Annotated in this window: 41 protein-coding genes and 2 pseudogenes; 18 read left to right on the forward strand and 25 right to left on the reverse strand. The window is 73.3% G+C overall.

Features of this window, described 5'->3' with window-relative positions; genetic code table 11:
• Positions 1-381: pseudogene (locus ACH01S_RS35445) on the reverse strand (M4 family metallopeptidase); the annotation flags it as partial.
• 867 nt (positions 382-1,248) lie between these two features.
• On the opposite strand from ACH01S_RS35445, the gene ACH01S_RS35450 reads away from it, so the two are divergent.
• On the forward strand, positions 1,249-1,578 hold the full coding sequence (locus ACH01S_RS35450; RefSeq protein WP_067902506.1) for a plasmid stabilization protein: 330 nt from the start codon (positions 1,249-1,251) through the stop codon (positions 1,576-1,578).
• Between the two features lie 27 nt (positions 1,579-1,605).
• On the opposite strand, the gene ACH01S_RS35455 is transcribed toward ACH01S_RS35450, so the two are convergent.
• The 7 genes and pseudogenes from ACH01S_RS35455 to ACH01S_RS35475 form a co-directional block, all read right to left on the reverse strand.
• Positions 1,606-3,312 carry an ATP-binding cassette domain-containing protein gene (locus tag ACH01S_RS35455; protein ID WP_067902508.1) on the reverse strand — a complete coding sequence of 569 codons (1,707 nt, stop codon included), beginning with the start codon at positions 3,310-3,312 and terminating at the stop codon, positions 1,606-1,608.
• On the reverse strand, positions 3,309-4,205 hold the full coding sequence (locus ACH01S_RS46910) for an ATP-binding cassette domain-containing protein (protein WP_425458334.1): 897 nt from the start codon (positions 4,203-4,205) through the stop codon (positions 3,309-3,311). The genes ACH01S_RS35455 and ACH01S_RS46910 overlap by 4 nt, the downstream gene beginning before the upstream one ends.
• 9 nt (positions 4,206-4,214) lie before the next feature.
• Positions 4,215-5,024, reverse strand: a pseudogene (locus ACH01S_RS46915) (ABC transporter transmembrane domain-containing protein); the annotation flags it as partial.
• A gap of 228 nt (positions 5,025-5,252) precedes the next feature.
• Positions 5,253-5,405 (reverse strand): VenA family class IV lanthipeptide, encoded by a 153-nt coding sequence (locus ACH01S_RS44685; RefSeq protein WP_169809416.1) that lies wholly within the window; start codon positions 5,403-5,405, stop codon positions 5,253-5,255.
• A 6-nt stretch (positions 5,406-5,411) separates the two neighbouring features.
• Positions 5,412-7,313 carry an alpha/beta hydrolase family protein gene (locus ACH01S_RS35465; protein WP_067902521.1) on the reverse strand — a complete coding sequence of 634 codons (1,902 nt, stop codon included), beginning with the start codon at positions 7,311-7,313 and terminating at the stop codon, positions 5,412-5,414.
• Positions 7,310-10,162: a class IV lanthionine synthetase LanL gene (gene lanL / locus ACH01S_RS35470; RefSeq protein WP_067902526.1), complete on the reverse strand. Its 2,853-nt coding sequence runs from the start codon at positions 10,160-10,162 to the stop codon at positions 7,310-7,312. Before lanL ends, ACH01S_RS35465 begins: the two co-directional genes overlap by 4 nt.
• A gap of 573 nt (positions 10,163-10,735) precedes the next feature.
• Positions 10,736-11,308 carry a TIGR03086 family metal-binding protein gene (locus ACH01S_RS35475; RefSeq protein ID WP_067902531.1) on the reverse strand — a complete coding sequence of 191 codons (573 nt, stop codon included), beginning with the start codon at positions 11,306-11,308 and terminating at the stop codon, positions 10,736-10,738.
• Positions 11,309-11,480: 172 nt separating this feature from the next.
• On the opposite strand from ACH01S_RS35475, the gene ACH01S_RS35480 reads away from it, so the two are divergent.
• Positions 11,481-11,930 (forward strand): DoxX family protein, encoded by a 450-nt coding sequence (locus tag ACH01S_RS35480; RefSeq protein ID WP_067902536.1) that lies wholly within the window; start codon positions 11,481-11,483, stop codon positions 11,928-11,930.
• A gap of 105 nt (positions 11,931-12,035) precedes the next feature.
• Here the strand turns inward: ACH01S_RS35480 and ACH01S_RS35485 are convergent, their stop codons facing one another.
• On the reverse strand, positions 12,036-12,998 hold the full coding sequence (locus ACH01S_RS35485) for a hypothetical protein (RefSeq protein ID WP_083981516.1): 963 nt from the start codon (positions 12,996-12,998) through the stop codon (positions 12,036-12,038).
• A gap of 39 nt (positions 12,999-13,037) precedes the next feature.
• Entirely contained in the window at positions 13,038-13,889 is an 852-nt protein-coding gene (locus tag ACH01S_RS35490) for a maleylpyruvate isomerase family mycothiol-dependent enzyme (RefSeq protein WP_083981517.1), read from the reverse strand.
• A 202-nt stretch (positions 13,890-14,091) separates the two neighbouring features.
• Between ACH01S_RS35490 and ACH01S_RS35495 the strand changes: the two genes are divergently transcribed.
• On the forward strand, positions 14,092-14,790 hold the full coding sequence (locus ACH01S_RS35495) for a TetR/AcrR family transcriptional regulator (RefSeq protein WP_067902539.1): 699 nt from the start codon (positions 14,092-14,094) through the stop codon (positions 14,788-14,790).
• A gap of 51 nt (positions 14,791-14,841) precedes the next feature.
• Here ACH01S_RS35495 and ACH01S_RS35500 read toward each other — a convergent pair whose 3' ends face one another.
• Complete coding sequence (locus ACH01S_RS35500) at positions 14,842-16,071, reverse strand: aminotransferase class V-fold PLP-dependent enzyme (RefSeq protein WP_067902544.1); 1,230 nt, start codon at positions 16,069-16,071, stop codon at positions 14,842-14,844.
• Positions 16,068-17,402 carry a phenylacetate--CoA ligase family protein gene (locus tag ACH01S_RS35505; protein WP_067902548.1) on the reverse strand — a complete coding sequence of 445 codons (1,335 nt, stop codon included), beginning with the start codon at positions 17,400-17,402 and terminating at the stop codon, positions 16,068-16,070. The genes ACH01S_RS35500 and ACH01S_RS35505 overlap by 4 nt, the downstream gene beginning before the upstream one ends.
• 208 nt (positions 17,403-17,610) lie before the next feature.
• Here ACH01S_RS35505 and ACH01S_RS35510 point away from each other — a divergent pair, with 208 nt between their 5' ends.
• Complete coding sequence (locus tag ACH01S_RS35510) at positions 17,611-19,413, forward strand: hypothetical protein (protein ID WP_067902550.1); 1,803 nt, start codon at positions 17,611-17,613, stop codon at positions 19,411-19,413.
• On the forward strand, positions 19,397-20,881 hold the full coding sequence (locus tag ACH01S_RS35515) for a hypothetical protein (protein WP_067902553.1): 1,485 nt from the start codon (positions 19,397-19,399) through the stop codon (positions 20,879-20,881). Before ACH01S_RS35510 ends, ACH01S_RS35515 begins: the two co-directional genes overlap by 17 nt.
• 66 nt (positions 20,882-20,947) lie before the next feature.
• Here the strand turns inward: ACH01S_RS35515 and ACH01S_RS35520 are convergent, their stop codons facing one another.
• The 3 genes from ACH01S_RS35520 to ACH01S_RS35530 all read right to left on the reverse strand — a co-directional run bounded on the left by ACH01S_RS35520 (position 20,948) and on the right by ACH01S_RS35530 (position 23,723).
• Positions 20,948-21,628: a winged helix-turn-helix transcriptional regulator gene (locus ACH01S_RS35520; protein ID WP_067902556.1), complete on the reverse strand. Its 681-nt coding sequence runs from the start codon at positions 21,626-21,628 to the stop codon at positions 20,948-20,950.
• Positions 21,629-21,676: 48 nt separating this feature from the next.
• The gene (locus tag ACH01S_RS35525) at positions 21,677-23,023 is read right to left on the reverse strand and encodes an aminotransferase class V-fold PLP-dependent enzyme (RefSeq protein ID WP_067902559.1); all 1,347 of its coding nucleotides are present in this window, start codon (positions 23,021-23,023) and stop codon (positions 21,677-21,679) included.
• Between the two features lie 160 nt (positions 23,024-23,183).
• The gene (locus tag ACH01S_RS35530) at positions 23,184-23,723 is read right to left on the reverse strand and encodes a hypothetical protein (protein ID WP_067902562.1); all 540 of its coding nucleotides are present in this window, start codon (positions 23,721-23,723) and stop codon (positions 23,184-23,186) included.
• A gap of 269 nt (positions 23,724-23,992) precedes the next feature.
• Between ACH01S_RS35530 and ACH01S_RS35535 the strand changes: the two genes are divergently transcribed.
• The 4 genes from ACH01S_RS35535 (at position 23,993) to ACH01S_RS35550 (ending at position 28,754) form a co-directional block, all read left to right on the forward strand.
• A complete protein-coding gene (locus tag ACH01S_RS35535; RefSeq protein WP_218010516.1) occupies positions 23,993-24,442 on the forward strand; it encodes a pyridoxamine 5'-phosphate oxidase family protein in 450 nt (149 codons plus the stop codon).
• An 89-nt stretch (positions 24,443-24,531) separates the two neighbouring features.
• Entirely contained in the window at positions 24,532-26,181 is a 1,650-nt protein-coding gene (locus tag ACH01S_RS35540) for a helix-turn-helix transcriptional regulator (protein ID WP_067902565.1), read from the forward strand.
• Between the two features lie 124 nt (positions 26,182-26,305).
• Positions 26,306-27,112, forward strand: coding sequence for a class I SAM-dependent methyltransferase (locus ACH01S_RS35545; protein WP_067902568.1), 807 nt, complete (start codon positions 26,306-26,308; stop codon positions 27,110-27,112).
• 16 nt (positions 27,113-27,128) lie between these two features.
• Entirely contained in the window at positions 27,129-28,754 is a 1,626-nt protein-coding gene (locus ACH01S_RS35550; protein ID WP_067902573.1) for a DHA2 family efflux MFS transporter permease subunit, read from the forward strand.
• A 147-nt stretch (positions 28,755-28,901) separates the two neighbouring features.
• Here the strand turns inward: ACH01S_RS35550 and ACH01S_RS35555 are convergent, their stop codons facing one another.
• Positions 28,902-29,573 (reverse strand): ScbR family autoregulator-binding transcription factor, encoded by a 672-nt coding sequence (locus ACH01S_RS35555; RefSeq protein WP_067902576.1) that lies wholly within the window; start codon positions 29,571-29,573, stop codon positions 28,902-28,904.
• Positions 29,574-30,210: 637 nt separating this feature from the next.
• On the opposite strand from ACH01S_RS35555, the gene ACH01S_RS35560 reads away from it, so the two are divergent.
• Positions 30,211-30,984 (forward strand): helix-turn-helix domain-containing protein, encoded by a 774-nt coding sequence (locus ACH01S_RS35560; RefSeq protein ID WP_067902579.1) that lies wholly within the window; start codon positions 30,211-30,213, stop codon positions 30,982-30,984.
• Positions 30,985-31,172: 188 nt separating this feature from the next.
• Here ACH01S_RS35560 and ACH01S_RS35565 read toward each other — a convergent pair whose 3' ends face one another.
• The 8 genes from ACH01S_RS35565 to ACH01S_RS35600 all read right to left on the reverse strand — a co-directional run bounded on the left by ACH01S_RS35565 (position 31,173) and on the right by ACH01S_RS35600 (position 44,438).
• Positions 31,173-31,709 carry a flavin reductase family protein gene (locus ACH01S_RS35565; RefSeq protein ID WP_067902581.1) on the reverse strand — a complete coding sequence of 179 codons (537 nt, stop codon included), beginning with the start codon at positions 31,707-31,709 and terminating at the stop codon, positions 31,173-31,175.
• Positions 31,706-32,149: an acyl-CoA thioesterase gene (locus tag ACH01S_RS35570; protein WP_067902584.1), complete on the reverse strand. Its 444-nt coding sequence runs from the start codon at positions 32,147-32,149 to the stop codon at positions 31,706-31,708. The genes ACH01S_RS35565 and ACH01S_RS35570 overlap by 4 nt, the downstream gene beginning before the upstream one ends.
• Before the next feature lie 5 nt (positions 32,150-32,154).
• Positions 32,155-37,971: a type I polyketide synthase gene (locus tag ACH01S_RS35575; RefSeq protein WP_067902588.1), complete on the reverse strand. Its 5,817-nt coding sequence runs from the start codon at positions 37,969-37,971 to the stop codon at positions 32,155-32,157.
• Positions 37,972-38,178: 207 nt separating this feature from the next.
• Entirely contained in the window at positions 38,179-39,186 is a 1,008-nt protein-coding gene (locus ACH01S_RS35580) for a hypothetical protein (RefSeq protein WP_067902591.1), read from the reverse strand.
• Entirely contained in the window at positions 39,183-41,168 is a 1,986-nt protein-coding gene (locus tag ACH01S_RS35585; protein WP_067902594.1) for a CRTAC1 family protein, read from the reverse strand. Before ACH01S_RS35585 ends, ACH01S_RS35580 begins: the two co-directional genes overlap by 4 nt.
• A gap of 94 nt (positions 41,169-41,262) precedes the next feature.
• Complete coding sequence (locus tag ACH01S_RS35590; protein WP_067902596.1) at positions 41,263-42,231, reverse strand: DUF1702 family protein; 969 nt, start codon at positions 42,229-42,231, stop codon at positions 41,263-41,265.
• A gap of 105 nt (positions 42,232-42,336) precedes the next feature.
• A complete protein-coding gene (locus ACH01S_RS35595) occupies positions 42,337-43,344 on the reverse strand; it encodes an alpha/beta fold hydrolase (RefSeq protein ID WP_067902599.1) in 1,008 nt (335 codons plus the stop codon).
• A 47-nt stretch (positions 43,345-43,391) separates the two neighbouring features.
• Positions 43,392-44,438: a substrate-binding domain-containing protein gene (locus ACH01S_RS35600; protein ID WP_067902602.1), complete on the reverse strand. Its 1,047-nt coding sequence runs from the start codon at positions 44,436-44,438 to the stop codon at positions 43,392-43,394.
• Between the two features lie 65 nt (positions 44,439-44,503).
• On the opposite strand from ACH01S_RS35600, the gene ACH01S_RS35605 reads away from it, so the two are divergent.
• Positions 44,504-44,941, forward strand: a complete 438-nt coding sequence (locus ACH01S_RS35605) for a MarR family winged helix-turn-helix transcriptional regulator (protein ID WP_067902605.1) — start codon at positions 44,504-44,506, stop codon at positions 44,939-44,941.
• Positions 44,942-45,000: 59 nt separating this feature from the next.
• Here ACH01S_RS35605 and ACH01S_RS35610 read toward each other — a convergent pair whose 3' ends face one another.
• The gene (locus ACH01S_RS35610) at positions 45,001-45,810 is read right to left on the reverse strand and encodes an N-acetylmuramoyl-L-alanine amidase (protein ID WP_067902608.1); all 810 of its coding nucleotides are present in this window, start codon (positions 45,808-45,810) and stop codon (positions 45,001-45,003) included.
• Positions 45,811-45,927: 117 nt separating this feature from the next.
• Here ACH01S_RS35610 and ACH01S_RS35615 point away from each other — a divergent pair, with 117 nt between their 5' ends.
• The 7 genes from ACH01S_RS35615 (at position 45,928) to ACH01S_RS35645 (ending at position 57,402) form a co-directional block, all read left to right on the forward strand.
• Positions 45,928-47,499, forward strand: a complete 1,572-nt coding sequence (locus ACH01S_RS35615) for an FAD-binding oxidoreductase (protein WP_067902611.1) — start codon at positions 45,928-45,930, stop codon at positions 47,497-47,499.
• Between the two features lie 370 nt (positions 47,500-47,869).
• The gene (locus tag ACH01S_RS35620; protein WP_067902616.1) at positions 47,870-49,402 is read left to right on the forward strand and encodes a cellulose binding domain-containing protein; all 1,533 of its coding nucleotides are present in this window, start codon (positions 47,870-47,872) and stop codon (positions 49,400-49,402) included.
• 443 nt (positions 49,403-49,845) lie between these two features.
• A complete protein-coding gene (locus tag ACH01S_RS45550) occupies positions 49,846-51,426 on the forward strand; it encodes a chitinase (protein ID WP_067902622.1) in 1,581 nt (526 codons plus the stop codon).
• 26 nt (positions 51,427-51,452) lie between these two features.
• A complete protein-coding gene (locus ACH01S_RS35630) occupies positions 51,453-53,216 on the forward strand; it encodes a chitinase (RefSeq protein ID WP_067902626.1) in 1,764 nt (587 codons plus the stop codon).
• Between the two features lie 51 nt (positions 53,217-53,267).
• Positions 53,268-54,131, forward strand: a complete 864-nt coding sequence (locus ACH01S_RS35635) for a lytic polysaccharide monooxygenase auxiliary activity family 9 protein (RefSeq protein WP_067902630.1) — start codon at positions 53,268-53,270, stop codon at positions 54,129-54,131.
• Positions 54,132-54,141: 10 nt separating this feature from the next.
• Positions 54,142-54,825, forward strand: a complete 684-nt coding sequence (locus ACH01S_RS35640; protein WP_083981521.1) for a DUF305 domain-containing protein — start codon at positions 54,142-54,144, stop codon at positions 54,823-54,825.
• Between the two features lie 30 nt (positions 54,826-54,855).
• Positions 54,856-57,402: a glycosyl hydrolase family 18 protein gene (locus ACH01S_RS35645; RefSeq protein ID WP_246236727.1), complete on the forward strand. Its 2,547-nt coding sequence runs from the start codon at positions 54,856-54,858 to the stop codon at positions 57,400-57,402.
• The last annotated feature ends 269 nt before the right edge of the window (positions 57,403-57,671 follow it).

Genomic DNA, 57,671 nt, shown 5'->3' on the forward strand with positions numbered 1-57,671 from the left:
GGCCGGGCCGATCTTCGACGTGATGCCGACGTCGATGGCCTGCTTCTGGGCGACCGACAGGTCGCGGACCTCGCCCTTGTTGTTCGTGACGACCACGAAGTCGCCGCCGACCACGGGCAGCCCGCGGTAGGTCCGCTCGTAGGCCACGTAGTTCAGGTTCCAGGGCGTCCCGATCACCTGCGTGCGGACGAAGGCGTCGTTCGCGCTCGGGTGCAGCTCGGGGGCGCGGGCGGCGACGATCCGCTCGGCGGTCGCGCGCGCGGCGAGCGTCGGGTCGGGGGCGGCCGACGCGTTCGGGAGCGTCTGCGCGACCAGCGGCGACAGACCGGCCGCCGCGAGGGCGGCGGCCGCGGGGACGGCCAGGAGATGTTTGCGTTTCACTGCTGCATGCCTCCATCGACATGGGGGAGGCCGCCCCGCGGGGGATTGGGGCGGCCGCAGGGCACGACGACCGCCGCCGGCGGACCGGGCGCCCATGTCACGCGCGGGCCGGCTGGGAGTCGGCCGGATCCTGACGGCGGACGGTGAAAACGCGGGGTGTTCGGGAGCGGGCACCGGAGCGGGCGGACGGTTGGGTTGCGCCTTGCGAACATGAGAGTGACATCTGCGAATCCGAATGGGGGCCTTCCACTTCGGCATAGCTTCGCGCTATGGGGCGTGAACTACGGCATTTTCGAATGCCCGCCCGATAGGGCCGCGACGGCGTCCCGTCCGGGGCGATGCGGCCAGGTCCGCATTGGCGGCCGTGCCCCGGTTCCAGGTCATCCGGAGACATCTGCCGGATAGCGGCGGCGCAGCGGAACACGCTCGCGAACGCGCCTTCACCTGCGACGACGCAAGGTCCCGAGCATCCGGGAACCGGGCTTCTGCCGTGATCGATGACGCGGGACGCGTTCCGTGAATGGGCCCGTCCCGCGCGTGCGCGATCATTGATCTTGAGAATTGGGCGCACCCCGGCGAACCGCGACGGCGCGGTAAGCGCTCGCCCGTCGCGATCGGCGGTCGAATGGGCCATGAATAACTTGACCGGCGAACTTGAGGCCCAAAGTGAAAAGTTGAAACACGGTGGTCGCGGGCCCCTTGAAACCGCAGGCCAGTTCGCCGTTCCAGCAATGATGGAAGTGCCCGGGGGCCCGCGCCGCCCCCGCGCGGGTCCCGCCCTGACCGGAAGCGGGGGCGGCCATGACCTTCCGTTTCACATCCGCAGGCGGGGAAGGGATCCGGGCAGGCGACTCCGAGGAGGCCGAGATGCCGCAGCAGGCGTGGAGCAAGAAGCGCGAACGTCAGTACGAGGACATCAAGAAGTCCGAGAAGGAGCGCGGGGCCGGGACGCGCCGCGCGGAGGAGATCGCCGCGCGCACCGTCAACAAGAACCGCGCGCGGAGCGGGGAGGCCAAGCAGAAGAGCGGGACGTCGACCAAGGACATCTCCCCGCAGCGCCGCGGCGGGCTCCGGTCCGGGAAGTCCGGCCCGCGCGGCCGGACGAAGGAGCAGCTGTACGCCGAGGCCAAGAAGAAGAAGATCGAGGGCCGCTCGAAGATGTCGAAGGCGGAGCTGGAGAAGGCGCTCGGCGGCTGACCCCCGGCCGGGCCCGCGCCGCCGCGCTCAGGTGTGCCAGTGGCCGACCAGCTCCGCGTACAGGGGGCTGCGGCGCAGCAGCGTCTCGTGGGTGCCGAGGACGGCGTCCGGCCCGTCGAGGAGCAGGATCAGGTGGGCGCGCTCGGCGGAGCTGATGCGGTGCGCGATGACGATCAGCGTGCCGCCCCGGTCGGCGAGCGCCCGCTCGGCGCGGGCCTCGGCGGCGGGGTGCAGGTGGCTCGTGGCCTCGTCCAGGACGAGGACCGGCGCCGGTGACAAGTAGGCCCGTGCCAGCGTGACGAGCTGGCGCTCCCCCTGCGAGAGGCCCCCGCCGCCCGGCGGGATCTCGGCGTCGTACCCGCCGAGCCGTTCGACCGTCTCCCCCAGCCCGACGGCGTGGACGGCGTCGTCGAGCCGCGCCTTCGTCGCCTGCGGGCACAGGTAGGCCAGGTTGTCGCGCAGCGGCGCGGCGAAGATGTAGCTCTCCTGCGGGATGAGGGTGACGGCCCTCCGCGCGTGGGCCGGGTCGAGGGGGGCGCCGCCCAGGGTGACGCGGCCCCGCTGCGGGGTGAGGAGCCCGGTGAGGAGGTTGGCGAGGGTCGACTTGCCGGTGCCGCTCGGGCCGACCACGGCCAGGTGCGTCCCCTCGGGGACGTAGAGGGACAGGTCCTCGATCACCGGCGCCGCGCGCGGCGAGTAGGCGAACGTCACCCGCTCGGCCTCGACGTCGAAGGACTCGACGGCGGCCGGAGGCGCGGCGGGCGCCGCCGCGGGCGGGACGGCGCAGACCTCGGCGAGCCGTCCGAGCACCACGGCGAGGCTGAGCAGCAGCGTGCCGCCCGCGTCCACGAGGACGGTCACGGCCGGTTGCAGCCCGGTGACGAGGTAGGCGACCGCGCCCGCGACGTCCCCCGCCGTGAACCCCTGGTGCGCGGTCAGGTACGGCGACAGCAGGAGCAGCGCCAGCAGCGGCAGGTGGACGCCGAGCGCGAGCACGGGCAGGCGGACGAGCCGCGTCCTGGCGTAGGCGCGCAGGGCCCGCGCCTGGGCGTCGACGGCCCGGCCGACGGTGTCCGCCGCGCGGTCCTCGGCGGCGCAGGCGGCGACGTCCCGGACGCCGTGGACGACCACCGCCGCGCTCTCCCCGATCTCCTCCGCGCGCAGCACGACGGCCCGGTAGCGGCGCACCTGGAGCCCGACGAACGCGCCGAACACCGCCACGCCGAGCGCCACCGACAGCCCGACGACCAGCGCCAGCCGTGGGGCGAGCAGGGTCAGCCCGACGAGCGCGGCGACGCCCGCCGACAGCAGTTGGCGGACGTTGCGCAGCGCCGCGCCGAGCAGCGCCCTGACGGCCTCCGCCTGCTCGGTGACCTGCGAGACCCCGGCGCCCGCCGCGTCCGGGGCGCCGGCCGCCATCCGGCGCAGCGCGGCGGTCACGACCTCGCCGACCAGGGAGTCGCGGAGCGGCTCGACGGTCGCGGCGAGCCACGGGTAGACCCGGCCGGTCGCCACCGCGCCGGCGACGTGCAGCGCGGCGAGCGCGGCGAGCCAGCCGAGGCCGGTCAGCGGCCGCCCGGCGAGGAAGCCGTGGTCGACGGCGCGGGCGAGCAGCAGCCCGGACGCGAACGTCGGCCCGGCCTCCACCGCCGACCAGGCGGCGAGCCGCCGCACGGCGGGCCACTGCCCGCGGACGTGCCGGTGCAGCAGGCGGGCGGCGGGCGGGGCGGTCATGCGCCCGCGGCCGCTTCCGGCGCGGCGGCGCCGTCGTCCGCCGCGGGCCGCGCGTCGAACACGGCGCGGTAGCGGGGGTCGGGCCACAGCTCGGCGTGCGGGGCGAGCGCCCGGATCCGGCCCGCGTCGAGCCAGGCGACGAGGTCGGCGCGCGCGGCCGTGGCCGGTCGGCGCGCCACGACCAGGCTGGTGCGCCCGGCGAGGACGCGCCGCAGCGCCTCGGTCACCTTCAGCTCGGTGGCGGTGTCGAGGCTGCTCGTCGCGTCGTCGAGGACGACGATCCGCGCGTCGGCGAGGGCGGCCCGCGCCAGCCCGAGCCGCTGCAGCTCGCCGCCCGAGAACGGGGCGCCGGCGAGGGGCGTGTCGTACCCCTCGGGGAGCGCCCGGACGAAGTCGTCGGCGGCGGCCGCCCGCGCGGCGCGGCGGACCTCGGCGCGCGTCGCGTCCGGACGGGCGTAGGCGATCGTGTCGTGCACCGTGGCGCCGAGCGGCGCGGGACGTTCGAACGCGTAGGCGACGGCGTGCCGCAACCGTGGGAGCGCGAGCGCGGTCACGGGCACGCCGTCGAGCTCCACGGACCCGTCGTCGGGGTCGAGGAGCCGTCCGATCGTCGACACGAGCAGGCTCTTCCCGGCGCCCGACGCGCCGACGACGGCGACGGCGGCGCCGGGCGGCACGTCCAGGTCGAGCCCGTCCAGGACGGCGCGGCCCCCGGCCCGGACGGTGACCCCCCGCAGGCGGAGCCGCCCGGGGCCGTCCGGGAGCGGGCGGGGCCGCGCGGGCGGCCGCACCGCTGGGACGGCCGCCAGCACCTCCTCGATCCGTCCCGCGCCGACCTGGCAGTTGAGCAGTTGGACGAAGGTGTCGAACAGGGACGCCGACGCGACCGCCATCGCGGCGTAGGACGCGCTCGCCACGAGCTGCCCGGTGGTGAGGTCGCCCGTCGCGAGCCGCACCCCGGCGACGCCGACGACCACGACCGGGGTGAGCGGGGCGAGCAGCGCCAGCCGCCGGCTCACCCGGCCCTGCACCTCCCACGTCTCCCGTCCGGCCGCGCGCAGCTCGGGGAGCGGCGCGAGGATCCGCCGGGCCTCGGCGTCGGCGGTGCCGCTGGCCTGGATCGTGCGGATGCCCTGCCGGGCGTCCAGCAGCCGGGTGGCGATGGCGGCCTGGCAGACCTGGTAGCGCGCGAACGGCTCGGTGGCCTGGACGACGAACACCCGCAGCGCGAGGACCAGCGGCGGCACGCTCGCCGCGAACGCGGCGGCGAGCCACCAGTCGATGAGGGCGAGCGCGACGACCGCGCCGGCCGTGGACGCGATCGCGGCCGCCGCCGCCAGCAGCAGGACGGGGAACGCGGCGGGTCCCGACGCGCTCTCGGTCAGCCGGGACAGGACGTCCCCGGTGGGGAACCGCCGCTGGCCCTGCGGCCCGAGGGCCAGGACGCGGCCGAGCATCCGGTGCCGGAGCCAGGCGGTGAGGTGGCTGCCGCAGTAGGCGCCGAGGACGTCCTCCGCCGCGTCGGCCAGCACGGCGACGCCCAGCGTCACCGCCAAGGCCGCCGTCGCCGCGCCGAGGCCGCGCTGCGCCTGCGCGGCGTCGATCGCCCGCGCCAGCATCACCGGCGTGGTCAGCGTCGCCGCGACGCGGACCGCGGTGAGCGCCGCGAGCAGGGCCATCCGCACCCGGAAGCGGCGGACGGCGGCGCGCATCAGCCGCCGTCCCCCGGCGCGGAGGACGGCGGAGCCGGCGGGCCCGCCGGGCGGCGCGACGAGCCTCGGTTTCCGGACCACCCTGGTCGGCTCCGTTCCGTTCCGGCGGAAGTCTTCCTAGAATCGAAGGTGGGTCCGGTCACGGACCGGCTCTTGCCGGTCCGTGACCGGGGTTCTGCGGGCCGGGGTCTTCTCAGGGGTCCCGGGTGCCGCATGGGATGCGCCGTACTAGCAGGTGACGCCGATGCAGATCGTGTTGAGCAGCGTCAGCAGACCGGTGCACGCGCAGGTGCCGCCGAGCTGGACGCCGTCGATCTCGATCGGGTCGGTCTCCGGCAGCTCCTGAAGAGCGGCCACGAGGTCGCCGTCGAACGTGTCCATGGTGTTTCACCTCCTCCCTTCCTGGTCGATGGCGTAGGTCCGTTCCGCCGTGAGGCAGAAGCGGACCACCGTTTCGCGCAGGACCGGGGGCCATGCCTGGACGACGCCGTGGTGGTCGCCGTCGGCCTCCAGGTAGTCGAAGTCGACTCCTTCGGTCCTGCCGAGTTCGAGGAGGCGCCGCCGCAGCGCCCGGGACTGGCCGACGGGGACGACCTCGTCCCGCGCGCCGTGGACGAGCAGCAGCGGCGCCGTGAGCGACGCGCATTCGCGCAGCACGTCGCGTCCCGGTCCGGGTTCGCCGCGGGCGGCGATCCGGCTGAGCCGGGCGACGCGGTCGCCGACCGCCCCGGGCGCGGCGGCCCGCAGGGCGTCCGCCGAGGTGAACGGCGCGAGGGCCGCGCAGCCCGACCACAGCTCCGGGAACCGGCACGCGGCGAGCAGCGCGAGGAACGCGCCGTAGCTGCCGCCGAGCACGACCGGGCGCGGCAGCCCCGCGTCGTCGCGGTCGCGGGCGACGAGCCCGCCGAGGTGGACGACGTCGTCCAGGTCGGGGCCGCCCCAGTCGCCGAGGACGGGCCGCAGGTGCCGCTCGCCGTAGCCGGTGCTGCCCCGGTAGTTGGGCGCGATCACCGCCGCGCCCGCCGCCGCCAGGTGCTGGAACAGCGGCTCGAACTCGAACCGCCAGGCCGCGAGCGGTCCGCCGTGCAGCGCCAGCACCAGGCGGGGCGCGCCGAGGTCGCCGTAGACGACCGCCTCGATCGGGCCCGCCGGTCCGGGCAGCTCCATCAGCTCGGCGCGCCGCCAGCCGCCGCCCGCGCCGGGCGCGTCCGGGGCCAGCGTCCAGGCCGGTCCCGCCGGGCCCGGCACCGGGCCGGGCGCGGTCGCGAGGGTCGGCGGGCGGTGCGGGGCGGCGAAGCGCACGTGGATCCGGCCGTCGTCCGCCCAGTGGGCGGGCCCCCACAGCATGCCGCGCGGGCCGGGCACCGGGGTGACGCGGTCCGCCTCCGGGGTGTAGACGGCGAGCCGGGCCACGGCGCCGTGGATCTCCCGGACGAGGAGGTGCCGCCCGCTCGGGTCGAAGGTCAGCGGCGTCCTCAGCCGGGACGAGCGGTTCAGCGTCTCCGGGAACCGGACGGGCCCGCCGTCCGGGAACCGCAGCCCGGTCTGCCGCGCCCCCGCCTGCTGGACGCCCGGCGACGTCGTGGTGACGGCCAGCGCCCCCGAGCGCGGGCTGTAGGCGGCGATGCCGTCGGACGTCGTGTCGGACACCGACCAGACCCGGCGCCAGGAGCGTTCGCGCAGGTCGACGAGGATGCCGTCGGTGCGGCGTCCCGGCTCGGCGTGGTCCAGGGCGAGGGTGCGCCCGCGATCCACGAAGACGCCGCCCGACAGGACGCCGGGGATGCGCAGGACGGGTTCGAGCCCGGTGGCGGTCAGCCGCGAGATCCGCGAGTTCCGCTCGTCCTCGACGGCGACGAGCAGCGCCGCCCGGTCGGGACCGGCGAGGAGGAACCCGGCGAGCATGGACGGGACCGGCCAGGACCGCGTGATCCGCAGGCCCGTGCCGGCCGGTCCCGCCGCGAGCACGGTCCCGTGCCCGGTGGGTCCCCCGTGGTCGCCGGTCGCGGGCCGCGCGATCAGGACACGGCCGTCGTCCAGCGGGAGCACGGCGCAGTCGCGGGCGAGGAGCGGCCCGTCGGCGGTGCGGGCGGCGGACCCGTCGGCGGTGGCGGCGAGCGCGCGGCGGGCCGGCGCCGGACACGCGAGGTCCCAGCGTTCGAGCGTGACGTCGTCCAGCACGGCGCTCAGGCACGCCGCCCAGCGTCCGCCCGCGGAGAACGCGAACCCGAACCGGGTCGGGACCGGCGGCAGGTCCGGCGGGACGAAGCCCGGCGCGGCGGCGTTCACGAGACCCGCCCGGAGCCGAGCGCCGCCGCCGGGACGCCCGCGTCGTCCGCGTCGTCCGCGTCGTCGGCGGGAAGGTCGGCCGCGGCGTCGGCCGTCCACATCCGGGCGGCGCCGTGCCGCAGCCGGAGCAGGAAGGCGAGGATGCCGCTCATGCCGTCGCCCCACGTCACCGACACCTGGCCGAACTCGTCGGGGAAGACGAGGTGCCCGTCGCGCCGCGCCCGGTTGGCGAGGACGAGTTCGGCGAGCCGCCACGCGCCGTCGCGGTAGCGGTCGTCGCCGGTGAGGGCCGCCATGTCGAGCAGGAAGTCGCCGTTGCCGGACAGCCCGTGGCACTGCCCGAGCGCGGCGCGCCAGCGGTTGTCCAGGACGGCCCGCGCCGCGCGCTCGGCGTACCGGGCGAACCGCTCGTCCCCGGTCGCCGCGCCGAGCCGCGCGAGGAACGCGCCGATCCCGGCCGCGCCGTGGCACCAGAACGGCGCGGTCGGCGCGTCGCCGTGCCCGGCGCCCCACATCGCGGCCCGGTCGGTGATCGTCGCGGCGTCGAGCAGGCTCTCCCCCACGTCGACGGCGAGGGCGCGGTAGTCGTCGCGCCCGGTCGCCTCGGCGCAGGCGATGAGGAAGTAGCCGACCCCGGCGACGCCGTGCGCGAACCCGTGGAACCGCTTCCCGGCGAGCTTGGACTCGTGCTGCGCCGGGGTGCTCCAGGTCGGGCCGCCGGGGGCGGCCTCCACCCCGCCGACCAGCGCGTCGGCGGCGGCGACCGCCCGGTCGGCGTACCGCTCCCGGCCGGTGCGGGCGAACAGGTGCAGCGCGGTCAGGCCGAGGCCCGCCGTGCCGTGGGTGACGTCGGGGCCGGGGACGGCGAACGGCAGCCGGTCCGCGGCGGCGAGGGCGCCGTCGACGAGGTCGCGGTCGTCCAGCGCGAGGCCCGCGTCCAGCACCGCCCACGCGGCGCCCGCGGCGCCGAAGTACAGCCCGGCCGGACGCGCGGCGCCGTCGTCCAGCCGCGCGAGGATCCAGCGGGCCGCCTCGCCGATGGCCGGGGGGAGGCCGGGAACGGCGGCGAGCTCGTGGCACCGGACCAGCGCGCCGAGGACGCCTGCCGCACCGTGCTGGACGCTGCACGGATCGGGTGCGCCGTGGACGCACGACGCGGGCCAGAGGGCGCCGCCGTTCCCGGGGGTCATGGAGGCGAGGAGGTGGCCGCTGATCCCGGCGACGGCCTGGCGGGCCTGCTCCCGCAGCCGCTCGCGGCGGCCGTCCGGGCGCCCGGCCCCGCGCCCCGCCGAACCCGCGCCGGTGCCCGCGGCCGGGGCGGGCGCGGCCTCGATTTTGGTCGGGAGGGCCGCCAGCGCTTCGCGGGCCCGGGCCGGTGTCCAGCGCCGGTCGGGGTCGTCGGCCGTCAGCCCGAGCAGCATCGGGACGACCGGCGCGGGCAGGTTCAGGCCGCGGGTGCGGGCGCGCAGCAGCTCCGCGAGCCGCTCGGCCAGCGGACGCGCCGCCGGACGCTCCCCCAGCAGGTACGGCGGACCGGCGGTGATCACGTGGCAGAGGGTCGCGCCGAGGCTGAAGTAGTCCGCCGTGACGTGCGGGGGCGCCCCGTCCATCTGCTCGGGCGCCGAGTACCCGGGGGTGCCCGAGCGCAGCGCCGCGCCCTCGATGTCGTCGGCGGGCACCGCCAGCTCCAGGTCGATGAGGACGGGCGTCCCGTCCGGGCGGACCATGATGTTGTTCGGGTTGAAGTCGCGCACGATCAGCCCGGCGCCGTGCGCCGCGATCATGAGTCCGGTCAGCCGGTCCGCCATCTCCAGCGCGGCGGGCAGGTGCGCCCCCCAGCCGCGCAGGACGATCAGGTCCGAGCTCCACTGCCGCAGCGCCGTCCCCGGGACCATCTCCTCCGCGAGGAACAGGTGGCCGCCCTGCGTGAACAGCTCGACCGGGCGCGGCGCCACCCCGAGGTGCGCGATGGCGGTGAGGGCGCGGTGCTCCGCCCGGAGGCTGTCGCGGATGTCCCGCCCGGTCTCGTCGGCGGCGACGTGCGGGCGCGCCTCCTTGAGCACGACCGGCTCGCCCGTCCGGGTGTCGACCGCGCGGTAGACGCCGCCCTTGTTAGTGTGCCGGATCGCCTCGCGGACCGCGAAGCGCGTCCCGATCAGGATCTCGCCCCGCCCGTCGCCGCCGTCCGCGGCCGGGCCCGCGGCGTCGGCGTTCGTCCGGTGGTCGGGGAAGGGGCACGTCACCCAGGAGGGCGGCTGGTAGGTGCCGGAGCGCCGGTCCTCCACCGGGTTGCCGTCGGGGTCGAGGATCACCCAGGCGTAGAACCCGTCGTTGGTGATCCGGCGGTCCTCGACGAAGGCGCCGTACCGGTAGTGGACGAGGCTGCCCGGCGCGTACTGGCGGTCGGACAGGATGCGCGGCCCGGCGAGCCCCGCCGTCGCCTCGTGCAGCTCCGCCGCCAGCCGGACGGCCTCGGCGTCGCTCTCGGGGTAGACGGTGAGGAACTTGCCCGAGTGGCCGCGCGAGGTGTTCCGCGCGTTCAGCACCGCGACCTGGTCGTGGCTCGCCGCGAACTTGAACGGGGAGTTCCCGGCGAGGAGCACCGCGAGCGCGCGGTCGAGCACCTCCTCGGCCGACGCGGGCGTCGCCGAGACGTGCAGCTTCCACCCCTGCGCGGGACAGCCGCCGCCGTCGCGGGTGAGGTGCCGCCACATGGGGCTGCGGCGCGCCGTCCAGCCGGACGGGCCGGGGAGCGCGGCGAGCGCCCGGTCGAGCACCCCGGTCAGGCGGGCGTCGCCGGACTCCGGAGCGGCCGCCCCGGAGAAGACGCTGAAATTGAATTCCGCCATGCTGACTTCGCCGCCCTCTTTCCGTTCCGCCGGCCTCGGCCGGCCTCGCGAAGTGATCCCGTCCGCCCTTTTCTCGATCGATCATTTCGACCGATCAATGTGCGAGTCGGGGCGAACGAGGACACCGTAGCCACGATTCCCTGAAAAGCGCCAGAGGGGACTAACAAAGGATCTTTACTGCGGCGGAATAAAAATCTTACTCGGCGGAAAGTTGTCGAGTGACGACTGTGACGGCAGAGCCGGGCGAAGCCGGGGAGAAGCCCAGAATGTGAGCTATGTCCAGCTTTGCCGACAGGCAGATCGGCGGAGTCCTCGCCAATTTGACTCCGAATCGGTTTTGGTTCGAGTCATGGCCGAAGACCGCCACGTCCGCCGCTGGCACGGCACCTGGTGATGTGCTAGGAACCGGCGTCGCGAAGTGATCGAAAGGCTGGTCAAAAGGGTCGCGACGGCGCGCCGGAGCGGCCGCCCGACAGGCCCGCAGGCCCTACGCCGTAAGCCTTTTCGAGGTTCGCCGAAGGTCGCGGCGACCGCCTCCATTAGCAAAGGGCGGGAGGCGACGCCAAGGTCGTTTCAGTCGGCCGACCAGAATGGATCGCGACCTATAAAACCTATCAGTTTGGTCTGGATATCCGCGTCGGCGGGGACGTCCACCCGGGCGCCGAACTGACCCGAGGAGCGCAGGACGCCCTCCATTCCCTCCATGCCGCCGAGGAGCCGCGCGCAGAAGTCGGGGTCGAGCCGGTCGTCCTGGCCGGTGGCCCGGGAGAGATCCCAGGTGTGCATGAACACGTCGGCGGTGTAGAACTGGTCGATCGCGGCGTCGAGCGGCAGATTTCCGGTGTGCGGATTGCTGAATTCCCGGTCTGCCGTGGCGGGATCGTCCAGCACGGCCTGCACGCCGTCGCAATGGACCAGCCAGGCGGCGACGGGGTCGTCGTCCACCGAGGGGCCGTGCGGCAGCTCGATGCCCGTGCCGGACGCCAGGAACCCCGGGAACCATCCGGTCAGGTGCCGGACGACGTCGCGCGCGGTCCACTCGGCGACCGGGGACGGGACGTCCCACGCCCGCACGCCGCGGACCCTGTCGGTGAACATCCCGGCGATCTGCCGGTGCCTCTCGTCCGGACGGTCGGGCAGCGCCATGGCGAACATCCCCTGTGCTCTGTGGGGCCGACGGGATACCCGGCGGATCCTATCCGCGCCCGCTCCGACCGCGCTCCGAAATTCGAACAGAAGTTCGCTCCGGAAGACCGATGAGTTTCGCGGACGCCCCCGGTCTGCCTTGGCGAGAACCCCCACCGAAGGAGAGAGCACGATGGCCGCCACCCAGACCCCCGCCACCGTCCAGTCCCCCGCCGCCGCCCCGGAGCGCACCGCCTCCCCCCGCGGCCGCGCGCGAAGCCGAGTCCTCTGGGGCGCGCAGATCGCGCTGGCCGTGTTCATGGTCGTCGCGTCCGGCCTGCCGAAGCTGTTCGGCGAGCACACCGCCGTGCAGCTCTTCGAGGACATCGGCTGGGGCCAGTGGTTCCGCTACTTCACCGGCGCGGTCGAGATCGCGGGCGGCCTCGGGCTGCTGATCCCCCGGCTGTCCGCCGCCGCCGCGACCGGGCTGGTCGGCGTCATGATCGGCGCCGTGATCACCAACATCGGGCTCGGCAGCCCCGAGGTCGCCCCGTTCCCGGCCCTGCTCGGCGTCGTCTTCGCGGTGATCGCCTGGAACCGCCGCGAGAAGGCCCGCGACCTCCTCGACCTGTTCCGGCGCTGAGCCGACCCGACTCGCTCGGCCCAGCCCGGCCGCATCCGGACCAGCGCGAAAGCCGACCAGGAGCAGCCTGGTCGGCTTTCGGCCTGTGCGCGCCGACGGCGCCGCCTACGTCCAGGGCGCCCTCGGGTACCAGATGAGGTCGCGGGAACCGAGGATCCGCACGTTCCAGTACAGGACGGTGAACACGCCCGCGGTGAGCAGCGCGGCCGCCACCATCCCGGACGCGCGGCCGGGACGCGCGGCCAGCCAGTCCTGGATCCGGTTCCCGGCCAGCAGGACGACGGCGAGGAACAGCACGGAGAGGATCACGATGTTGCCGAGCGACTGGAGGCTGAAGGCCGCCGCGCCGTAGAGCGGGTTGTGGCTCTCGGCCGCGTCCCGGAACATCTGGCGGAAGAGGGCGAACGGGCGTCCGACCAGGAAGCCGCCGATGAGCGCGCCCATGACGACCATCGGCGCGTTCGGGTGCTTCGCCGAGAGCCGGGCCAGCGGGTCCGGGACGAGGCCGAGCGCGGACAGCCCGAGGCAGATCAGCGTCACCCCGATGATCCCGAACACGATCATCGCCTGGGTCAGGCGCGGGGTCCACCCGTCCATGGTCGTCGTCGTCTGGAACTGCGGCATGTGGGTGCCGACGAGCCCGACGACCGCGCCGTAGGTCGCCGACACGGCGACCATGCCCGCCGACAACCAGCCCAGCGGCTTGAGCGCCTGGACGACGCGGTCGCGCCTCGACCGGCGTCCGACCATGGGGGCGAGCGCGCCGAACACGGCGATGTTGCAGGCGGTGAAGGTGCCCGCCACGCCGGACGCGAGCGCGAACGCGATGCCCGCCATCGTCCCGGCGATGGGCGTGCCCTTGGCGTGGTGGCCGAGGAGGGTGTCGGCGACGTTGTCACCGATGGTCTGGTCGACGAACTCCGCCGACCACACGACGGTCAGCAGGAATCCCGCGAGGACGCTGGCCGCGAGGACCAGCAGGCGCCGGCGGGGGAAGGCGCCGACGACGAACGTCGGCGCGGGCTCGGGAACGGAGATCGGCGAGGGTCGTTCGGCTGCTCGGGTCACGGTGGCCTCCGCGTCGGGGGACGGGGGTGGGCGCACGGCTCATCCGGGGAAGCGGACCGTGCGCATGAAGACGGGCAGCAGCCACGGGCGGCGTCCCCGGACCACCACCCGCCCGCTGAGGAGGGCGCGCGCCTTGCTGATGCGCCCGAAGAGCATCAGGCTGAGCGCCGGCGGGTCGAACGACAGCCGGACGTCGACGTCGCCGCCCGGTTCCTCGACGAAGACGCGGCGGTCCTGGAGCACGATCGTGACCGGCGCCATGTACCTGGACCGGAACTCGACGGCGACGCGGCGCCGCGGCGGCGGCGCGGTCGAGTCCAGCAGGTGGCCGAGGCCGTTGCGGGTCATCCCCGCGACGAACAGCTCGAAGAACATGCCGATGTCGCCCGGCGGGATGGCCCAGTCCGCCCCGCTCGCGCGGGCGATGTCGCGGCCGTGGAGCTGGATCTCGTTCAGCAGGTGGGCGAGCAGGCCCGCCATCGGGACCCGCGCCCCGCCCAGCCAGTGGACCGGCTCGCCCGGCTCCGCGTCCGCGCTGGCCTTCAGGACGTCCGCGACGTCCGCGCGCAGCGCGGCGGCGATCGCGCCCGGGTCGCGTTCGCGGAACTGGTCGAGCATCACCTCGTTGAGGACGGCGACGGTGTCGACGGTGGCCGTGCGCAGCCCGTCCATGCCGTCGAAGGGGAGCGGCTCGGCGGGGCCGCGGACGAGCGCGGTGTAGAGCCGCGCGATCGTCGCGACGTGCGCGGCCGTGTCGGCGACCGTCCAGTCCCTCGTCGCCATCGCGGCGGGGTCGGGGACGTCCGCGAGCAGGTCGCCGAATCTGCGGGCGGCCCGCTCGACGGCCCGTCGCGCGGACTCCAGCTGGTCGGACGTCACCGGTGCGGCCATGGGCGGCACGCTCCTCTCCGCCGGGCGGCGGCTCCCCGCCGGGAATGCCTGTCGAGAGCGACGGAACCCGACGTGGAGGCGGCGGTCAAGACGGCCGGGCGCACTGCGCAAGCTCGGAGAAGATGATCGACACGGGCGTCGCTAGGCTGAGCCGTGCCAAGGCAGCGGGGAGCGTTTGCGCGCGGAAGGGAATGCCTGCCGGATGAGCCCGAGAAAGGTCGATCCCGAAGCGCGTTCACTCCTCTTGGACGTCGCCGCGAGACTGCTTTCCGAAGAGGGCCCGCAAGCATTGTCCGCGCGCCGGATAGCGGCCGAGGCGGGCAGTTCCACAATGCCGGTCTACACCAATTTCGGCGGTATGGCCGGACTGGCGAGGGAAATCGTCTACGAGGGTTTCGCGCGGCTGGAGAACCATTTCAGCCTGATCCGCGCCTCGGCCGACCCGGTGGCCGACATGGCCCTGCTCGGCCGCGCCTACCGGCACAACGCCATGCAGAACCCGCACCTGTACGCGGTCATGTTCGGCGCCGCGTCCCTCGCCGGGTTCAGCCTGTCCGAGGAGGACCGGCAGCACGGGCGGTACACGCTGACCCGGGTCGCCGCCTGCGCCGAGCGCTGCCTCGCCGCCGGGCGCTTCCGCGCGGACGACGCGGGCCTCGTCGCGCACCAGATGTGGAGCGCGACACACGGCCTCGTCATCCTGGAGCTGGGCGGCTACCTCATCCCGCCCTACGACGCGGAGGCCTGCTTCGAGGCGCAGCTCGTGTCGCTGATGGTCGGCGTCGGCGACGACCCGGAGGCCGCGGCGCGGTCGGTCGAGGCGTCCGGGCGGCGGCTGGAGGACGAGCTGATCCGCCCGCTGGCGCTGCAGGAGGGCGGCGTCGCCGCCCGCTCCGCCTGACCGCCGGGCGCCTGACCGCCCGGCGCCTGACCGAGCCGGGCTCCGGCCGGGTCAGGCGGGGGCGCCGACGGTCTCGACGATCTCGTCCAGCGCGGCGAACGCCCGCGCGACCTGGGCCTCGTCGTTGTAGAGGTAGGCGGAGATCCGCAGGACCTCGTTGTCGGTGAAGCGGTCGACCAGCGGCTGCGCGCACATGTGCCCGGACCGGCACATGATCCCGTAGGAGTCGCTGAGGATCCGGGCGACCTCCCGCAGGTTCCGCACCCCGCGGATCGCGAGGCTGATCGTCGCGGACCGGTCGGCGGACGGCGACGCGGGCCCGAGGACCCGCAGGTACGGCCGGGCGAGCGCCTCGGCGGCCTGCCGCCGGGCGAGCGCCCGGTCGTGCGCGGCGAGGGCGGCGGCGCCGATCCGGTCCAGGTAGGCGATCGCCGCGCCGAGCCCGTAGACGCCGCCGATGTTGGGCGTGCCCGCCTCCAGGCGGTGCGGCGGGCGGCGCAGCCGGTACCGCTCGGTGTCGACCCAGTCGACCGTCCCGCCGCCGATGTTCGGCGGGTCGAGCAGCGAGAGCGCGCCGTCCGCCCCGCACAGGACGCCCACGCCGGTCGGGCCGAGCATCTTGTGGGCGGAGAAGGCGACGAAGTCGACGTCGTCGAAGTGCAGCCGCCCGTGCGGGGCGGACTGGGCGGCGTCCACGACCGTGACCGCGCCCGCCTCCTTCGCCATCGTCGCCATCTTCTGGACGGGCGCGTACACCCCGGTCACGTTCGAGCAGTGGCTGAGCGCCACCACGCGGGGACGGCCGCGCAGCAGCTTCTCGTAGGCGTCGAGGTCGACCCGTCCCGAGGCGTCGACGGGGACGTGCCGCGCGCGGGCGTGCCGCCGCCACGGCAGCGCGTTCGAGTGGTGCCCGTCGAACGGGACGAGCACCACGTCGCCCGACTCCAGCCGCAGCCCGGACGCGACGAGGTTCAGCGCCTCCGTCGTGTTCAGCGTGAACACGACCTCGTCGCCGCGGACGCCGGCGAAGTGCGCGACCCGGCGGCGCACCGCCTCGAAGTCCGCCGACGCGGCCTCCGACAGCCGGTGCTTGCCCCGGTGGATGTTCGCGCTGACCTCGGTGTAGTAGCGGGTCAGCTCGTCGACGACGGGGCGCGGCTTGAGGCTGGTGGCGGCGTTGTCCAGGTAGACGAGCTCGCGCCCGTCCACGCGGCGTCCGAGGATCGGGAAGTCGGCGCGGACGCGCCTCGGCAGCTCGGTGACGGCACCCGTGTCGATCATGCTGGGTCCTCCTGGTCCAGGGGGCGGACGGGCAGGTCGGAGACGCAGGGGCGGAGGCGGCCGTCCGGCCCGGCGGGCAGGTAGCGGACGGCCGACGCGGTCAGCCGGACCCGTCCGCCGAGCAAGGCCCGGAGGCGTTCGACCAGGCCGTCCTCCAGCGCCCGCGTGTCCTTGACGTTCGGGACGTACTCGACGCGCACCTCGTCCTCCCGGTGCTGGCTGACCTGGTAGGCGTCCAGCTCCGGGCAGTCGCCGACGGCGCGGTCGACCTCCCGCGCCCCGATCGGCGCGGGGCGTCCGGGGACGGTGAGCAGCGTGCCCGAGCGTCCCTCGAAGTGGCAGACCGGCAGGTCGGAGCCGCAGGGGCACGGGTCGTCCCACACCCGGTAGAGGTCGCCCGTCCGGTACCTGATGTGCGGGGACAGGCGGTCCCCGACGCTGGTCACCACCAGTTCGGCCAGTTCACCGGGCGCGGCGGGGCGCCCGCCGCCCGCGAGCGGCTCCACGAAGTAGGACCGGTTGTTCAGGTGCGTGCGCCCGAGCGGGCATTCGACGGCGAGCCAGCCGAACTCCGACATCGTCACCGCCTCCGCGACGACCGCCGGGCCGCGGTGCTCGGCGATCCGGCGGCGCGCCACGCGGGTGGCGGGCGTGTGGGTGAGGACGATCGCGCCGACCGGCGGCGCCGCGTCGCGTCCCGTGGCGGCGAGGCGGCGGAGCAGGAAGGCGAGGGCCGTCGCGTCCGCCTCCAGCCACGCGGGGGCGTGCGCGCGCAGCTCGTCGGCGGCGCGGGCCAGCAGGGCGTCGGGGGCGGCGAGCGGGTCCGGCGTGGACGGCAGGACGAGCGTCCCGTCGGCGAGCGTCCGCTGCTCCACCGGGGTGTAGGGGCTGGCGCACTCGACGCCCGAGCACTCCGGGGCGGTGTACCGGGCCGACCGCCCGGACGCGCCGCCGAGGACCGCCTCCCGGAGCGGCGGGTGGGCGGCCAGCGTCACGGCCCGCCGCGCGGCCAGGAGGCCGGCGCGCACGGCGGTCGTGACCCGGTCGCCGCCCACTCCGCCGCTCCCCCGGACGAGGGTTCCCGGCTCGCCCAGGGTCCGGCCCCGCGCGAGCACCCCGCGCGGGAAATCGGCGCGATAGTCGGCGCGGCGGGTGAGCGGGACGCGCGCCCAATCGTCCGGCCCGTCGATCCGCGCGGGGCCGTGCCCGCGCCCTTCCCGTCGAAAGAACGGAACCCGCGCGCGGGCGAACTCCAAGTCCGCGACCGCGCCCGCGAAGGCGGCCGCGTCGAACGCCGGTCCGCGGCGTTGCAGAACGGAGTATTCGGCCACCGATATCCTCCTCTTCGCGGCACCCCCACAGCGCCAAGCAAAGTAATCCGCCGGGCCCTTGTCCATCTTCTGGATTGCTCACTCGGCGGCCCGTTGAATAACCCGGTTATAAAACACAGTGATTGATTTCCCAAGCTAGGAAGGCGGTTATTCGTGTAGTAAATTGACGCCAATTGGCGATCCCGCTGCGGAAACACAGGAGAAGGTCATGGCCAGCATTCCACCGCGCTCGTTCCCGCGCCGAAGAACGCCCGCGCTCGCCGCGCTCGGGGCGGCGGCCGCCGGCCTGCTGGTGGCCGGCGTCGGGTTCCAGCCCGCCGCCGGCGCGGACGCCGGCGCCCCCGACGCGGCCGTCAGCACGTCCAGCCTCAAGGGCAGCGACGGCACCACCTACACGGTCACGAACCACGTCGTCCGCGGGAAGGACGGGCGCGGCCACCGCAAGGAGTGGCTGCTCGTCTGGACGGGCGACGCGGGCCCCGAGGCGGGCGGCAGGGGCCACGCCGCGCACGGGAGGGCGGGCGCGAAGGGCTCGGCCGACCCCGACTTCCTCGCCGTGATCGACGCGACGCGCGGCTCCCCCGACTACGGCAAGGTCGTCAACACGGCGACCCTCGGCCCGACGCTGCAGAACGAGCCGCACCACATGCAGTACGTGTGGCACAAGGGCGACAAGGTGTTCGCGGGCGGGCTGCTCAGCGACACCACGTACGTGTTCGACGTCGGCCAGCTCCCCAAGATCAAGCTCAGTGGCGTCGTCACGCCGACCGACACGCCCTGCGGGACCGTCCCGGACGCCTTCTGGACGCTCAAGGACGGCACCGCCTACGGCGCCTACATGGGCGGCCCCAACGTGTCCGGCCCCTGCACCTACACGCACGGCGAGACGCGGATCGGCAACGGCGCGGGCGGCACCCCCGGCGAGGTGCTCCGGCTGGACCAGACCGGCAAGGTGCGGGTCGAGTACCCGGCGGCCACGAAGGGGCCCGAGGCGGAGACCTGCCACAGCATCCCGCAGCTCGACCCGCCGAGCTGCGCGAACCCGCACGGCATCCAGGCGCGCGAGGACCTGAACCGGCTCATCACCAGCGACTTCGCCGAGGTCCGCAACCTGCTCGGGACGCCGCCCGCCGACTTCTACATCACCCGCGACACGGTGCGGATCTACGACATCGCGAAGCGCGACCGCCCGCGGCTGCTGTCGGTCTCGCACCTGCCGGACGGCCCGCGCAAGGAGCCGTTCGGGACCTACGAGGAGCCGCGCGTCGTGATGGAGACGACCGTCACCAACGAGCGGCGGCACCGGGGCGCGTTCGCGTCGACGATGGGCGGCGCGTCCATCTTCTACACGCCCGACATCACCGACCCGAAGCCGAAGTGGCGCGAGGTGTTCGACGACACCACCGCGTTCACGCGCCTCGCCCCGCAACTGGAGAACCGCGTCGGCATGGACGGCGGCGCCTGGCTCCAGACCAGCGCGGACGACAAGTACCTGTACCACACGGTCATGCGCCGGGGGGACGAGTCGTCCGGCGGCAAGAACACCGGCATGGTGTACGTGCTCGACATCCGCAAGCTCGTCGCGTCGGGCAAGAAGACCCAGTGCAGCATCGACACGCTGGAGGAGACGACCCGCGGCGGCCGCGAGCCCGACTGCCCGTCGCTGGTGAGCGTCCTGCCGATCGAGGACCCGACGTCCGGCGGCCCGCACTGGGCGGCGCTGGACAACTTCCGGCCGGGCCGCGACGGCCTCTACCGGGAGACGCGGCGGCCGGACCGGCTCGCGATGGCGAACTACTTCGTCGCGGCGACGCCGTTCGACGGCGACCACCGGGTCTGCATGGTGAGCATCTCGCCGAGCCAGCAGTTGTCCCTGGACAAGCGGTTCAAGGACGAGCGCACCGGCCACCCGTGCGTGGAGTTCAACCGGGCCCAGTGGCCGCACGGCGCGACCGGCGACGCCCGGCCGCACGGCGTCCTGTTCGCGGTCTCCGATGCCGACGTCCGCTGACGTCGGGCACGGCCGGGAACGTGCGCGGCCGTCCCACCGCCCGCCGTCCGCCGCGGCGCGGGCGGCGGCGCGCGGAGCGGTGCGGACGGCCGCGCTCGGGGTGGCGCTCGTTCTCCTCGCCCCGGCGGCGGCCTGGGCGGACGGTGGCCACGGCGGGCACGGCGCGGTGTCCGGCGGCGGCTGGCTCACGACGGCGATCCGCGTCGTCGCGCTGCTCGCCACCGCCGCCGTCGCGGCCGCCGCGCTGCTCCGGCCGCGCACCGGGCCGCCGTCCCGCCGGGTGACGGTCGCCGTGTCGGTCGCGGCGGCGGTCGGCGCGGTCGGCGCCCTCGTGGCCGTGGACCGCGTCGTCCCGGCGCTCGGCCTCGCGGCGGTCGCGCTCGCGGCGCCGCGCCTGCTCCCGCACCCCCGGCGCTCGGTCGCGGCCGGCGCGGTGCTGGCGGGCGCGCTCGCGGCGATCGTCGCGGGCGGCTCGCTCACCGCCGCCGCGCCGGACCGCTACCGCGCCGCCCCCGGCGAGCCGCTGCTGCGCGACGTCGCGGTCGGCGGCGCGCACCCCTCGATCCTCGTGACGCCGCAGCGGCCGGGGTGGAACCTCGTCCACGCGGGCGACGCCCCGGTCTCGGTGGGGACGTCGCCCGACCGGCTGGGCGCCACGGAGCGGGTGCCGGGCGCGTCCGGCACCTGGCGGACGGTGTGGCTGCCGTCCGGCCGCGGCACGCTGTACGTCGGGTCGGGCGGGCGGACGGCGGCCGTCGCGGTCGACACCGGACGCGGGCGGCCCGCGTCGCCGCGGCTGCGCACCGACGGTCCGGAATGCGCGAGCGCCGCGCTCGGCGCGCTCGTCGCGGGGACGCGCGGCGCGGCCGCCGCGTGCCCGGCCGACCGGCTCGACGCGGCGGACGCGGACGCGCTGCGCGCGACGGTCGCGTTCGTCGCCGGGCGGAAGGTCCGGTCCGTCCACCTGGTGGGCGACGGGTCGCCGCGCTCGGCGGCGGCGGAACGGGTCGTGCGGGACGCCTGCGCGAAGGCCGGGGTGAAGGTCGCGGCGAAGGCGGCGGCCGACCGTCCGGTCGTCGTCGTGGCGGGCTGGTCGGGGGCGGACGCGACGCTCCGCGCCATGGCCCGGGGCGCGCTGCGCGGGCAGGGCGCCTACCTCGCGCCGTGGCTGCTCAACGCGCCGCTGCTCGCCGTCCCGGCGGGGCAGATGCTGCCGCTGCGGTTCTCGCCGCGCGACCCCGGGCCGCTGCGGTACGCCGCCGAGCTGCGGTCGCGGTTCCCGGACGAGACGCCGGCCGCCGCCGGGTACCGCGCCTGGCGGGGCACCGCCGACACCGGCCCGGCCCGGCTGTACTCGGCGTCGCTCGTCAACCTCATGCCGCCCGCCGTGCTCGCGCGGCACCCGCACTCGGGCACGAGCTGGCTCCCCGGCGGGACGATCACCGTCGCCACCGGCCCGCTCCACTGAGCGGACGGGCCGGGGAAACGCAATACGAAAACGAAGCGCCGACCGGGCGGCGACCGCTCACGCGGGTCAGGCCGTGAGGCCCAGCAGCCGCGAGCAGCGGATGATCGCCTGGTCGGTGCCGTCCATCACCAGGCGCCGGGTCAGCGTCGCTTCGATGGGGCTGAGCCGCCCGGCGCCGATCTCGACGAAGGTGAGCGCGTCGGTGCGGACGACCAGCACCGGCTCGCCGGGCGCCGGGCCCTGCACGACCCCGGCGGCGCCGTCCGCGACGCGGATGTGGAAGACCTCGTCGTCGACGCGGAACTCGTACGTCTCGTCCGGGCCCGCCGCGTCCTGGACGATCATCGCCTCCAGCGCCAGCACGCCCCAGCGCGGGCGCACCTCGTCCTCCGCGCCGGGCGTGCCGAGGACGCCGAGCCCCCAGCGGGCGAGCTCCAGCACGGCGCCGCGCAGCCCCGCGCCGAGCTCGGTCAGCTCGTACGCCCGCACCTTGGAGCCGGGCCGCGGGACCTGCCGCACGACGCCCGCCTCGGTCAGCCCGCGCAGCCGCGCGGCCAGCAGGTTCGTGCCGATGCCGGGCAGGCTGGCGAGCAGCTCGTTGTAGCGGCAGGGGCCGGTGAGCAGCTCGCGGACGATCAGCAGCGACCACCGCTCGCCGATCACGTCGAGCGCCCCGGCGAGCCCGCAGTACTGGCCGTAGGCGCGGCGGCGGCGCCCGCTCTCGGCCTGCTTCTCCCGTACCGGCACTTCACGATCATATACTTCCCGGCGGTCGGCGGGGGCGAGCACGGCGCCTCACCCCAGCCGGGCCATGGCGCGGACGACGGCGTCCACCTCGGCCGGGGTCGTGACGATGCTCGGCCCGAACCGCAGCGCCTGGTCGCGGTACGGGGTGACGCTGGCGACGATGCCGTGCTCCTCGCGCAGTTCGGTGACGACGTCGTCCGGCTTGCGCCCGGTGACGTTGCAGCACACGAGACCCGACGACACGGCCGGGTCGCGCGGCGTGAGCAGCGTGACGTGCCGCATGCCCGCGAGGCCGGCCTTCAGCCGGGTCGCCTGCTCGCGGGTGCGCGCCGCGATCCGGGCCGGGCCGATCGCGCGGTGGAACGCGAACGCCTCGGGCAGCGCCCAGCGGTGCTCGTAGGTGTGGAACCCGCCGGGCGTGGTGAGCACCGCCGCCGGGCCCTCCGGCGGCCTGCCGCTCCACCAGCCGAGCAGCGCGGGCATCGAGAAGCTCGGGATCGTCGGGTCCATCCGGGCCCAGGCCGCCTTGGCGCCCCAGATGACGCCGGTCCCGCGCGGGCCGAACAGCCACTTGTGGGTGCCGGTGACGAAGAAGTCGCAGCCGAGTTCGAGCGGGGTCGGCGCCTCCGCGCCGAAGCCGTGCACGGCGTCGACGCAGAGCAGGACGCGGTCGGCCTCGTCCCGTCCGCGGTTGGCGTCGGCGACCATGTCGGCGACGGCGCGGACCGGGAGCTTCACGCCCGTCCCGGAGTGGACCCAGGTGACGGCGACGGCCCGGGTCCGCGGCGTGATCCCGGCGCGGAGCCGGGCGACCATCTGGTCGGCGGACGCGGCGGCCGGGTCCTCGTAGAGCCGGACCTTCTTCACCGCGGCGCCGTCGCGCGCCGTGCGCAGGCGGAGCGACTCGTGCGTCGCGTAGAAGTCGTGCTCGGTGGTGAGCACCTCGTCCCCCGGCTTCAGGCGGAGCCCGGCGTAGAGGAGGGCGAGTCCCATCGTGGTGCTGTCGGTGAGCGCGATCTCGTCGGGGCCGCCGCCGAGGAAGGCCGCCGCCGCCTTGCGCACCTCCTGCTGCCGCGCGTCGAAGCTCTCGACGTAGATCGCGGTGTCCCGGTCGAGGGCGCGGCGGTGCCGGTCGATCGCGGCCGCGACCGGCGCGGGGTGCGCGGCGAGGTAGTAGGCCGTGAACTGGAGGTGGCGGCGGTTCAGCGGGAACTGCGCCCGGACCGACGCCCAGTCGCCCGGGTCGAAGCGCCCGCCGCCCGCTCCCCCGGCTCCCGGTCCGCCGGGGCCCGCGGCGAGCGCCGCCGCGCCCGGCCCGGCGAGGGACATCCCGGCGCCCGCGAGCGCGCCGCGCATCACGGCCCTCCGGCTCAGCTTGACGTACCTGCGGATCACGGCGAACTCCTCGCGTCGGACGGCATCGGGACGGCACCGGGCGGCGGCGGGGAGGAAGGCTCTTGGCGAAACGTGAGAAGAGGCCCCCGGCCCGATGCCATCCGGGGGCCTCCTCTGCCCACTGAGAGCTAGCCGAAGCTCAGCTCACCGCGGTGGGAGCTCAGCCGAGGCTCAACTCGTCGCGGATCTCGGCGGCGCACTTGGCGGCCAGCGTGAGGACCGGCTTGGCGTCGGCGTCGTCGACCTCGTCCACCGCGTAGAAGTCCACGGCGGCCTTCGAGGTGAAGGTGGAGCCGACCGGCGCCCACTCGGAGACGTCGGTGGACGTCATGACCAGGGCGTCGCGGTTCGCGTAGACCTTGTCGCCGACCGTGATCAGCAGGTACTGCTCGAACGTCGCGGTGCCCGGCAGCAGCTCCTCGCCGTGGCCGGTCAGGGTGCCCTTGTTCTGGCGGGCGTGGTTCTGCTCGATGAGGATGTCGGCCTCGTCACTGTGGAAGTGGGTGAGCAGACGCTCGAGGGCGACCTGCGGACGGCCGTCGGCGTCGCGGGTGATCTCGGACGCGGTGCGAACGCCGCTGATGCCCTCGACGTTGCGGCAGTCGAACGTCTCGCCCTGCAGGAAGTGCAGGGTGATCTCGCCGTCGAGGCGGACGCCCGCGAAGTGCTTGCTGCCGAGGATGGTGGCGGTCTGGGTCATGGAAACCCCTCCAATCGGTGTGTAAATACATAGTGATTCGCCCTCCGAGACGGCGTCATCTCTCAGATTGCTACACGTTTGGATAGTCATCGGGCCGGGTTCCGTCCCTCTACTGAAGGGCGCGGCCAGGGCATGGCCCGATCGAGCCACACGCCGCCGTTCCGAATGGCCCGCGCAGGCGAAGCCGGCCGCTCCCGGCGCGCCGTAGCGTCCATCGCCGTAGTCCAGTGGCCGTTCCCCCGCGGCGGCTTCGACGAAAGGAACCGGCTGTGACGCAGGAACTGACCCGACCGCCCCAGATGAGCCCGGAAGCGCGGGAGAAGTACCTCGCGGAGGCGCACATCGCCGTGCTGACCGTCTCCCGGGAGGGGCGGGGGCCGCTGGCCCTGCCGATCTGGTACGCCTACGAGCCCGGCGGCGACGTCCGCGTGATCACGCGCGGGGACAGCCCGAAGGCCGAGATGATCCGCCGGGCGGGCCGCGTCACCCTCTGCGTCCAGTCGCCGGAACCGCCCTACCGGTACGTGACCGTGGAGGGGCCGGTCTCCATCCAGGAGGCGGTCACCCCGGACGAGCGCAGGCGGCTCGCCGCGCGCTATCTGGGCCCGGACTTCGGCGACGCCTTCGTCCAGGCCACCGCCGAGGCCACGCCCATGATGATCGCGGTCGACATGCGCCCGGAGAACTGGCTGTCGCAGGACCAGACCGACTGGCCGTGACCGGAGCCCCCCGCGCCCCCGGACATCGTTGATCAACTGCCGCCCTCCCGATGGATGCCGCCCGGGCCCTGGTAAGCGATGATGGCCTTGTGACGGCAACCGAGGGCGTTCTGTTAGAGGGGTGGGACCTCCTGCGGCGCGGGGCCTGGCGGGAGGCCCACGCGAGGTTCGCCGCGGCGCTCGCCGCCCCGCTGGAGCCCGCCGCCGAGGCCTCGGCCGCCGAAGGGGCCGCGGCGGCCGCCTGGTGGCTGGACGACGACGCCGAGATGACCGAGCGGTACGAGCAGGCGTACCGCAACTACCGCGCCGTCGGCGACGACTGCGGCGCGGCCCGGGTGTCGGCCTGGCTGGGCAACGGAGCGGTCCAGTTCAGGGGCGAGGCCGCGGTCGCGCAGGGCTGGTTCCAGCGGGCCAGACGGCTCCTCGCGAACCTGCCCGAGAGCGAGGAGCACGGCCTCCTCGCCCTGTTCGAGGGCATGGCCGCGCGGCTGCGCGGCGAGCTCACCGACGCGATCGCCTACGCGGAGCGGGCGATGGCGATCGGCGGCCGGCTTCAGTCGCCCGACCTGGAGATCCAGGGCATGGCGCTCAGCGGCACCGCCCACGTGAGCCAGGGCCGGATCGGCGAGGGCATGCGGCTGCTGGACGAGGCGGCCGCCGCCGCGCTCGCCGGGGAGGTGCGCGAGGTCGGCTCGGTCTGGATCCCCACCTGCTACCTCGTCCAGGGGTGCGAGCAGACCCGCGACTGGGAGCGCGCCGAGCAGTGGTGCGGCCGGGTGATGGACTTCTGCCGCCGGTACGACCTCGGGTCGCCCTTCGCCCGGTGCCGGACCCACTACAGCACCGTCCTGCTGTGGCGCGGCGACTGGGACGAGGCCGAGACCCAGCTCCTGCGCGCCGCGGACGAACTCCAGGAGCAGCGCCCGCGGTTCGCCTCGGAGGCCTGGGCGCGCCTCGGCGAGCTGCGCCGCCGCCAGGGCCACTGGGACGAGGCCGCCGAGCTCTTCGAGCGCGGCCGCTCCCTCCCGGCGGCCCGCCTCGGCAAGGCCGAGCTGTTGCTGGACCGGGGGGACGCGCAGGAGGCCGTCGACGTCCTCGAACGCGTCCTGGACGGCATCTCCGGCGAGGACCGCCTGGAGCGCGGCCCGGTGCTGGAGGTGTTCGTCAGGGCCGCCGCCGCGGCGAAGCGCCCCGACCTCCTCCCCGGCGCGACGAAGGAGCTGATCGAGATCGCCGAGGACGTCGGCGGCGAGGCCCTCCAGGCGTCGGCGCTGTGGGCGCAGGGCGTCGGCTGGGGCATGCGGGGGGACACCGACCAGGCCATCACCCTGCTCACCCGCGGCGTCGAGCTGTTCGAGAGCGCCCGCGGACCCTACGACGCGGCCCGGGCCCGGCTCGACCTCGCCGCCGCGCTCGCCGACGGCGGGCGCACCGGGGCCGCCGCCCAGGAGGCGCTGGCCGCGCAGGAGACCTTCGAGCGGCTCGGCGCGATCGCCGACGCCCGCCGGGCGAGCAGGCTGGTCGGGCTGGCACGGCGGACGTCCACCCTCGAACTCACGGCCCGCCAGGTGGAGATCCTGCGGCTGCTGGCGGTGGGGCTGACCAACCGCGAGATCGCCGAACGGCTCGTGCTGAGCGAGCACACCGTCAAGCGGCACGTGGCGAACATCCTGACCCGGCTCGACCTCCCGTCCCGCGCCGCCGCCGTCGCCTACGCCTCACGCGTCGACCTGCTCTGAGCCTCCCGCCCCCACGCTGCCGGTTCCGCCGGGGGCATGGCCCGTTCGGGCCACTCCCCGGGGGGCGGCGGTTGGCCCGCTCGGTCGAAGCCGCCACCGGGGCGCCGCCCGTAGCGTCGCGAGCATGACCGAATACGCCATCGTGACGCAGGCCCAGCAGAAGGCCTGGTCCCTGGGGGACCTGAGCAAACTGGCCGCCCATACGCCGCCGATATACGCGGAGTCGCTGTGCGAGGCGCTCGACCTGCACTCGGGTGAACGCGTCCTCGATGTGGCCGCCGGGACGGGGACCACCTCGATCGCCGCGCTCCGCCGGTTCTGCGAGGTCATCGCCACCGACTTCGTACCCGAGGGGCTCGTCAAGGCCGAGCGGCTCGCGTCGGCCGAGGGCCTGAAACTGGAGACCCACACGGCGGACGCCCAGGAACTGCCGTTCGAGGACGAGTACTTCGACGTGGCGGTGTCCACCTTCGGCGCCATGTTCGCGCCCGACCAGCAGCGGGCCGCCGACGAGCTGCTGCGCGTGGTCCGGCCCGGCGGCAGGATCGGCGTGCTGGCCTGGTGCCCGGACGGGATCATCGGCGAGTACGCCGCCACCATCGGCAAGTACATCCAGCCGCCGCCGGGGCTGCGGTCCCCGTTCGAGTGGGGCACCCCGGCGCGGGCGCGCGAGCTCTTCGGCGGCCGCGCCCGGTCGGTCGACACCGTCCGCAAGGCCCAGCCCTTCCGGCACCCGTCCGTCGAGTTCGCGGTCGAGTACTTCCGCGCCTGGTACGGCCCGGCGCGGGGCGCGTTCGAGCGTCTCGACGACGAGCGCCGCAAGGCGCTGCACGCGGACATGGTCGCGGTGTGGAGCGCGGGCAACCAGGCATCCGACGGCACGCTGGTCGCCCACGCGGACTACCTCGAAACGATCGTCGTCAAGGCCTGAGAGCCGGAGGACTGACATGACCTCGACCGAGCTGAAGCACCCGGGGGTGGTCCTCACCACCCTCAGCCTCGGGATGCTCGTCGTCTCGCTGGACGCGACCATCGTCAACGTCGCTCTCCCGAGCCTCGCCGCGGGCCTCAACGGCGACATGGACAACGTGCTGTGGGTGGTCAACGGCTACGTCCTGGTGAACGCCGCGCTGCTGGTCACCGGCGGGCGGCTCGGCGACGTGCTCGGCGCCCGCCGGATGTTCCTGGTCGGCCTGGTGGGGTTCCTCGTGGCCTCCGGCCTCTGCGGCGTCTCGGAGAACGTCACGCAACTGGTGCTCGCCCGGTTCCTGCAGGGAGTGACCGGAGCGCTGCTCGTCCCGCAGGTGATGACGCTCATCTCCGACATCTTCCCGGCCGAACGGCGCGGGGCGGCGATGGGCGTGATGACGGGGACGATCGGCATCTCCGCGATGAGCGGGCCCGTGCTCGGCGGCCTCATCCTGAACGACTGGAGCTGGCGCTGGATCTTCTACATCAACGTGCCGGTCTGCACGGCGGCGATCGTGCTGACGCTGCTGTTCGTGCCTGACGCGAGACCGGCGAACCGGCACCGGTTCGACCTCATCGGCGTCCTCCTCGTCACCGCCGGGCTCGGCGCCATCACCTACGGGCTCATCGAGGGCCAGCGCTACGACTGGGGGCAGGTGACCGGCGTCATCACGATCCCCGGCATCATCGTCGTGGGCGCCCTGATCCTGGTCGCGTTCGTCTGGTGGGAGCGGCGCTACCCGGAGCCGCTGCTGCCGCTGAACCTCTTCCGCTACCGCGCCTTCACCATCGCCACGCTGCTCAACTCCGTCATGTACCTCACGATGTACGGGGTGACGCTGCTGGTCACGCTCCACCTGCAGTCGGTGTCGGGGCACAGCGCGCTGCGCACCGGCCTCACCTACGTCCCGATGGCCCTGGCCATGGGCATCTTCGCGGCCGTCGCGGGCCGGCTGACCGACCGGACCGGGGCCCGCTACCTGATCTTCGGCGGGCTGCTCGTCCTCGCGGCCGGGTTCGGCGCGATGGCGGTGGTGGAGTCGGCGACCTCGACGTCCACCGACTTCCTGCTGCCGCTGCTCGTGGTCGGCGTCGGCGTCGCGTTCGTCATGGCCCCGGCCACGACCGAGGCGATGATCGACCTGCCCGAGCGCCTCGTCGCCGCCGCGTCCGGCGTGTTCAACAGCAGCCGCCAGATGATGGGGGCGCTCAGCATCGCGGTCGTCGGCGCGGCGCTCAGCACGGGCCTCGCGCACCAGATCACCGGCGAGGCCGAGCGGGTCGCGCGGCAACTGCCGCCGGAGAAGCGGGGACCGTTCGTCTCGCAGCTCAGCGAGGCGGTCGGCGAGGGCGGGTTCGCCTCCGGCCAGCAGGCCGGTCCCGGCGGCGACGCCGGCCTCGTCCAGCGGCTGACGCACGACGCCTACAGCGCGGCGTTCGCCGCGGCGGAACGTCCGACGCTCTACATGCTCATCATCCTGCTGCTGGTGGTGGCCCCCACCTTCCTGCTGCTGCCCAAACGGGCCAGGGCGGCGAAGGCGGCGAAGTCCGCCGAGGCGGCGGAGGCCATGCCCCCGCGCCAGCAACAGGACCCGGTGGGGTGAGACGCCGGTCGGCAAGTGCGCGCGGTTCCGCCGGGGCGATCCGGCCCGGCGGAACCGCCGCGTACGCGTGTCCCGGCGACGCGTGGTTCAGGGGTGCGTGGTTCAGGGGTGCGCGGTTCGGGGGCGTGCGGTTCGGGGGTGCGGGGCTCAGGACCGCGTGGTGTAGAGCGCCATGACCTCGGGCGCCGCGCCGTCGTCGGTCACCTCGGCCAGCAGCCGCCGCATCTCCGGCAGCCGGCCGGGCTCGACGAGTCCGGGGAGCAGCGAGACCCACATCGTCCGGACGCAGCGCCGCGGCTCGTCGCGGTCCCCCATCGCGGCGGAGACCTGCTGGCAGCCGGTGAACGCGGCGACCAGGAAACCGGCCACCGCCTCGACCTCGACATCGGGAGCGAGGTCGCCCTGCGCGCGGGCCTCCCGGAGCAATTCCCCGACCTCGTCCGCCCAATGCTGGAAGAGGGAGCGCACCGAAGGCGAGATCAGGCTCCGCTCGATGGTGAGGCGAATTCCGGCGCGCACGATCGCGTCGGCGCGGAAGCGGCCGGCGAGTTCGGCGGAGAGGGCGAACAGAAGAGGCATCGCGCGGGGGAACTCGGGGCGCAGCCTGTTGATCAGTGAGGGCCATAGCTCGCGATACTCGTCGAGGATCGCGGTGGCGAGCGCCTCTTTAGAGGAGAAGTGGAAGTAGAGCGCGCCTTTGCTCATTTTTGGACGCGCCACTATCTCGTCCAGCCGGGCCCCCGCATACCCTTTGGCCTCGAACAGCTCGGCGGCCGCGCGAAGTATCTGGAGGCGGGTTCGGCTGGCCCGTTCCTGCATCTGGGACACCTCTATCAGCCGACGGGAACCTGGTGACTCGTGTTGCGTGTAGTCAACAATGCCCGTTTCCACGATAATAATCAATAGGCAGTCACACTAAGGAAGTGTCCCGATACGGACATGCCTCAAGCCGCCATAATGACCGTCGGTAACCAGGCCTAGGACCTGCGGAAATGCGCCACTTGCAACAGCGGTAATCGGACTCGCCGATCCGGCCGCGAGGAATACCAGAGACCAGCCAGTTGATCAACCCCTGGCCCCGCAATACGACCGGAAGGTGAAGCTGGCCACATCTGGCGCTTGCAAAAACCAACTCGCCGGTTTTAAATGAATGGGAACTGAGCTCCCCGCGCGAGTAGAGCCGAATTGCTACTCGGCAAGCATGGCTCCTCACTGAGAGTGGTCGTAGCAAATGTCGAACCGCAGTCCAGAGTTGATCACCGATGGGCCTCCGGCAACGCCATGGGCGGACGCGGCGGCGGCATCGGGCCGCATGGGGGGTGTGCCGTTCTCCATAGCTTGGCAATACACGCGGACAAGGTCCGCGTTCCGGGGGACGAATGACATCCCGCCGCGCAGGCCGCGGCGGGTCGTCCGCAATATCTGGAACGTGCACGACACCCAACAGGGGGACACGATGGAGGACAGCGTAGAGCGGTCCATCGCACGCGTGATCCACGCGATGCGGGAGAACCTGGGGGAACCGATCACGATCGACGACATGGCCAGGATCGCCATGTTCAGCAAATTCCATTTCTCCAGGATCTTCCGGGACTCCACCGGGACGTCGCCGGGCAGGTTCCTGTCGGCGCTCCGGCTGGAGGAGGCGAAGCGCCTGCTGACGGACACGAAGCTGAGCATCGCCGACATCAGCAACCGCGTCGGCTATTCCAGCGTCGGCACCTTCAGCTCCCGGTTCAAGATCAACGTCGGCGTCGCCCCGAGCGTCTACCGGGAGACCGGGGGGACGCCGCCGCGCGACGGCATCTCCGCCCGCCGCCACGACGACCAGGGGTCCGCCACCATCCACGGGACGGTGACGCTCCCCGACGGCATGCACGGCCACCAGACGTTCGTGGGGCTCTTCCCGGACGCGATCCCGCAGGGCTGGCCGGTGCGGTGCGCCGAGCTGCCGGGCCCCGGCCCGTACTCGCTGCGGAACGTGCCGCCGGGCGAATGGCACGTGCTCGCCTGCTCCGAGATGAACCACACCGACGACGGGGACGCGCGGCGGCCCGGCGGCCCCGCCCGCGACCGCACCCCGGCCGTGGGCGTCAACGGGCCGATCGTCGTCCATCCCGGCAGCGTGGCGCCGTCGGCGGACGTCCGGCTGCGGCCCGCGACGCCCCTCGACCCGCCGATCCTGCTGGCTCCGCTGGAGCCGCGCGGCATGGCCACCGCCGCCATCTGACCAGCCGACACGACCCGCCGAACCGCTCCCACCGAAACGACGACACCGACTCTCCACGCCGACCCCACCACGCCGCCCACCACGCCCGGTCACCACGCCCGGTCACCACGCCACCGCCGACCCGCCACGCTCTGACGAGGCCCCGGTCCGCCGCGAGACACGCCGCGGGCCGGGGCCGTTCTCGCGGGTCAGGACGGCCGGGGCAGCGACCGCGCGTGGTCCAGGGACAGCATCCGCCCGGCGTGGAAGAGCAGCGCGGCGTCATGCGGGCGCCGCTCCAGGGAGAGGATGCGCCCCACGAAGATGGAGTGGTCCCCGCCCTCGTAGCGCCGCCAGACCTCGCACTCCAGCGCGGCCAGCGCGCCGCCGATCACGGGCGCGCCGGTCGCCGGACCGGGCGACCAGTCGACCGACTCGAACTGCGCCGCGCCGAGCGGGCGCCCCCGGTCGGCGAAGTGCCGGGCGAGCGCGTGCTGGTGCGCCGCCAGCACGGAGATCCCGAAGTGCTCGGCGCCCTCCATGCAGGCGTGCATGACCGCGTCGTGGCCCACGCAGACGAGCACCAGCGGCGGGTCGAGCGACACCGACGTGAACGAGTTCGCCGTCATCGCGTGCGGGGTCTCGCCGCCGACGGTCATGACGACCACGCCGGTGGCGAAGGCGCCGAGCGTCCGGCGCACCGCCTCCGCGCCGAGCTCCCCGGACGCGTACGGCTGCGCGCTCACACCGGGCTCCCCACCTGCGCGTACGGCTCCAGCGCGCGGACGAGGGCGGCCGGGACGCGCGCCGGGGCCGTCCGCCCGTTGGGCCCGCGCATGCACGCGACGCGCTGGCGGCCCCGGGCGATGAGCGTCTCGTCGCCGCCGTCGCCGAGCCGGACGTAGTCGAACCCGAACTCCAGTTGCGTCTGCGCCAGCTCGATCAGCCGCATCCGGATGGACAGCTCGTCGAACGCGGTGATCTCGGCGAAGAACTCGCAGTCGACCCGGAGGGTGAACAGCTTCAGGTCGTCCTGGAGGTCGGCGAGCACTTCGGGGGCCCTCCGCTTGAGGAACATCTCCCGGCAGCGTCCCTGCCAGCGCAGGTAGTTGACGTAGTAGACGTTGCCGACGAGGTTCGTCTCCTCGAAGCCGACCGTGTGGAGGTACTCGAAATACTCCGCCATGGGGACTATGACCGCCCTTCGGTGAGGATCGCGAGGACGACCGGGCCCGGCACGTCCCGCAGCGTGGTGACGAGGGTGCAGACCGACAGCCCGCCGGACGACAGGACCGCCCAGCCGCCCGGCCGCGCGTGCAGCAGGGAGAGCGGCGAGTCCGGCGGCAGGCCCGCCTTGCGGAGGCATTCGAGCGCCGCCCAGACCCGGGTTCCGGCCGCGTCCGCGTCCTCGTCCATCGCGGTGGTGAGCAGCGCGGCGAGCGGCGCGGACGCGCCGAGCAGGTCGGCCCAGTCGGCCGCCGCCCGTCCGGCGACCGGCTCGACGTCGCAGGCCAGCGGGCCGTCGCCGACCGCGCAGAGGGTGAGGCCCGCGCCGTGGGACGCCGAGACCGTCCGCCCGTCGCGCAGGCCCGGCCTGCCGTCCGGCCGGTAGGTGACGAGCGCGGAGCGGCCGAGCGCGCGGCCCGCCGCGAGGGCGGTGCGGGCGCGGTGCTCGCGGGTCCGGTCGGGGTCGACGACGGGCTCGACGGCGACGGCGGCGCGGACGCCAGCGAGGTCCTCGACGGTCCGCTCCAGGTAGGCGCCGAGCAGCGGGGCGACCCAGGACTCGGGCCGCTCGTTCTTGCGGACGGCCCGCAGCCGCAGCCCCTCCCAGCGCTCCACGACCTCCCCGGCGCCCGTCCGGACGGCGATGTCGTACACGTAGGTGTCGCCGTCCCGGTACCGCTCGGTCGCGCAGAACCGCAGCTCGCCAGTGCCCGACGCGACCTCAGGACCAGCGGGGTGGAGCCGGTCGATGCCGATGGGCAGGAGCGTGGCGTCCGGGACGCAGACCTGGCAGCCGTGCATGAGCGCGTCGCGCATGCCGGGGTCGCCGAGGACGAGGTCGCCGGGCAGGAACCCGGCGAACCAGTCGGTGTCCTGGAGGGCGACGTCGACCTCCACCCAGCGGGCGGCGGCGCGGTGGTAGCGGCGGAGCCGCTGGAAGCGGTCGCCCTGGAACAGCAGCCCGGAGTACAGGTCGGTCGCCGGGTCGAGCGGGACGCCCGGCAGTTCGTCGCCGGTGGGGTAGGGCGGGCCGTCCGGCACCGCCCCGGCCCTGGCCTCGCCCTCGGCGGGGACGCGCAGCACCGCGCGGAAATGTTCGGCCGCGAACCCGGTCTCGCTGCTGCGGATGACGGCGCGGACGGTGTCGGCGCCGGTGACGACGACGGCGATCCGGATCGTGGTGGACCCGTCCGGCGGGACGACGATCGGCCGCGGGAACTCCGCCTGCTCGATCACCGGCACGCCCGTCCGCCCGGTGACGGCGGTCGCGGCCTGCGCCATCGCCTCCATGCCGAGCACCGCCGGGAACAGGAGGTCGCCGTCCACCCGGTGGTCGGCGAGGTAGCGGTCGGTGCCCGGGTTCAGCTCGACCTCGGCGACCAGCTCGACGCCGTGGTAGCGGACGAGCGGCCGGTCGACGAACCGCAGCAGCGGCAGCGGCGGCGCGTCCCGCCGGACGGTGTCGACGCCGCCCGTCCGGCCGCTGATCACGGTGACGGCGGGGACGTCCGGGTCGGTGACGAGGCGGCGCATGATCTCGACGCCCTGGTCCGGGGTGATCGGGGTGATGCCCTCCTGGGCGAGCGACTCGACGACCGACAGCCGCTCCCCCATCCCGACGCCCGACCAGACCGACCACTCCATGCAGACGGCGCGGCAGCCGGGCCGCTCCTCGGCCAGCTCGCGGGTGAGGTCGGCGAGCCACTCGTTGGCGGTCGCGTAGTGGGCTTCGCCGCGCAGCCCGGCGCGGCCGATGATGCTGCCGAACGTCACGAGCAGGCGGAGCCGGTCGCGGCCGGTCGCGGCGAGGACGTTGCGCAGCCCGTCGATCTTGGGCGCGAACGCGTCGCGGATGGCGGCGGCGTCCAGGTCGGCGAGGCCGCGCGGCTCGTTGCGCCCGGCGCCGTGCAGGACCGCGGTGACCGGGCCCATCGTCCGGGTGATCTCGGCGACGGCCGCCTCGACCCGCTCGGGGTCGGTGACGTCGGCGCGGAAGTAGCGGGCGGTCGCGCCCTCGATCGTCATCCGGCGCAGGTTCGCCGACAGCTCGGCGTCGGCGGACGGGTCGGAGCGTCCGAGCAGCGCGAGCCGCGCGCCCGTCTCGGCCGCCAGCGACAGCGCGCACTCGGCGGTGATGCCCTTCCCGCCGCCGGTGACGAGGACGACGTCGGTCGCGTCGAGCGGCGTCGCCGTCCCGGCCCTCTCGACCGGCAGCGGGCGCAGCGTCGGCACCCGCCGGACGCCCCGCGCGTCGTAGTGCGCCTCGCTGAACCCGCCGGTCGCCGCGACCTCGGCGACGACCCAGTCGACCGCCTCGACGCTCGCCGGGACGTCCGCGACCGTCACCCGGAGCTTCGGCGCCTCCTGCCGCAGCGTCTTCGCGAGGCCCGCCGCGCCGCGCCCGTGCTGGACGAGGACGAACCGCCCGTCCGGCGGTCCGGCGAGCGCGGCCTGCGCGCCCTCCAGGGCGAGGGCGAGGTGCTCCTCCGCGCAGCGCTCGGGCAGGCAGACGAGGACGCCGCCGCCCAGCCCGGCGCTGCGCAGCGCGTCCCGCAGCGGCTTCGCGAGGTCGTCGCCGGGGTCGGCCCACAGCGTCCACTCCCCCGCCTCGTCCGTCCGCTCGGACGGGGCGCGCAGCGGGACCTCGTCCAGGTCGACGGCGAACGGGCGCGCCCACGCCTCCGCGCCCTCGACGGCGGCGGGCGGCGCGCCGTCCGGCGCCCCGGCGGCGAGCGCCTCCAGCGTCTCGGCCAGCTCCCGGATCGTCGCGGTGGCGAAGTTCAGCGGCGACTGCGCGACCGGCACGCCGAGCGACCGCGCCGCCTGGTTCATCACCTGGCCGACCGTGATCGAGCTGAGGTGCATGTCGTCCAGCAGGTGGCTGTCGTCGGACACCATCTCCACCGGCAGCTCGGCGCGCTCGGCGACGAGCCGCCGCAGCAGCTCGACCCCGGACACGCCGTCGGCGGCCCCGTCCCCGGCGGAACCGTTCTCGGTCGCGGCCCGCCCGTTCACCGCGGGGTCCTTGGGCGGGACGTCGGCGAACCGCACCGTCGGGGCCTTCTCGCACGGGCTGGTGAAGAACGCCTGCTCCGCACCGATCTCCAGCGGGCGGGTGAGCCGTCCCCGGAACAGCGCGGCGTGGTCGACGGGCGCGCCGGACACGTAGGCGGCGCCCGCGACGCGCAGCAGCCCGCGCAGCGACTCGGCGTCGGTGTCGAGCGCCACGGCCGGGACGTCGGCGACCTCCGGCAGCAGGGACGAGAGCACCCGGCCGGGGCCGACCTCGACGAACAGGTCGACCTCCTTGGCCGCGAGCCCCACCGCCTGCGCGAACCGGACCGGCGCGGTGATCTGGCGGCGCAGCAGGTCCGGGACGTCGGTCCGCGGGCCGAGCACGTCGCCGGTCACCGTGGACACGACGCGGCGGGCGAGCGGCCCGAACCGCTCCCCGTCGAGCCAGGCGCCGAACTCGTCCGCCGCCGGGGCGACGAGCGGCGAGTGGAAGGCGTGCGACACGTGCAGGGCCATGGTGCGCAGCCCGGCGTCCCGCGCGCGGGCGGTGAGCGCCTCGACCGCGTCCCGCTCGCCCGCGACGACGGTCTGCGCGGGCCCGTTGTACCCGGCGACGACGACGGGCAGGTCGCCGATCAGCGGCTCCACCGCCTCGGCGGGCGCGCCGATCCCGGCCATCGTCCCGGACGAGGACCGCTCGGTCATGATCCGGCCGCGGGCGACGGCGGCGCGGAGCAGGGTCTCGCCGTCCAGCGCCCCGGCCCAGTGCAGCGCGGAGATCTCCCCGAGGCTGTGCCCGACCGCGACCGACGCCCGCACGCCGAGCAGCGCGAGGGCGCGCAGCCCGGCCCGCGTCCCGGTGACGATGCGCGGCTGCGCGACGGCGGTCGCGGCCATGTCCCCGGACGCGGGCAGCGCCGCCGCGTCGTAGACGTCCTCGACCTCGGCGAACCGGCGGCGCAGCGCCCCGCCGCCGGTGCCCCGGCCCGAGCCCTGGCCCGGGAACAGGTAGCCGATCCGGCAGCCGCCGGACGCGCGGCCGACGAACAGCCGCCCGTCCGCCGTGACCGGGACGTCCTCGCCCGCGTCGAGCGCGGCGAGCGCCTCGCCGAGGCGGCGCTCCGCGTCCTCCGGCGAGGAGACGACCATGGCGGCCCGGTACGGGAGGTCGCGCAGCCGCCGCTGCAGCGCGGCGGCGAGGTCGCCGATCTCCGCGTAGGACAGGCGCGGCACCCAGTCGGCGAGCTGCTTCAGCCGGTCGCGCAGCTCGTCCGGGGTGGCGCCGTCGACGAGCAGCAGCTCCGCGTCCTGCGCCGACGCGGCCAGCTCGCGCGCGGGCCCGGGCAGGGACGCGGACCGCCGCGTGCGCTCCTCCATCCCCTCGACCACGATGTGGGTGTTGATGCCGCCGAACCCCATCGACATGACCCCGGCGCGGACGGGCCCGCCGTCCGGCCAGGGCTCGGCCTTGCGCAGCATCCGCAGCGGCGCGGACTCGGCGGTGAGCAGCGGGTGCGGGTCGACGCAGCCCGCCGTCGGCGGCAGCACCTGCTCGCGCACCGCCAGCACCGCCTTGATCAGCCCGGCCACCCCGGCCGCCGCCTTGGTGTGCCCGATCATGCCCTTGATGGAGCCGACCGCCGCCGGCGGGCCGCCGGACCCGTTCATGGCCTCGGCCCGCGCCTCCGACAGCGCCGTCAGCTCGGTGTTGTCGCCGACCTCGGTGCCCGTGCCGTGGCCCTCGAACAGGCCGACGGTGTCGATGCCGAAGCCCGCCATCTCGTAGGCGCGGCTCAGCGCCAGCCGGTACCCGCCGACCTCGGGGCGCGTGATCCCGCCCCGCCCGTCGGAGGAGATGCCCCACCCGGCGATGCGGGCGTGCGCGGGACGGCCCGCCGCGGCCGCGTCGTCCTCGCGCATCAGCACGACCATCCCGCAGCCCTCGCCCGGCCAGAACCCGCTGGACGCCTTGTCGTAGACGCGCATCTCGCCGCGGGCGAGCGCGCCCGTCTTGGCGAACCCGATGATCTCGAACGGGTCGATGGACAGGTCGACGCCGCCCGCGATGACGACGTCCGCCTCCCCGTCGCGCAGCGCCCGGCACGCGGTCGCCACCGACAGCAGCGAGGACGAGCACGCGCCGTCCACCGTGTAGCCGCCGCCGTTCAGGTCGAAGTGGTTGCAGATCCGCCCGGCGATCGTGTTGGCGAGGCCGCCCGCGAGGGTGTCCTCGTCGATCGCGGGGAACGGGCTCTTGTAGACGTCTTCCAGCCGGTCGAGGAAGCCCGCCAGCTGGTCCTCCCGCCAGCCCTGGTCGAGGAGCGCGGCGCCGACGACGCGCTTCACGTAGGGCCAGCGCAGCCGCATCAGGTTCGCGCGGGTGAACTCGCCCGCGAGGGTGTTGCCGACGACCACGCCCGTGGTCTCCTTCGGCAGGCCCTCGCCGCGCGGGTAGCCCGCGTCGGCGAGGGCCCGGTCGGCGACGTCCAGCGCCAGCCAGTGCGTCAGGTCCGTGGAGCGGAACGTGCTGCCCGCCACCCGGTGCCCGACCCGGTCGAACTCGTAGCCCTCGATGACGGCGGCGTTCCGGGCGTAGAAACGGTCCGGCGCCGCCGGGTCGGGGTCCCAGTAGTCCGCCAGCCGCATCCGCTCGTCGGGCAGCCGCCGGAAGGCGCGCCGTCCGGCGAGGATGTTCTCCCACAGCTCCCGCGGGGAGGCGGCGTCCGGGTAACGGCAGGCCATTCCTACGACGGCGATCCCGACCATGATGCGATGCCTTCTTTCCGAGTTCCCAACCGGCCCGCGGCGGTCGCCGCGGCGGCCGGGCCGGATTCGGGCCCGCATCGGGTGGCCATCGAATTTATTTGCCTCGCAATTGATCCGGCCCGGCTTTTTCAGCATGCACCAGGACAAACCGACCGTCTTCTTCCGTTGTGCTTCGGTATTGGATAACGACGTTTCATAATGGCGTAATTAATTGTGCCCGGCGGATTCGCGCAGCGCGCTCCGGCGGGCCCGCCAGTGCGCGACCCACCAGCCGATGCCGCGTGCCGCGCACACGATCGACGTCGCGAAGAACAGCGTGTACACGACGTTGAACAGCATGAGCACGCCGTAGACGAACGCCACGCTGCCGCCGAACATGAACTGCGGGAGCGGCTTGGACGGCGTCGTCCCCGGGTCGGTGATCATGTAGTTGGTGAACAGCACGAACGCGACGCCGGTCATCACCGCGAGCCCGGTGTAGAGGGGGGCGTCCCAGATCCAGTGCCGGACGAGCGCCTGGATCGCGAACCCGCCCGCCCAGCCGACGATCAGCAGCACGCGGCCGGTGAGCATCGAGTTGATGACCGTCCCGGCGGTGATGATGACCAGCGGGATCAGGACCCGGAACAGCGTCCCCGCGTACTCGGTGAACATGTAGGGCGGCGCGATGCTGACCCACGACCCGAAGCACAGCAGCGTCACCGTGATGCCGAAGTTGGACGGGTTCATGAAGTGCCGCATCCGCCCGTTCACCGGCGCCTTGAACACGTGCTTGCCGCCCACCCCGACCACGACGCCGAACATGACCGGCCACCACTGGTCGTTGGCGTACAGCAGCATGTTGACGGCGAGGGCGGTGATGTGCGCCGGGAGCAGGAACTCGTACAGGCCGCGCACGCCCCGGCCCCGGTAGCGGGGGCTGCGCCGTTCCGCCCACGCGCTGATCCATTCGAAGCCCAGTTCGGCCGTGTATCCGGTGAGGGCCGCGAGGATCGGCCAGAGCCACGCCTGCTCGAACCCCAGGACGGTGTATCCGAGGATGTTGAAGACGGTCAGCGAGATGGCGAAGTTGCGCAGCGCGAGGTAGCGGACGTCCGGCTTCGGCTTCGCCGGGGCGGCCGGGGCGGCGGTCGCGGGCGCCGCCGCGTCGGCCGGCGGGGCGGTGGCGGGCGCGGCCGCCGCGGACGAGGTGGATGTCAACGGCGTCGATGTCATCGGCGCTGAACCTCCTGTGCGGTTCCGTCCAAGAGAAGGTCGTGGGTGCCCGGCGCGAGGCTGAGCGTCTGCGTGTGCGGACCGCCCCGGGCGTCCCGCCAGCGCAGCTCGGCCGACACCGGGCCGCTCGCGCCGCCGAGGCCGAAGTCGACCTCGAAGCCGCGCTTGCCGCTGTGCCCGCCGCCGCCGTCCAACCGGGCGATCCGCGTCCGGCCGTCCGCGGTGCGGACGCGGACCGTCGTCCCGTAGGCGGGCGCGCCGAGCGCCCGCATGCCGCCCTTGTCCGCGCCGTCGGCGGCGGGCCGGTAGAGCCGCAGGCCGAGGTGCTTGCCGCGGCCGGGCGAGTTGTTGGCGTAGAACGCGGGCGGGCCCCACTGCCGCGCGACGGCGAAGTCCAGGGCGCCGATGCCGCGCGTGTCGGCGATCGCGATGCCCCGCGTCGGGATGGGGACGTCGAGCCCGAGGTCCTTGCTGAGGTTGACGAACGCGCCGCCGTCCTCGGGACGGGCGTAGAACGCGATGGGCTGCGAGCCCGCGATGTCGTCGCCGGGCTGGATGTCCGGCCACATCTTCGGGTCGGTGTAGAGGTCGTCGTTGGTCATGGCCATCTCCTGCAGCCACGGCCAGCGGTTGATCTTCCCCTTGATGAACCCCTCCGCCTGGACGATGTCGGGCCGTCCGCTGTTGAGGAAGTCGCCGGCCTTCACGTCCCAGCCCCAGCCGGTGAACGCGAAGCCGAGCTCGCGCGCCTTCTGCTCGAACGGCGCCTCGCCGCGGGCGAGCATCCGCGCCATTTCGGACTCGTTCTTCGCCTCGTTGATCCAGGCGAAGTTGCTCTCCTCAAGGCCCCATGCGGTGGTGATGTTGCTGACCACCATGTCGAAACGGCCGGTGCCGTTCAGGTCGGCGAAGTCGATGCCCATTCCCTTGAACGAGCTCTTCCCGAGGACGAACGATTTCGGCGTGTGCGGGTGGCGCGTTCCGAGGACCTCCTTGAATTTGATCGCGCCCGGTTTGGAGACGTTGCTGAACAGGTGGTCCTTGCCGAAGTCGTTGGCGATGTAGAGCTCCGGGAGGCCGTCGCCGGACAGGTCCGCGCTCGACGCGCCGAGCGCCCAGCCCGTCGCCTGCTCGTGCGGGATCGCGGCGGTCACCTCGGCGAACCGCGCCGTCGGGTGCTCGCCCGCCGACCCGTCGTGCCAGCGCATGACGTGGGCGCCGCCGCCGTTCTTGGCGTTCGACATCGACGCGTTCATCTGCACGTTCTTCTGGCCCTGCGGGTCCAGGACGTCGGAGTCGGGGAAGTAGTTGGCGATCAGGATGTCGGGGTGGCCGTCCGCGTCGTAGTCGGCGACGTTGACGGTGTTGGTGTGCCACTTCGGGCCGCGGTAGGAGCCGTCCACGGTGCCCGAGGGGACGAGTTCGACCGGCTCGTACGACGACGCCGCCGGGGCCTTCGCGGTGGACTTCGCCAGGAACATGACCGGCGTCCGCCCCCAGTAGGTGACGAGCAGGTCCATCCGGGCGTCGCCGTTGAAGTCGCCGGGCGTGCAGCCCATCGGCGCGATCGCCGGGCCCATCGGGAGCGGCGCCGGGTTCAGGGTGAACGGCGTGTAGCGTTCCGCGGCGGGCGTCGTCGGCGCGTAGGTGACGACGACCTGGTCGGTGCGCGGGTCGACGATGCAGAGGTCGTCCTCGCGGCCGTCGCCGCGCAGGTCGTTGAGGGCGACGCCCGCGCCGACCGCGGAGATCCACGACCGCAGGTGGTGGTAGGCGGGGTTCACCTGCCGGATCGTCCGCGTCGGCGTGTAGCCGGGCGGCATCGCGATCGGCATCTCGGTGAACTTGTAGCGGTCGGCCATCCGGTTCCGGTCGGCGCTCGACGCCTCGGGGAGCCGGGCCGCGAAGAACAGCGCGGTGGCCAGGACGACGACGACCAGCGCTGGGACGAATCTCCGGCCTCGCGTCCAAAGAACGGCCATTTGCGTCCTCCTCTGATGTTCGGTGATTTTCTTTCGCCCATGGGCATGCCAGGGCGGAAGGATTACGGGGGGAAACGCCGTCACGGCGTGGGAGTCAGCCCTCGCTGGGCCGGTACACCGCCTGGATGCGCCTGCGCCACACCTCGTAGGCGGGCATGGGGCCGTCGGCGGGGAGGCCGTGCAGCGCGTCCTGCGTGACGGCCGACGCCTCCTCCACCGACGAGCCGCAGAAGACCTCGGTCGCGACGCCCGTGTGCGGGACGACGAGCCCCGCGCGCAGCCGCGTCGCCGCCGCGAACGCCGCGCCCTGCGCCACCTCGGCGCGGAACCCGGCCGCGAGCTTGCGCAGTTTCTCCAGTTCGGCGGCGTCGACGCCGCCCGCGTAGGTGGCGGCGAGCCCCGCGCCGCTCCACAGGTCGGCGCGGCGGCCGGGGCCGAACCCGCCGATCGTCGCGGCGAGGCGCTCCACGTCGCCGCCGCACACGAACCAGAGCGCGCGGCCGACGCCCTGGTCGGCGGCGCGGGCGGCGTAGCGCGCCGCGTCCGGCCAGGGGAGCCTCAGGCTGGGCGGCTCGCGGCGGGTGACGTGCCGCGCGGTCGCGAAGTACGCCTGGTGGAAGCCGTACCCGTCGGCCGCGAGCCAGCGCAGCAGCGGGTCGGGGAGCCTGATCCGGCGCCAGAGCGGGCGGGGCAGCCGCGCCATCGCCCAGCCCGCGCCGACGTTGGCCATGTAGACGTGCCGGTCGGCCGCGCCCGCGATGAACTCCGGCAGCTTCGCCGACCGCCACGGCGTGATCGCGTCCACGATCGCGAACGCCATGGCGGCGCCCTCATAGGCGAAGCCCCGGTACGGGCGCTCGACCGTGCCTAACAGCCGTTCCGCCTCGCCCAGGTCCCGGCTGACCATGGCGTGCTTGAACCCGGTGAGGAAGTTGCCTCCCGCCTGCTCCAGGTGGCCGCGGGTCAGGGGGTCGCGCTCGTGGAATCCCCTTTTCGCGAACGTGGCCTCCGCCGGGTCGGGGGTCAGCAGCCGGTCTCGAAGCGTCCCTGACAGCGTCGGCATCGGTCCTCCCTGTCGCCCGGGCATCTTCACAGTCAGCCTGGCTCCGGTCAGGTCCGACCGTCATCTTCTGAATTGCCCTGGCTTAATCCGGGGGGCCGGCGCGGATCAGGTCGCGAGGAGCTCCTTCAGTCCGGCGTCGATGAAGGCCGTGTCCTCGGGGTTGCTGCCGTGACCGGCGAAGTGGCCCCACACGCCGGGGATGACGCGCAGCTCCGCGTTCGGGATGTGCTGGACGGCCCACGCCTCGTCCTCGGGCGGGAAGTAGAGGTCCTTCTCGGCGGGCATGACCAGCGCGCGGGCCTTGATGGACGCGAGCGCCGCCCTGGTGTTCCCGTCGAACCCGGGGGTGCGGCCGACGTCGGAGTTCTGCCACGTCCAGAGCATGGTGAGCAGGTTGTTGGCGTCGCGGTCGTCGAGGAAGAAGCCCTCCCAGAACCCGACGAGGAAGTCTTCGAGCGAGCTGTAGCCGAGCGTCTCGTAGAGGCGGTCCCAGTAGAACGCCTGGGAGAACCCCCAGCCCGCGTAGACGCGGGCGGCGGCGCGCAGGCCGCGGGTCGGCGGGGAGGTGTACCAGCCGTGCTCGAACGCGGCGTCCGCGGTGAGCGCCGCCTTCACGCCTTCGAGGAACACCTTGTTGTGGTAGCTGCACCGGGACGAGCCGCAGAACGGCGCGATGCGCTCGACCATCTCCGGGTGGCTGACGGCCCACTGGTAGGTCTGGCCCGCGCCCATCGACCAGCCCGTGACGAGCGGCAGCCGCTCGATGCCGAAGTGCTCGGTGACGAGGCGGTACTGCGCCTCGACGTTGTCGTACATGGTGACGTCCGGGAACCGGGCGCGGTCGTAGGGCTCCGGCGTGTTGCTCGGCGAGCTGGACAGCCCGTTGCCCAGCATGTTCGGCACGATGATGAAGTACCGGGACGGGTCGAGCGCCATCCCCTCGCCGATGAGCCATTCGTTGTCCTGGTGCCGTCCGGAGTACCAGGTCGGGTAGACGATCGCGTTGTCCTTGGCGGCCGAGAGCGTTCCATAGGTCTCGTAGGTGAGCTGCGCGCCGCGCAGCGTCGCGCCGCCCTGCAGGACGAAGTCGCCGAGGTCGAAGGTCGTAGGCATGAGTCCCCCTTAGTTTCCAGAGAAACTATTTAGACCGGAACCGAAAATCAAGGGGTGAGCTGGTGCAACACGTCGAACTCCAGCCCGTCGGCGGCCGCGATGAACACGTTCTGCCGCAGGTGCCGGTCGCGCACCTCGACCGGCCCGCGCGGGCCGTCGTAGCCGAGGCCCTCCGAGACGGCGTTCATCGAGCGGACGTCCAGCTCCCCGCTGCGCCGGAACAGTTCGGCGAGCAGCCGCACCCCCTCGTAGCACGACTCCCCCATGCTGTTCAGCGGCGGCGCCTGCGCGCCGAACCGGCCGTGGTAGCGGGCGCCGAAGTCCAGCCCGTCGCCGGTCGGGAGCGTCTCGAAGAAGCCCGCCGCGGCGAACAGCCCGCGGGTGCCCTCCACGCCCGTCGCCAGGAGCATGTTCTCGTCCATCAGCGGGCTGAACCGCAGCTGCGGCAGGCCCGCCGCGCCGAACGCCCGGTTGAAGGCCACCGCGTCGTCGCCGACCAGCAGCATCAGGACGGCCTCGCAGCCGCTCGCCTCGATCCGGCGGAGCGGCTCGCCGAAGTCCTGCGTGCCGAGCCGGACGTAGATCTCGTCGCAGAGGACCGCGCCCTGCTCGGCCAGGTAGGCGCGGACGGCGCGGGCCGTGCCGCGCGGCCACACGTAGTCGTCGCCGAGGATCGTCCAGCGGCGGACGCCGAGCTCGGACGCGAGCCAGCGCAGCGCCGGGCGGAGCTGGCGCTCGGGCGTCTCGCCGGTGAGGAACACGCCGGGCGACCGCTCGCCGCCCTCGTACAGCGCGGTGTACACGTACGGGACGCGGCCCGCGATGCGCGGCGCGAGGCACTGCCGGACGGCCGAGATGTGCCAGCCGGTCACGGCCTGCACGGCGCCCGCCCTGACCAGCTCCTCGACCGCGGCGGCGACGCGGGCGGGCGGGCCGCCGCCGTCCACGACCCGGAGCCGCAGCCGCCGCCCGAGGACGCCCGCCTCCGCGTTGACCTCCTCCTCGGCCAGCCGGGCGCACAGCTCGGCCGAGGGCCCGAAGAGTCCCGCGGGCCCCTGCCGAGGCACCACGAGGGCGACGTCCAGGGCGTCCATACTGGGACGTTAGTAGATACCGCCGCCGAAATAGTTTCAATGAGACGGTAATCTTCGGTCTCAAGATGACTACAACAGGTATCCCGCAGGCCGAGCTCGACCTGCCCCGCGTGCTCTCCAGGGTCGAGCGCGGCATCGCCGCCCGGCTCGGCGCGGCGCTCAAGGCGGCCGGCTCCACCGTCGAGGAATGGCGCGTCCTCTCCCTGCTCGCGGACGGTGCCGGCCACACGATGACCGAGGTCGCCGACTTCGCCCTGCTCCCCGCTCCCACGCTCACCAAGGTCGTCGACCGGCTGGTCTCGGCGGGCCGCGTGTACCGCCGGGTGGACGACGCCGACCGGCGCCGCGTGCTCGTGTTCCTGTCCGAGCACGGCCGCGAGTCGCTGGACCGGCTGACCGCCGCGACCGAGGACGAGTGGCGCCGGGTCCGCGAGTCGGTGGGCCGGGAGGAGCTGGCGCTGCTCCAGGCGCTGCTGACCCGGATGTCCGCGCAGCTCGGCTGAGGTCGCTTCTTCGCAGGGAAATACTTCCCTGAGAAAGTTCCCTCCGGTGCCGCGGCGGGTCAGTGGAGGAAGGCCCCGACGCCGGAGGCCATGGCGCCCGCCATCCGCTGCCGGAACGCTGCGTCCGACAGCTTGGCGGCGTCGCCCGCGTTCTGCATGTTGCCGCATTCGATGAACACCGCCGGGACCGTGGACATGTTGAGGCCGCCGAGGTCGTCCCGCCGGTCGAGGCCGTCGCGTCCGACGTAGGTGGCGGGGGGCATGCCCGTCCCGGACCGGTAGGCGTCGCGGAGCGCCGTGCCGAGCCGCCCGGACGGCTGGACGATCGCCGCGTTCCGCCCCACCGGCTCCGGCTCGATGACGTGGAACCCGTGCCCGGACGGCTCGGCGCCGTCCGCGTGGATCGACACGACGGCGTCGGCGCGCAGCCGGTTCGCGATCTCGGCCCGGGTCGTGACGCACGGCCCGACCCCGGTGTCGTTCCTCCTGGTCAGCGTCACCTTGGCGCCCCGCGCGCGCAGGACGGCCGCGAGGCGGTTGGCCACGTCCCAGGTGAAGGCGTGCTCGGAATAGCCCTGCTCGGTGCTCGTCCCGGTGGTGTTGCAGGGCTTGTATCCGTTCCCGATGAACACCTGCTTGTCGATCACCTCGGGGTGGGCGGCGTTGCCGCCGTTGTGGCCGGGGTCGATCACGATGGTCTTCCCGCTCAGCGACGGGGAGGCGCCGGTCGGGGTCCCGGACAGCGCGGTCGGCGGCACCGTGCTCGTGGCGGTGGTCGGCGCAGAGGAGCTCCCGCCGTTCCCGCCGCCTCCGCACGCGGCGAGCGCCGTCCCGGCGCAGAGCAGGACGGCGGCCCCGAATATCCTCACCGGCCCATCCCCCCGTGACGCTCCGGTCGCCGACTCTCCCAATCTGCGCCGTCCGGCCCCGCCTAAACACACGGCCTAAACAACGGGATGATGGGGCTCCGGCTTGAGGGAGCGGTGATGGCGCGGTCGTGGTGGGGCTGGGGGAACGTCGAGGACGCCGTGCGCGGCGCCGAACTGGACGCGCTGCTCGCCCGCGCCCGCGCGCTCGCGCCCGGCGAGCTGACCGGCCACGAGCCGCCGGACGTCGGCTCGCTCGGCGTCCCGGCCACCCGGCTCGCCCCGCCGCCGTCCCTCGCCGGGCTGTGCTCGGCCGATCCGGCCGACCGGGCCGCGCACGCGCACGGCAAGGCGTTCCGGGACGTGGCGCGCAACCTGCTCGGCGACCTCCCGCACGCGCCCGACCTGGTCGCGCGGCCGCGGGACGAGCGCGACGTCGCCGACCTGCTCGACTGGTGCTCCGGCGACCGCGTCGCCGTGATCCCCTACGGCGGCGGCAGCTCGGTCGTCGGCGGGATCGAGCCGCGGTTCGCCGACGGCCGCCCCGCCGTCACCATCGACCTGACGCGGCTCGACCGCGTCCTGGAGGTCGACCCGGTGAGCCGGGCCGCGCGCATCCAGGCGGGCGTGCTCGGCCCGCACCTGGAGGACCAGCTGAGACCGCACGGCCTGACGCTGCGCCACTTCCCGCAGTCGTTCGAGTTCTCCACGCTCGGCGGCTGGCTGGCGACCCGCGCGGGCGGCCACTTCGCCACGCTCAACACGCACATCGACGACCTGGTGGAGTCGATGCGGGTCGTGACGCCGAGCGGGGTCGCCGAGTCGCGGCGGCTGCCGGGGTCGGGCGCGGGACCGTCCCCCGACCGGCTGTTCCTCGGCAGCGAGGGCGCGCTGGGGATCATCACCGAGGCGTGGATGCGGCTGCGGGAACGGCCGCGCTGGCGGGCGAAGGCGTCCGTGCGGTTCGCGGACTACGCGGCGGCGGTCGCGGCCACCCGCGCGGTCGCGCAGAGCGGGCTTAACCCGGCGAACTGCCGCCTGCTGGACGCCGCCGAAGCGCTGGTCAACGCGGGCGTCGCGGTGGACGGCGGCGTGCTGGTGCTGGCCTTCGAGTCCGCCGACCACCCCGTGCGCGCGTCCCTCGACCGGGCGGTGGAGCTGTGCCGCGACCACGGCGGCGAGGCCCCGGACGAGCCCGCCGATTCCGACCCCGCCTCGGACAGGTGGCGGTCGTCGTTCCTGCGCATGCCCTACCAGCGGGACGCCCTGGCCCGGCACGCGCTGATCGTGGAGACGTTCGAGACGTCCTGCACCTGGGACGGCTTCGACCGGCTGCACCGCGCGGTCACCGCGGCGGCCCGGGACGCGATCCGCGACGTCGCCGGGGACGGCGTCGTGGCCTGCCGCTTCACCCACGTCTACCCGGACGGCCCGGCCCCCTACTTCACCGTGTACGCGCCCGGACGCTGGGGCGCCATGGTCGCCCAGTGGGACGGGATCAAGACCGCCGTGTCCGAGGCGATCGCGGCGCACGGCGGGACGATCACCCACCACCACGCGGTCGGCCGCGACCACCGGCCCTGGTACGACCGGCAGCGCCCCGGCCCGTTCGGCGCCGCGCTGACCGCCGCGAAGGCCGCGCTCGACCCTGCGGGCGTCCTCAATCCGGGCGTCCTCGTTCCCGCGCCCTGACCCTCCGCGCCGCGACTCTTCACCCGCGAACCTGAACGCCGTTCCACGGATCTGCCCAACGAACCGGGCCTCCTTCGGCGAAAACTGCCGACATTCTCTCGGCCTCGGTGTGGTTCGGTCCATTAGCTGGACTGGGATGCCGAAGCGCCCGCGCCCTTCTCGCCGGACGGGGTTGCCCGGCGGCGGATCGCCGATTACGGTTCACTCGATTAACAGGAAAGTTTCCTATCAGATTCGAGGCCGCACGAAATGCCGCGCCCGCCCCCCGCCAGGCGATCGACGACCGGCGCGTGAATTGACCGCGCGACACGAACCGACTCGGGGTTCGGGGGATTCCCGCTCGTCCACACCCTCCTACCCGGGAGTGACATTGAGAAGAAAGCTCTTCCCCGGTTTCCTGTTCACCGCCCTCTCCGCCCTCGTCCTCGCCCTCGTCGTGCCGATCCAGGCCAACGCCGCGGCCACCGTGACGGCGTCGTTCGCCAAGGCCTCCGACTGGGGCTCCGGCTACGAGGGCAAGTACACGATCAAGAACGAGACCGGCTCGGCCCTCTCGTCGTGGAAGGTGGAGTTCGACCTTCCGTCCGGCTCGTCGATCGGCTCCTACTGGGACGCGCTGCTCACGAAGAACGGGCAGCACGCCACCTTCGCCAACCGCGAGTACAACGCGGGCATCGCGCCCGGCGCCACCGTCACGTTCGGCTTCCTCGTCAGCGGCTCCGGCGCGCCTGACAACTGCAAGCTGAACGGCGGGTCCTGCACCGGCGACGACACCACGCCCGGCGCCCCCTCCGCGCCCGGCGAGCCGTCCGTGACCGCCAAGACGGACGGATCGCTGACGCTGTCGTGGTCGGCGTCGTCCGGTTCGGTGACCGGATACCGGGTCTACGAGGACTCCGCCGTCCGCGCGACGGTGACCGGCACCACCGCCACGATCAGCGGGCTGGAGAAGTGCTCCTCCCACACCTACACGATCAAGGCGTACAACGACGCCGGCGAGTCCGCGGCCGCCACGGTCAGCGGCACCACCTCCGGCTGCACCACGCCCGACGTCGGCAAGCACGCCGCGCCGTACCTGTACATGGGTTGGGGCAACCCCCCGGACCCGACCACGGTCATGAGCGCGTCCGGCATCAAGTCGTTCACGATGGCGTTCATCCTCGCCCAGGGCGGCTGCAACCCGTCGTGGGACGGCCAGCGTCCGCTCAAGGGCGGCGCGGACGAGAACGCGATCAAGAAGATCCGCGCGGCCGGCGGTGACGCCATGCCGTCCATCGGCGGCTGGTCCGGCAACAAGCTCGGGCCGAACTGCTCCACGCCCGAGGCCCTCGCCGGCGCCTACCAGAAGGTGATCGACGCCTTCAACTTCAAGACCATCGACATCGACATCGAGAACACCGACGAGTTCGAGAACCCGACGGTGCAGGACCGCATCCTGAACGCGCTGAAGATCGTCGAGCAGAAGAACCCCGGCATCCAGACGATCCTGACCATGCCGACCCTGACCAGCGGCCCGAACGACGTGGGCAAGCGGCTCATCAACCAGGCCGCCAAGCTGCAGGTCCCGGTGGACATCTTCTCGATCATGCCGTTCGACTTCGGCGGCGGCTCGGACATGTACGGCAACACCGTCAAGGCGTCCGAGGGTCTGAAGGCGGCGCTCGTGTCGGCGTTCAAGTACACCGACGCCGAGGCCTACACCCACATGGGCATCTCCGGCATGAACGGCGCGTCCGACCAGAACGAGATGACCACCACGGCCATCTGGACGCAGATCCGCGACTGGGCGAAGTCCAAGAACCTCTCCCGGCTCACGTTCTGGGCGGTCAACCGCGACCGTCCGGGCGACAGCGGCACCAGCCAGCAGCCGTGGGAGTTCAGCAAGATCACGGCAGGCTTCTGAGCCACTCCCCCCGCGCGGCCCGCGTCCCAGCTCCGGGGACGCGGGCCGCCCCCTTTCCGGGCCCCTGCGGCCTCCGCACGCCCCGGTCCCGGCGTCCTCACATGGCGCCGGGGCCGCCGTGCGAGGCGTCCCCGGACGGTGCCCCGGACCGCCGTTCAATGGCCCACGGAACCGGTTCCGCGACGGCAACGGCACCGAGACCCGATTGGCAGAATCTGCCCGCGAAACAGCCGACCCGTTGGATACCAGTGCCGATTTTCGCCGGGGCTCCGGCTGGTTCGGCGCTCAAGCTGCACTGGTACCGGGCCCCCGAACAGGGGTTTCGGCAAAGGGCTTGCCCAGGTCGCGGCAGGCGGTTACCTTGCTTCCAAAACTGATAGGAAACCTTCCTATCAAATAGCGTCTGTCTCGGGGTTCGGGGGAATCCGCCAGCTTCCCTACCGATGGAGGAGTCCTTGCGCCCCCGCTCTGCTCTCAGCGTCCTCATCGCCCTGATGCTCGCCCTGATCCTGCCCGCCCCCGCGCACGCCGCCGCGGCGACCGCGACGTTCACAAAGCCGCAGGACTGGGGCTCGGGCTGGGAGGGCCGCTTCACGCTCACCAACCCGTCCGGCGCCGCCGTCAGCGGCTGGACGGTCGAGTTCGACCTCCCCGCGGGCACGACCGTCGGCTCCTACTGGGACGCCCTCCTCACCAAGGACGGGCAGCACAACGTCTTCAAGGACCGCGGGTACAACGCCGCGATCCCGGCGGGCGGATCGGTCACCTTCGGGTTCCTCGGGAACGGTCCCGGCAGCCCGCAGAACTGCAAGTTCAACGGCCAGCCCTGCGCGGGCGGCGACGACGGCGGACCCGGCGGCGGCCTCGGCTCCCCGAGCGCCCCGACCGTCACCGCGCGCACCGACACCTCGCTCACGCTGAGCTGGACGGCGGGCACCGGCACGCCGACCGGCTACCGCGTCTACGAGGGCGCCGCGCTGCGCGCCACCGCCAGCGGGACGTCCGCGACGATCTCCGGCCTCGACAAGTGCTCCACGCACAGCTACACGGTCAAGGCCTACGACGACAAGGGCGAGTCCGCCGCCAGCACGGCCGTCACCGCGACGACCACCGGCTGCGCCACCGGCCCGCTGCCGAAGCACTTCCTCACCGGCTACTGGCACGACTTCGTCAACAGCGCCCGCGCGCTGAAGCTCTCCCAGGTGCCCGACCAGTACGACGTCGTCGCCGTCGCGTTCGGCGAAGCCACCAGCAACTTCGGCGAGGTCAGCTTCAAGGTCGACCCCGGGCTGGCCAGCAAGGTCGGCGGCTACACCGACGACCAGTTCAAGGCCGACGTCAAGGCGCTCCAGGCCAAGGGCAAGAAGGTCATCCTGTCCGTCGGCGGCGAGAAGGGCGCCGTCTGGGTCGGCAACGCCAACGCCGCGGAGCTGTTCACCAACTCCGTCTACAAGATCATGACCGAGTGGGGCTTCGACGGCGTCGACATCGACCTGGAGAACGGCCTCAGCCCGCAGTACATGGGGCAGGCCCTCCGGGCGCTGCGCGCCAAGGCCGGCAGCGACCTGATCATCACGATGGCGCCGCAGACGGTCGACATGCAGTCCACGGGCGCGGCCTACTTCCAGCTCGCGCTCAACATCAAGGACATCCTGACCGTCGTCCACATGCAGTACTACAACTCAGGCACGATGCTCGGCTGCGACCAGGGCGTGTACTCGCAGGGAACAGTGAATTTCATGACGGCGCTGGCCTGCATCCAGCTTGAGAACGGCCTGCGTCCCGACCAGGTCGCGCTCGGCCTCCCGGCGGGCGCCGGAGCGGCGGGCGGCGGCGTCGTCTCCCCGTCCCTGGTCAACAACGCGCTGGACTGCCTCGCCAAGGGCACGAGCTGCGGCTCCTTCAAGCCGTCCCGGACCTACCCGGACATCCGCGGCGCGATGACCTGGTCGATCAACTGGGACGTCACCAACGGCGGCGGCTTCGCCGGGACCGTCGGTCCGCACCTGAAGACGCTTCCGTAGCGGCCACCTCCGCGGAAGGACGGACCATGAGGAAGACATGGGCCCCGGCGGTGCTCGCCGCCGGGCTGCTCGTCGGGCTGCAGAGCCCGGCGCACGCGGACAACGTGCTCACCAACGCGGGCTTCGAGAGCGGGACGCTGAGCCCGTGGACCTGCGACAACGGATCGGTGGTGGCCACCCCGGCGCACACCGGGACGCACGCCCTCCAGGGCGGCGTCAGCGCGGGCAGCACCGGGCAGTGCACGCAGACGGTCGCGGTGAAGCCGAACACGGCGTACGCGCTGTCCGCCTGGGTGCGGGGCAGCTACGTGTACCTCGGCGTGACGGGCGGGTCGCAGACCTGGACCCCGTCCGCGTCGGACTACACCAAGCTGTCGGTGTCGTTCACGACGGGCGCGAACCAGACGTCCGCGGAGATTCTCCTGCACGGCTGGTACGGCAACAGCGCGTACTACGCCGACGACGTCGTCCTCGACGGCCCCGGCGGCGACCCCCAGCCGGGCGTGCCGGGCGCGCCCGGCTCGCCGTCGGTCGGCGCGGTCACCGACACCTCGATCGCGCTGTCGTGGACGCCCGCGTCCGGGACGGTCACCGGCTACCGCGTCTATGAGGGCTCCACCCTCAAGGCGACGGTCACCGGGACGAGCACCACCATCTCGGGCCTCACGGCGTGCAGCTCGCACAGCTACACGGTCGCGGCGTACAACGACGTCGGCGAGTCCGCGAAGTCCACGGCCGCGAGCGGCCGGACCAGCGGGTGCGTCGACACCGGCCTGCCGAAGCACGCGCTCATCGGCTACCTGCACTCCAGCTTCGCCAACGGCTCCGGCTACGTCCGGATGGCGGACGTCCCGGACGCGTGGGACATCATCGACCTCGCGTTCGGCGAGCCGACGTCCGTCACGTCCGGCGACATCCGGTTCACCCGCTGCCCGGTGACCGAGTGCAAGAACGTGGAGAGCGACGAGGAGTTCATCGCCGCGATCCGCGCGAAGCAGGCGCAGGGCAAGAAGGTGCTGATCTCGATCGGCGGTGAGAAGGGCCAGGTCCAGCTCACCACGGCGGCGGCGCGGGACGCGTTCGTCCGGTCCGTCTCGGCGATCATCGACAAGTACGGGCTGGACGGTCTCGACGTCGACTTCGAGGGCCACTCGCTCTACCTGAACCCGGGAGACAGCGACTTCCGCAACCCCACCACCCCGGTCATCGTCAACCTGATCTCGGCGCTGAAGTCGCTGAAGGCGAAGTACGGCCAGAAGTTCGTGCTGACGATGGCGCCCGAGACGTTCTTCGTCCAGGTCGGCTACCAGTTCTACGGCGGGACGAGCGGCGGCGACGGGCGGGGCGGCGCGTACCTCCCGGTGATCGACGCGATGCGCGACGACCTGACCGTGCTGCACGTCCAGGACTACAACTCCGGGCCGGTCATGGGGCTCGACGGCCAGTACCACAACATGGGCGGCGCCGAGTTCCACATCGCGATGACCGACATGGTCAAGGCCGGGTTCCCGGTCGGGAACACCGGCAAGACGTTCCCCGGGCTGCGGCCCGACCAGATCGGCATCGGGCTCCCCGCGGCGGTCAGCGCCGGGAACGGGCACACCCCGCCCGCCCAGGTGCAGCAGGCCGTCAACTGCCTCGTGAAGGGGACGGGCTGCGGCTCCTACACCCTGCGCGGCGGGACGTCCCCGGGCTTCCGCGGGCTGATGACCTGGTCGATCAACTGGGACCGCTACTACTCCTGGGAGTTCATGAACAGCCACCGGCCGTTCCTGAACGGCCTTCCGTGATCCGCCGCCCCTGAACCACCCCGGATCACCCACCCCACCGGAAGGGAAAAGATGAGATCGAGAACGAAGGCCGCCGCGGTCGCGGCGGTCGCCGTCCCGGCCGCGTCCGCCGCGGTCCTGGTCGGCTCCGCGACGGGCGCGAGCGCGCACGGCAGCATGTCCAACCCGCCGAGCCGCGTGTACGTGTGCAAGACCGAGGGGCCGGAGACCCCGAAGTCGGCCGCCTGCAAGGCGGCCGTCGCGGCGAACGGCACCCAGGCGTTCTACGACTGGAACGAGGTGTCGCTGCTCGACGCGGGCGGCCGGCACCGCCAGCTCATCCCGGACGGCCAGCTCTGCAGCGCGGGCCGGGCGAAGTACCGCGGGCTCGACCTGCCGCGCGCCGACTGGCCCGCGACGAGCGTCAAGCCGGGACCGCTGACGATCACCTACCACGCGACCGCCCCGCACGCGGACGGCAACTTCGAGTTCTACATCACCCGCGACGGCTTCGACCCGACGCAGCCGCTGCGCTGGTCCGACCTCGTCCCGATCCAGACGTTCGCCCACCAGAACCCGACCACGTTCACCAACTGGACGATCACCCTCCCGCCGCGGACGGGACGGCACATCCTGTACTCGATCTGGCAGCGGATGGCCTACAGCAACGAGGCGTTCTACACCTGCTCCGACGTCGACTTCGGCGGCGGCACCACCACCCCGCCGACCGACCCGCCGACGGACCCGCCCACCGATCCTCCGACCGACCCCCCGACCGACCCTCCGACGGACCACGGCACGTGGGCCGCGGGCACGTCCTACGCCGCGGGCGACAAGGTGACCTACAACGGCTCGACGTACCAGTGCGTCCAGCCGCACACCGCGATCGCCGGCTGGGAGCCCGCGACCACCGCCGCGCTCTGGCGGAAGGTCTGAGCGCGACACGATGAGGCGCACCGGCGATGAGGCGGCCGCGACGAGCGGCACGCCGACGACAAGCGAGGACCGTTCACGGCTGAGGCGCGCCGCGCCCAAGTACGGCGCGCTCGCGATCCTCGCCGCCTGCGCCGTCCTGGTGTTCGCGCAATGCGGAGCCGCCGGCGGTTCGCCGTCCGGCGGCTCCACCCCCGCGGCCCAGGGCGGGCCCGGGTTCAACCCCACCGACGTCATGTTCCTGCAGATGATGCTGCCCCATCAGGAACAGGGCGTGAAGCTGGTCCGGCTCGCGCAGGGGCACCCCGTCACGCCCGAGGTCAGGACGCTGGCCGCGGCCATCGAGACGACGGAGGTCGCCGAGGCGAGGCAGATGCAGCGGCGGCTGCGCGACTGGCGGCGCCCGCTGCGGGCGGCGGCCGGCGCGCACGCCGCGCACGGCGGCCTGCCGGAGACCACCGACGCCGAACTGGAGGCGCTGGCGCGGACTCCGCCGGACCGCTTCGAACGCGAGTTCCTCAACCTGCTGATCGGCCATCAGGACGACGCGGTCCAGATGGCACGCCTGGAGACGGGCCAGGGCGAGGACTCGTGGACGCGCCGCCTGGCGCAGCGCGTCGACCGGTCCCGGTCGGCGCAGATCAAACAGATGTTGAAGATTCTCACCCAACCCCCGGAAGACTCCCACCGGAAGTAGGTGTTCGGCATGCGCCGAATGATCGGAATCTTGACCACCTTCGTCGTAGTGGCCGCGCTCGCCGTCGCCCCGGCGAGCGCGGCGGACAGGCTCACGGCGGCGTTCAGCCTGTCCGGGACGACAGGGAAGTACGTGGTCAGCAACCCCGGCACGGGATCGGTCAGCGGCTGGACGCTGACCTTCAACCTGCCCGCGGGTGTGACGGCGAGCAACCCGCAGAACGCCACCATTTCGCAGAGCGGCACGAAGGTGACGCTCCGCCCGCTGTTCTATATCGACACCGTCAAGGGCGGCGGCAGCACCGAGCCGTACAGCCCGACCTTCACGTTGAGCTCCGCGACGGCGCAGCCGACGAACTGTTTGCTGAACGGCGCCAACTGCGACGGCTCGGGTGACCCGCCGAGGGTCGCGCAGGGCGTCACGGCGACCTACTCGCTGGACGGCACCAGGGCCAAGTTCATCGTCGCGAACAACACCTCCGCGACGATCACCAACTGGTCGGTCGTCTTCGACCTGCCGTCCGGCGTGACCGCCTCCAGCGCGGACAACGGCTCGATCACCCAGAGCGGGACGACGGTCACCCTCTCCCCCGCCTACTTCAACGCGACGATCGGCGCGGGCCGGACGACCGAGCCCTACAGCCCGACGTTCACGGTGTCGAGGGCGGGCGCCGAGCCGACGACCTGCCGCGTCAACGACGTCAACTGCGACGGCTCCGCCGACGCGCCGCCGGCCGCCCCCGGCAACCTGACGTCCCCGGTGAAGACCACGAAGACCGTCTCGCTGAAGTGGGACGCGGCGAAGCCCGGCAGCCTGCCGATCACCGCCTACGAGGTCTACAACGGCACGGCGCTCGCGACGACGGTGCCGGACACCAACGCCACCGTCACGGGCCTCACCCCGAACACCGAGTACACGTTCACGGTGAAGGCGCGGGACCGCAAGGGCAACCTGTCGGCCGCCAGCTCCCCCATCACCGTGAAGACGAACAACCCGGCGGACGACACGACCCCGCCGTCCACCCCGACCGGGCTGAAGAGCACCGGCAAGGACTCCGGCAGCGTCAAGCTCTCGTGGAGCCCCTCGACCGACAACTCGGGCGTGGCGAACTACGACGTGCTGGTGGACGGCAAGGTCGCGACGACCGTGAACGACACGTCCGCGACGGTGGCGGGGCTCTCCCCGTCCACCGAGTACACCTTCACCGTCAAGGCCCGTGACAAGTACGACAACGTGTCCGCGGCCAGCGACGCCATCAAGGTGAAGACGGACGACGTCGTCGGCAACGGCTACGCCAAGGTCGGCTACTTCGTCCAGTGGGGCATCTACGGCCGCCAGTACTTCGTGAAGAACCTCGTCGACACCGGCGCCGCGGCTCGCCTCACCCACATCAACTACGCGTTCGCCAACATCGACCCGACCAACCTGACCTGCCTCCAGGGCGTCACGAAGGGCACCACGTCCAACCCGCAGGACCCGAGCCAGGGCGACGGCGCGGGCGACGCCGAAGCCGACTACGGTCGTCCGTTCAGCGCCGCGCAGTCGGTGGACGGCGTCGCCGACTCCGGCTGGGAGAAGCTGCAGGGCAACTACAACCAGCTGAAGAAGCTCAAGGCGAAGTACCCCAACCTGAAGGTGCTCATCTCCATCGGCGGCTGGACGTACTCGAAGTACTTCTCCGACGTCGCCAAGACCGACGCGTCCCGGCAGAAGTTCGTCAAGTCCTGCCTCGACACCTACATCAAGGGCAACCTGCCCGACTACAACGGCAAGGGCGGTCCGGGCACGGCGGCCGGCATCTTCGACGGCATCGACCTCGACTGGGAGTGGCCGGGCGCCGAGGGGCACCCGGGCAACCACGTCAGCCCTGACGACAAGCACAACAACACCCTGCTGATCGCCGAGTTCCGCAAGCAGCTCGACGAGCTGACCAAGGAGACCGGCAAGCGCTACCAGCTCACCGCGTTCACCCCCGCCGACCCGGCGAAGATCGAGGCCGGCTGGGAGCTCGCCGAGGTCGCGAAGTCCATGGACATCTTCAACATCCAGGGCTACGACTTCCACGGCTCCGGCAGCGACAACTCGTGGGAGCCCAACCGCACGGGCCACGCGGGCAACCTGTTCACCGACGTGGACGACCCGTACTCGTTCCACTTCAGCGTCGAGAACGCGGTGAAGCCGTACCTGGACGCCGGCGTCAACCCGCGCAAGCTGACCATCGGACTCGCCTACTACGGCCGCGGCTGGCAGAACGTCAAGGACGGCGGCAAGGGCGGCGAATGGCAGGAGGCGAAGGGCGCGGCCCCCGGCCAGTTCCAGGAGGAGGCCGGCACGCGCGGCTACAGCAACCTGCTCGCCAGCGTGCCGAACTGCAAGATCGTCCACGACGAGCAAGCGGTGGCGACGTCCTGCTACACCGGCGACAACGGTCAATGGTGGACGTTCGACGACGCGTGGTCGATCCAGAAGAAGGTCGCCTGGCTCAAGAGCAAGGGCCTGCTGGGCGCGATGATCTGGGAGATGTCCGGTGACCCGGGCGTCCTGACCAAGACCCTGGCGGATTCGCTGGGCGGCTAGTCCCGTAGGACTGGTCCCCTAGGACTGGTCCCGTAAGACCCAGGGCCGGTGCCGCCTGCGCCAGCACGGCACCGGCCCTGACCCAATTCCCTTCGGACCGGGTGGTCCAATTTCGCGTCCGCGCCTTAGCCCACGAGCACTCCGGCGCGGCGGCGGTCACTCCGTGTTGATCAGCCGTGCCCGCAATGAACGGCCCGCCGGAAAAGGCGGCGCGGAGCCTCGATCCGTTTCCCCGGCATTACTCGGGCGGCCGGCCGGGATACGTCTAC

It is taken from the genome of Actinomadura chibensis NBRC 106107 (assembly GCF_001552135.1).
Classification (GTDB): Bacteria; Actinomycetota; Actinomycetes; order Streptosporangiales; family Streptosporangiaceae; genus Spirillospora; species Spirillospora chibensis.

Bases quoted from the DNA above. Each gene is read 5' to 3' on its own strand.
- ACH01S_RS35495 (WP_067902539.1), top strand. From the start codon at position 14,092: ATGAGCCCGAGAAAGGTCGATCCCGAAGCGCGTTCACTCCTCTTGGAC.
- ACH01S_RS35450 (WP_067902506.1), top strand. From the start codon at position 1,249: ATGCCGCAGCAGGCGTGGAGCAAGAAGCGCGAACGTCAGTACGAGGAC.
- ACH01S_RS35560 (WP_067902579.1), top strand. From the start codon at position 30,211: ATGGAGGACAGCGTAGAGCGGTCCATCGCACGCGTGATCCACGCGATG.
- ACH01S_RS35510 (WP_067902550.1), top strand. From the start codon at position 17,611: ATGGCCAGCATTCCACCGCGCTCGTTCCCGCGCCGAAGAACGCCCGCG.
- ACH01S_RS35550 (WP_067902573.1), top strand. From the start codon at position 27,129: ATGACCTCGACCGAGCTGAAGCACCCGGGGGTGGTCCTCACCACCCTC.
- ACH01S_RS35530 (WP_067902562.1), bottom strand. From the start codon at position 23,723: ATGACCCAGACCGCCACCATCCTCGGCAGCAAGCACTTCGCGGGCGTC.
- ACH01S_RS35455 (WP_067902508.1), bottom strand. From the start codon at position 3,312: ATGACCGCCCCGCCCGCCGCCCGCCTGCTGCACCGGCACGTCCGCGGG.
- ACH01S_RS35640 (WP_083981521.1), top strand. From the start codon at position 54,142: ATGAGGCGCACCGGCGATGAGGCGGCCGCGACGAGCGGCACGCCGACG.
- ACH01S_RS35475 (WP_067902531.1), bottom strand. From the start codon at position 11,308: ATGGCGCTGCCCGACCGTCCGGACGAGAGGCACCGGCAGATCGCCGGG.
- ACH01S_RS35575 (WP_067902588.1), bottom strand. From the start codon at position 37,971: ATGGTCGGGATCGCCGTCGTAGGAATGGCCTGCCGTTACCCGGACGCC.
- ACH01S_RS35545 (WP_067902568.1), top strand. From the start codon at position 26,306: ATGACCGAATACGCCATCGTGACGCAGGCCCAGCAGAAGGCCTGGTCC.
- ACH01S_RS35605 (WP_067902605.1), top strand. From the start codon at position 44,504: ATGACTACAACAGGTATCCCGCAGGCCGAGCTCGACCTGCCCCGCGTG.
- lanL (WP_067902526.1), bottom strand. From the start codon at position 10,162: ATGGCGGAATTCAATTTCAGCGTCTTCTCCGGGGCGGCCGCTCCGGAG.
- ACH01S_RS35595 (WP_067902599.1), bottom strand. From the start codon at position 43,344: ATGCCTACGACCTTCGACCTCGGCGACTTCGTCCTGCAGGGCGGCGCG.
- ACH01S_RS35635 (WP_067902630.1), top strand. From the start codon at position 53,268: ATGAGATCGAGAACGAAGGCCGCCGCGGTCGCGGCGGTCGCCGTCCCG.
- ACH01S_RS35515 (WP_067902553.1), top strand. From the start codon at position 19,397: ATGCCGACGTCCGCTGACGTCGGGCACGGCCGGGAACGTGCGCGGCCG.
- ACH01S_RS35590 (WP_067902596.1), bottom strand. From the start codon at position 42,231: ATGCCGACGCTGTCAGGGACGCTTCGAGACCGGCTGCTGACCCCCGAC.
- ACH01S_RS35480 (WP_067902536.1), top strand. From the start codon at position 11,481: ATGGCCGCCACCCAGACCCCCGCCACCGTCCAGTCCCCCGCCGCCGCC.
- ACH01S_RS35585 (WP_067902594.1), bottom strand. From the start codon at position 41,168: ATGGCCGTTCTTTGGACGCGAGGCCGGAGATTCGTCCCAGCGCTGGTC.
- ACH01S_RS35490 (WP_083981517.1), bottom strand. From the start codon at position 13,889: ATGGCCGCACCGGTGACGTCCGACCAGCTGGAGTCCGCGCGACGGGCC.
- ACH01S_RS35580 (WP_067902591.1), bottom strand. From the start codon at position 39,186: ATGACATCGACGCCGTTGACATCCACCTCGTCCGCGGCGGCCGCGCCC.
- ACH01S_RS44685 (WP_169809416.1), bottom strand. From the start codon at position 5,405: ATGGACACGTTCGACGGCGACCTCGTGGCCGCTCTTCAGGAGCTGCCG.
- ACH01S_RS35555 (WP_067902576.1), bottom strand. From the start codon at position 29,573: ATGCAGGAACGGGCCAGCCGAACCCGCCTCCAGATACTTCGCGCGGCC.
- ACH01S_RS35630 (WP_067902626.1), top strand. From the start codon at position 51,453: ATGAGGAAGACATGGGCCCCGGCGGTGCTCGCCGCCGGGCTGCTCGTC.
- ACH01S_RS35500 (WP_067902544.1), bottom strand. From the start codon at position 16,071: ATGATCGACACGGGTGCCGTCACCGAGCTGCCGAGGCGCGTCCGCGCC.
- ACH01S_RS35570 (WP_067902584.1), bottom strand. From the start codon at position 32,149: ATGGCGGAGTATTTCGAGTACCTCCACACGGTCGGCTTCGAGGAGACG.
- ACH01S_RS45550 (WP_067902622.1), top strand. From the start codon at position 49,846: ATGGAGGAGTCCTTGCGCCCCCGCTCTGCTCTCAGCGTCCTCATCGCC.
- ACH01S_RS35600 (WP_067902602.1), bottom strand. From the start codon at position 44,438: ATGGACGCCCTGGACGTCGCCCTCGTGGTGCCTCGGCAGGGGCCCGCG.
- ACH01S_RS35615 (WP_067902611.1), top strand. From the start codon at position 45,928: ATGGCGCGGTCGTGGTGGGGCTGGGGGAACGTCGAGGACGCCGTGCGC.
- ACH01S_RS46910 (WP_425458334.1), bottom strand. From the start codon at position 4,205: ATGGCGGTCGCGTCGGCGTCCCTGTTCGACACCTTCGTCCAACTGCTC.